This is a genomic window from Pseudonocardia sp. EC080619-01 (genome assembly GCF_001420995.1).
Classification (GTDB): Bacteria; Actinomycetota; Actinomycetes; order Mycobacteriales; family Pseudonocardiaceae; genus Pseudonocardia.
This window is the reverse complement of record NZ_CP012184.1, coordinates 3,548,313-3,605,983: the sequence shown is the minus strand read 5'-3', so window position 1 is coordinate 3,605,983 and position 57,671 is coordinate 3,548,313. Positions and strand designations below refer to the sequence as shown.

Here is a 57,671-nt window from a genome sequence, read left to right as displayed (position 1 = left end):
TGCCGGGACGCTGCCCGGGGTCAGCTCGTTCCAGCTGCACTTCGCGAACTACGACATCCTCACCCCGGGTGACCGCCCGGACGTGCTGGTCGCGATGAACCCGGCGGCGCTGAAGGCGAACATCGGCGACCTGCCGCACGGCGGCGTCGTGATCGTCAACACCGACGAGTTCACCAAGCGGAACCTGACCAAGGTCGGGTACGAGGCGAACCCGCTCGAGGACGACTCCCTGGAGCCCTACGCCGTGCACGGGGTCGCGATGGCGACCCTGACCCGCGGGGCGCTGGAGGAGACCGGGCTGTCGAAGAAGGACGCCGAGCGGGCGAAGAACATGTTTGCGCTCGGGCTCCTGTCCTGGATGTACCACCGGCCGAGCGAGTCGACCGAGCGGTTCCTGCGGGAGAAGTTCGCGAAGAAGCCCGACATCGCCGAGGCGAACGTGCTGGCGTTCCGCGCCGGGCACGCCTATGGCGAGACGACCGAGGCGTTCGCGGTGACCTACGAGGTCGCGCCGGCGAAGCTGGACCCGGGCACCTACCGCCAGATCACCGGCAACGCCGCGCTGGCCTACGGGATCGTCGCCGCCGGGCAGACCACGAGCCTGCCGGTGTTCCTGGGCACCTACCCGATCACCCCGGCCTCGGACGTGCTGCACGAGCTGTCCAAGCACAAGTCGTTCGGGGTCACCACCTTCCAGGCCGAGGACGAGATCTCCGGTGTCGGTGCCGCGCTCGGGGCGAGCTTCGGCGGCGCGCTGGGCGTGACCACCACCTCCGGTCCGGGTGTGGCGCTCAAGGCCGAGACCGTCGGCCTGGCGGTGGCCCTGGAGCTGCCGCTGCTGGTGATCGACGTCCAGCGCGGCGGCCCGTCGACCGGGCTGCCGACCAAGACCGAGCAGGCCGACCTGTTGCAGGCCCTGCACGGCCGCAACGGCGAGGCACCGCTGCCGGTGATCGCGCCCTGCACGCCCGGTGACTGCTTCATCGCCGCGGTGGAGGCCGCCGCGATCGCGGTGAAGTACCGGACGCCGGTGATGCTGCTGTCGGACGGGGCGCTGGCCAACGGCTCCGAGCCGTGGAAGATCCCCGACGTCGAGTCGCTGCCCACGGTCGACCCCGGGTTCGCGACCGAGCCGAACGCCCCGGACGGCTCCGGCGAGTTCTGGCCCTACCTGCGTGACCCGGAGACCCTGGCGCGGCCGTGGGCGATCCCGGGCACCGCGGGGCTGGAGCACCGGGTCGGTGGCCTGGAGAAGGCCGACGGCCGCGGTTCGATCTCCTACGACCCGGACAACCACGACCGCATGGTCCGGCTGCGCCAGGCCAAGATCGACGGCGTCGAGGTGCCCGACCTGGCCGTGGACGACCCCGACGGTGACGCCGACGTGCTCGTCATCGGGTGGGGTTCGACCTACGGCCCGATCAACGCCGCCGCACGGCGGGTGCGCAAGCTCGGCCACTCGGTCGCGACCGCGCACCTGCGCAACCTCAACCCGATGCCGGCCAACCTCGGCGAGGTCCTCGGCGCCTACCGCACGGTGCTGTGCCCGGAGATGAACCTCGGGCAGCTCGCGATGCTGCTGCGCGCCGAGCACCTGGTCGACGTCAAGAGCTACACCAAGGTGGCCGGGCTGCCCTTCGGCGCCGAGGAGCTGCAGGACGTGTTCCTGGACTACCTCACCGGCAAGCACCCGGAGTCGGCCACCGGCCCCGGCACCACAGCGATCACTGGAGCGCAGGCATGAGCGCCACCGACCTGGGTCTGCCCTCGATCGGCGGACTCGACGGCGTCCCCACCACCGACGCCAAGCAGACCGCGAAGGACTACACCTCCGACCAGGAGGTCCGCTGGTGCCCCGGCTGCGGTGACTACGCCGTGCTCGCCGCGGTCCGCCAGTTCCTGCCCACCCTGGGCATCAAGCGCGAGAACACGGTGTTCGTCTCGGGCATCGGCTGCTCGAGCCGCTTCCCGTACTACCTCAACACCTACGGGATGCACTCCATCCACGGCCGCGCCCCGACGATCGCCACCGGTCTGGCCACCACGCGCCCCGACCTGTCGGTCTGGGTCGTCACCGGCGACGGCGACGCGCTGTCGATCGGCGGCAACCACCTGATCCACGCGCTGCGCCGCAACGTCAACATCAAGATCCTGCTGTTCAACAACCGGATCTACGGGCTGACGAAGGGCCAGTACTCCCCGACCTCCGAGGTCGGGAAGGTCACCAAGTCCACGCCGATGGGATCGGTGGACCACCCGTTCAACCCGATCTCGCTGGCACTGGGCGCCGAGGCGTCGTTCGTCGGCCGGGCGCTGGACTCCGACCGCAAGAGCCTGCAGGCCGTGCTCCAGGCCGCCGCCGAGCACCGCGGCTCCGCGCTGGTCGAGATCTTCCAGGACTGCCCGATCTTCAACGACGGCAGCTTCGACGTCCTGCGCAAGGGCCAGAACGAGAACCGTCTCGTCCCCGTCACCCACGGCGAGCCGATCCGGTTCGGCGCCGAGGGCGACGACGGGCTCGGCACCCACGCCGTCGTCCGGTCCGGGTTCGGGCTGAAGGTCGTCGAGGCCGCCACGGTCGACGCCTCGGAGATCGTCGTCCACGACGCGACCGACCACGAGCTCGCGTTCGCCCTGTCCCGCCTGTCGGACCAGGACCTGACCCACACCGTCACCGGCGTGTTCCGCGACGTCGCCCGCACCACCTACGACGACGCCGCCCGCGCCCAGGTCGAGGAAGCCACCGCGGTCCACGAGGGCGGCCAGGCCGGCAGCGCCGACCTGCAGGCCCTGCTCAACGGCCGCGACACCTGGACGATCATCTAGGACAGGTCACGACGACGACGGCCCCGGCGCTCCACGAGTGCCGGGGCCGTCGTCGAGTTGCCGCGGTGGCGGTCAGCGGGATCCGGGTCGCTCGTGCCAGGCGATGAAGCCGGCGGCACGGGCGTCGTCCTCCGCGGTGAAGTACAGGTCGGCGCGGGTGCGCACGTAGTACGGGGACTCCGTCGTGTGGAACCGCCGGGATCCGCTGTGCACCTTGACCCGGTGGGACTCCGGCGGCTCGGCGCCGTCCGTGGGCGCCAGGACCGATCCGGGGAACGGGCCCGGGCGCGATCCCTCGGGAACCGGGTCGGACGCCGCGGCCGGCCCGATGAGCCGGGAGTCCAGGGCGGCGAGCGCCGACCCGCCGGACGACGGCCTCCCCGTCCGGGACGACGCCGTCACGGGCTCCGGCGGGGCCGGCTCCTCGGACAGGTCGAGATCCGGGAGCGGCTGCGGTGCGACGCCGTCGCGCAGGGCGTGGCGGCCGGACGGTTCCGCGTCGTCGGTGGTGCCGTCCTGCTGCCGCGGGATCGAGACGGGGGCGCCCTCGCCGTCGTCCGCGGTGCGGGAGGTGGCGGTTCCGGCCGCCCCGGTCTCCGGGGCCGCGGTGTCCGCATGCGCGGCGTCAGGGGCGGCAGCGTTCGGGTTCGTGACGTCCGAGCCGGTGGCGGTCGGGGCCGCATCGGGACCAACGGCGTCCGGGACGGCGGCACCCTGGGCGGCGTCGTCGGGACCCGCGGCATCCGGGTCCGTGGCGTCCCCGTCCACGGCGATCGGGGCCGCGGTCTCCGGCGTCGCGGTCTCCGGCGTCGCGATCTCCGGCGTCGCGGTCTCCGGCGTCGCGATCTCCGGCGTCGCGATCTCCGGCGTCGCGATCTCCGGCGTCGCGATCTCCGGCGTCGCGATCTCCGGCGTCGCGGCGGAGATCTCCCCCTCGTTCTCCGTCACGGAGGTGGACGGACTCGCGGCTCCGCCCGGTCCTGCCCCGGCGCCGGGACCGTGGTCCACGGACCACTCCCCCGCCGTCGCCGTCACGGTCGCGGGCCCGGCCGACCGGTCCACCGCGGACGGAGACGCGTCGTCCGTGCCGTCCCCCGGAGGCTCGGCGTCCGGCGTCGGCGTGTGCGCGCGGGGGTCCGGCTCCGCACCGCCCGGACCGGCGTCACCGGACGTCTCCGCCGTGACGGCGTCGTCCGGGCCGGCGTTCCGCCCCCGTGCCCGGACCACGACGAGCCCGGCCACCACGAGAACGACGACGACCGCGAGCAGTACCCACATCCAGCCCATGACCGGACCTCCGTCCGCCGGGTGTTCCCCGGCGCTGTTCCTCGGTAGCGCACGTGCCTGGTATCGGTATCACGGATCGTGCGTGCCGGTAAGCCGGTCGCGCGCCCGCGTGCCCGTACCGGATCATGGTGCCCGTGACGGGGCTCGGAACGGTAACGCGATGACGGCACATTCGCCCGAACGAACCACCCCCGAACGGGACGAGCTGGACCCGAAGGGGCTGGCCACCGGCGTCACCGCCTACGTGATCTGGGGGCTGTTCCCGGCGTTCTGGCCGCTGCTCGATCCGGCGGCGCCGGTCGAGGTGCTCGCCCACCGCATCGTCTGGACGGCGGTGCTCATGTCCGTCGTCCTCACCGTCCTGCGCGGCTGGGGCGACCTGCGCCGGCTGGACCTGCGCGGCTGGTGTGCGACGACGGCGGCCGCGGTGTTCATCGCCGTCAACTGGGGCATGTTCATCTGGGGCGTCTCGGTCGGCCGCGTCGTCGAGGCGGCGCTCGGCTACTACATGACGCCGCTGGTGGGGGTACTGCTCGGCGTCGTCGTGCTGCGGGAACGGTTGCGGCCGATGCAGTGGGTGGCGCTCGCCCTGGCGGTCGTCGCCGTCGGGGTGATCGCGTTCGGCAACGGCGAGGTCCCCTGGCTGTCGATGGTCCTGGCGGGCTCGTTCGGGATCTACGGCCTGTTCAAGGCCACGGTGCGGCTGCCCGCCGCCACGAGCCTGACCGCCGAGGGGCTGGTGCTGCTCGTCCCGGCGACGATCTACCTGCTCGTCCTGGAGTCCGCGGGCAGCGGGACGTTCGTGTCCCTCGGCCCGTGGCACCTGCTGCTGATGCTCTCCGCCGGGCCGGCCACGGCGCTGCCGCTGTTCCTGTACGGCGCCGCGGCCCGGCGACTCCCGCTCTCGACACTCGGGGTACTCCTCTACATCAACCCGACACTGCAGTTCCTGTGGGGCGTCCTCGTCGTCGGCGAGGCCATGCCACCGACCCGCTGGGCCGGGTTCGTGCTCGTGTGGCTGGCCCTGGCCGTCTTCACGATCGACCTCGTCCGCCGGGCCCGACGGGCACCCCTCGCGCCTGCGGTCGCCTGAGGGGCCGCTCCGAGCCAGGAGATCCGGTCCGCGGTGGAGCAGGGCGGGGCGGGCAGGGCGGAGCGGGGCGGGGCGGGGCAGGGCAGGGCAGGGCGCAGCCGATCAGACGGCCCTGATGCCCGTGCGGGAACGCCCGGGCGGACACGCCAACGCCAACGCCGTCGCCATGACCATCGCCGTGGCCATCGCCGGGCCATCGCCGGGCCATCGCCATCACCGGGCAGAACCGCACCGCGGCCTGCGCAGGTCGGTCATCCGGGCGCCCGGTAGGTGTGCCCCGTGGGGGTCGTGGTCCGCACCGCGCCGTCGGGGCCGCGGGCGACCCGCCACCCGGCCTGCTCGCGGACGTGGTTGTGGAACTCGCACACACCCCTCCCGTTGTCGAGCTCGGTCGCCCCTCCCTCGGCATCACGGTGGATGTGATCGATATGCCGCACCGGGGCATCGCAGTACGGCTCGGTACACCGGTTCCCCGCCCGCGCCCGCACCAGGCGCGCCAGCAGCCCGGTGAAGGTGCGCTGCCGCGAGTCACCACCGATCACGACACCGTCGGAGGTGACCAGGCGGCGCAGGGTCTTCCGCCCCTCACCCGTGGCGAGGAGTTCGACCGGGACCGGGCCGTGGCCGGGGATCTCCGCCGGCAATGGCGACTCCGGGTCCAGCAGCGCCTCGACCGGCACCACCACCTGGACCTCGACACCCACATCGGTCGCCATCACCTGGCCGGTGACCCGTTCGACGAGGGTGTCGGCCATGACCTGACCGCGGGTCCGGGTCAGGGGTGCCGGGTTCACCGACACCTCGGTGAAGGCCTTGTTCAGGGCGGCGAGGCAGGCCACGCCCTGCTCGACCGGGAGGTAGGCGGTCAGGTAGGTCATCGCGTCCGGTGCCGGGCGCAGGGTCACGCGCCGCTCGGCACGAGCGGACTCGGCGCGGGCGAGGAACTTCTCCGGTGCGACCTCGGCGGCGAAGCGGCGGGCAAGATCACGCAACCGGCCCAGACCGAGCCTGGTCAGATCGTGCGCAGCCAGACGAACATCCACCGCGGCACGTTCAGCACGGTCCAGACCCGAACACGCGGCCACCACCACCGCCACCTTCGCCGAGCTCAACTCACCGGCCCCGAACAGCCCACGCACATGATCGAGACCATCGTGCAGATCCCGGGCCGTACTCACCCGACGCCGCGCCTCGGTCGGCGACACCCGACAGGCCAACCCGACCTGGGCCACCACCCCACGCTGCAACCGATCCGGATCCGTCCGCCCGGCCGCGATGCCGTTCTCCACATGGAGCCGCGCGAACGCCCGCACCCGAGTCGCCTGCAACGCTGCTAGGGAGTGCTGCACCGACTCCAGCTGCTGGATCTGATCGATCAACTCGGCTTCGGAGACCCCGGACAGGTCGTCGTGCGCGGCCTGCTCCACCGCCAGCTGCACCAGCGCCAGGTCGACCTGCGGGAACCCCGGATCCCCGACCGGGAGGCCGGTGCGTGGGGGTTCCTGGACCGCGGTCATGCAGTCGAAGGTACTCGACCATATGTTCGATCCGCTAGTAACCGTTCGCGATAGCAAACCCCTGACCAGCAAGGAGAGTGCTGCCGCCGGCATCCCGCCACCGTCGGGGACGGATAAGGCCCGGAGCCGGAAGCCGGCGACCACCGCGTGTCCGCACGGCGTCCGACACAGATGGTGTCTCAGCGCATCGAGGACACCGAGCAACCCGCCGGGCGGCCGCCGAGGCCGCCGCCGGCCCTGCTTCCGACGAAAGCGCCCGCCACCGGCGGACCGGGCTCAGCCGGTCCGCTCGACGGTGTAGTCGGTCAGGGTCCGCAGGGCGTCGATCGCCGGACAGGCCGGGAGCACCGCGAGCTCGGCCCGTGCCCGGTCGGCGTAACCCGCGACCGTCTCCCGTGCCCGGACCAGCGCGTCGCCCGACCGGAGGAGGTCGAGGGCCTCGGCCACCTCGTCGTCGTCGGTGATGGGGGCCGCCAGCAGCTCCCGCAGCCGCCGCGCCGACGGCGAGTCGTCCCCGTCGCGCAGCGCGTACAGCATCGGCAGGGTGTGCACGCCCTCCCGCAGGTCGGTCCCCGGGGTCTTGCCGGAGTCGTCCGCGGGGCTGGCGATGTCGATGATGTCGTCGGAGATCTGGAACGCCGTCCCGATCACGTCGCCGAACCGGTGCAGCGCCTCGATGTGCTCGGTGGGGGCCCCGGAGAACATCCCGCCGTAGCGGCCGGACGTCGCGATCAGCGACCCGGTCTTCTCCCCGACGACCCGCAGGTAGTGCTCCACCGGGTCGTCCGACGGCTTCGGGCCGCGGGTCTCCCGCATCTGCCCCGTCACCAGCTGGGCGAACGTCTCGGCGATGATGCGGACCGCGTCCGGGCCGAGGTCGGCGACCAGGCGCGACGCGTGCGCGAACAGGAAGTCGCCGGTCAGGATCGCGATCGAGTTGTCCCAGCGGGAGTTGGCCGACTCCGCGCCGCGGCGCATCGCGGCCTCGTCCATGACGTCGTCGTGGTACAGCGTCGCGAGGTGGATCAACTCCACCACCGCGGCCGCCGTGATCACGCCGTCGCGTTCCGGATGCGGCCCCACCTGGGCCGCGAGCAGCGTGAACAGCGGCCGGAACCGCTTCCCGCCCGCCTCGATCAGGTGCAGCGAGGTCTCGGTGACGAACTCGTAGTCGCTGTGCACCTCGCGGTGCAACAGGTCCTCGACCCGCTTCAGCCCGTCCGCCGTGGCCTCCGCCAGGGCCGGATCGGCCATCCGGACCCCGGCCACACTCTGTGTCTCCACCCCCACAGCGTACGAACGTCAGCCCGCGAACGCGCCGCTGGCGGCCCATTCGAGGACGGGTGTGGGAAGAATCCCCAGTACCAGCGTCGCGAGCGTGCCCAACGTGATCGCCACGGTGGTGAACGCACCCGGCACGACGACGGTCGGGCCGTCCTCCGCAGGCTCGCTGAAGTACATGAGCACGACGATCCTCAGGTAGAAGAACGCGGCCACCGCCGACGCGACGAGCGCGATCACGACGAGCGGCACCATCCCGTCCGCCGAGGCGGCCGAGAACACCGCGAACTTGGCGGTGAACCCGCTGGTCAGCGGGATTCCGGCGAGCGCGAGCAGCAGGAACGTCATGATCCCCGCAGCGAGCGGGGACCGCTTCGCGAGCCCGGCCCAGGCCGACAGGTGGCTCGCCTCGCCGTCCGGGCCGCGGACCAGCGACACCACGCCGAACACCGCGACCGTGGTGAAGCCGTAGGCGAGCAGGTAGAAGAGCAGTCCGGCGGTGCCCTGCGGGGTGAGGGCCATCGCTCCGAGCAGGATGAACCCGGCGTGGGCGATCGACGAGTAGGCGATCATCCGCTTCACGTCGGTCTGGGTCAGGCCGAGCACCGCGCCGACGACCATCGACACGATCGCGACCGCCCAGAGCACGCCCCGCCACTCCCAGACGGTGCTGCCGAACCCGACGTAGAGCACGCGGGCGATCGCCCCGAACGCGGCGACCTTGGTGCAGGCCGCCATGAACGCGGTGACCGGTGTCGGGGCGCCCTGGTAGACGTCCGGCGTCCAGGTGTGGAACGGCGCCACCGACCCCTTGAACAGCAGCCCCACCAGGAGCAGGGCGAGCCCGGCGAACAGCAGCGTGTCCGACGCGAGCGTGCCCGCGGTGGCCTGCGAGATCGCGCTCAGCCGCACCGACCCGGCGTAGCCGTAGAGCAGCGCGATCCCGTAGAGGAAGAACGCCGAGCCGAAGGCACCCAGCAGGAAGTACTTGACCGCCGCCTCCTGCGACAGCAGCCGCCGGCGACGGGCCAGGCCACACATCAGGTACAGCGGGAGCGACAGCACCTCGAGCGCGATGAACATCGTCAGCAGGTCGTTGGCCGCGACGAACGCCATCATCCCGCCGAGCGCGAACAGCACGAACGGGAACGGCTCCGTCTGCATCGTCGGCTGCTCGTCCGGCGCGCCGTAGGAGCGGTCCACGTGCTCGGGAGGTGCCCCGCCACCGGTGGCGGGGACGCCGGCGCGGGCCGCGGCCCGCTCGGCCGCGGAGGCCACGAACACCCCGCCGGGTTCGACCGACCGGTCCGCCAGCAGGAGGAGGCTCGGGATCGCCAGCACGATCAGCGTGCCCCACAGGAACAGAGCGGGACTGTCGACGGCCAGTGCCGCGCCGAAGGTGAGCACCGGCCCGGGCGACGACAGCGCGTACCCCGCCAGTGCCACCAGCGCCGCGACCAGGGTGATCCCGGTCCACAGCACCTGCACCGGCCAGCGCTGGTGCCGGGGCAGGAACGCCTCCAGCAGCACCGACACGCAGGCGCCGGCGAACACGATCCACAGCGGCGAGGACGCCGCCCAGTCGATCGGTGGCATCTCGATCTGCGTCACCTGCGCCGGGAGGGCCGTCGGGAGCAGCACGGTCATCGGATCCCTCCAGCGGGCACCGGGTCGGGCAGGCCGAGCTCTGCCATGGTCGCCGTCACCGACGGGTTGATCAGGTCGAGCACCGGCGCCGGGTAGAAGCCCAGCACGACGATCGCGACGATCAGCGGCGCGAGCACGCCGATCTCACGGCCGGTGAGGTCCGGGAAGCCGCTGCCCTTGCGTTGCGCAGCGACCACCGGGTCGATCATCGACCCGGGCCCGCCCGCGCCCCCGCGCTCCAGGGCCGCGATGACGGCGTCGCCGCGGACCGGGCCCTGCATCGTGCGCTGGTAGAACCACAGCACGTAGAGCGCGGCGAAGATGATCCCGACGGTCGCGATGATCGTGAACACCGGGCGGGTCGGGAACGACCCGAGGAGCACCAGGAACTCCGAGACGAACGAGTTCGTGCCCGGCAGCGCCAGCGACGACATCCCGGCCAGCAGCAGGCAGCCCGCCATCACCGGCGCCAGCTTCGCGACACCGCCGTAGTCGGAGATCAGCCGGGACCCGCCGCGGCTGATCAGCACGCCGACCATCACGAACAGCATGCCGGTCGAGAGACCGTGGTTGACCATGTAGAGCGTCGCCCCGGCGAAGGCCTGCGAGGAGAACGCGAACACCCCGAGCGCGATGAACCCGAAGTGCGCGACCGACGTGTAGGCGACGAACCGGCCCATGTCGGTCTGGCCGACCGCGAGCAGCGCCGCGTAGACGATCCCGGCGACCGCCAGCACCAGCACCACCGGCGCCATGATCTGGCTGGCCTGCGGGAACAGCGGCAGCAGGTAGCGGAGGAAGCCGAACGTGCCGACCTTGTCGAGGACGCCGACGAGCAGCACCGCCCCGACGATCGGGGCCTCGGCGCCGGCGTCGGGCAGCCAGGTGTGGAACGGCACCAGCGGCGCCTTGATCGCGAACGCGACGAAGAAGCCGAGGAACAACCACACCTGGGTCGACGGCGGCACGCTCGCCGCCATCGTCTGCAGCTCGGCCCAGGTGAAGGTCCCCTGCCCGAGCTGCTGCTCGCTGACCACGAACAGGCCGATCAGCGAGGCCAGCATGATCAGGCCGCCGAGCAGCGAGTAGAGGAAGAACTTCACCGCCGCGTACTGCCGCCTCGGTCCGCCGAAGCGACCGATCAGGAAGTACATCGGGACCAGCATGGCCTCGAAGAACACGTAGAACAGGAAGACGTCGGTCGCGGCGAAGACGCCGACCAGCGTCGCCTCGGTGGCCAGCAGCAGCGCGAAGTAGCCGGCCGCCGAACGCCCCTCGGGCAGCTTCTCCGCCCAGGCGAACAGCATCAGGCCGGGCACGAGGAACGCGGTGAGCGCGATCATCGCCAGCGCGATGCCGTCGACGCCGAAGGCGATGTGGGTGCCGAAGGCCGGGATCCACGGGAGCGAGAACTCCAGCTGGAAGCGGGTGCCCGCCTGCGCCGAGGGGATCGAGTACATCCCCCAGGCGACGACGACGAGCACGAACTCCAGCAACGCCGTCGCCATCGCGACGGCCTTCGCGGCGGGCACGTTGCGGCGCAACGGGTACATCACCAGCGCGCCGGCCACCGGGACCAGCAGCAGGACCAGCAGGAACGGGTTCCCACCGGACCCGGGGACGATCGGGTCGACCATCTGGGCCTGGGCGATCATGCGAACCTCACCGCCAGCATCGCCGCGACGATGATAACCCCGCCGCCGAGCATCGATAGGGCATAGGACCGGACGAAGCCGGTCTGCATCCGGCGGAGCCTGCCGGAGCCACCGCCGAACGCGGCCGCGGTCCCGTTGACCACGCCGTCGATCCCGCGGTTGTCGAAGAACACCAGCAGCCGGGTGAGCCAGATCCCGGGCCGCTCGATGAAGGCCTCGTTGAAGGCGTTCGCCCCGAGGTCGGCGCGGGCCGCCCGGACGACCGGCGAGACCCGCTGCGGGCGTTCCACCGGCACGGAGGAGCGCCCGACGAACAGGTACGCCAGCAGGACACCGAGCAGCGAGATCCCGACGACCAGCCACGGGATCACCGCGTGCGGCAGCACCCCGCCCTCGGCCTCGACCCGCTCCCCGACCGACGGTGCCAGCCAGGTCGGCAGCACCCCGTAGAGCAGGCCACCGGCGAACACCGAGCCGAACGCCAGCACGATCATCGGGACGGTCATCGTCACCGGGGACTCGTGCGGGTGGTACTCCCGGCCGTCGGTGGATCTCAGGTCCTTCCAGCGGCTCTCACCGAAGAAGGTCATGAGCATCAGCCGGGTCATGTAGAAGCCGGTCAGGCCGGCCGCGAGCGTCGCGAGCCCGCCGAAGGTCCAGCCCTGCCAGCCGTCCTGGGCGAACGCGGCCTCGATGATCGCGTCCTTGGAGAAGTAGCCGGACAGGAACGGGAACCCGATCAGCGCGAGGTAGCCGAGGCCGAAGGTCACGAAGGTGACCGGCATCTTCTTCCACAGCCCGCCGAACCGGCGCATGTCGACGTCGTCGTTCATGGCGTGCATGACCGAGCCGGCCCCGAGGAAGAGCCCCGCCTTGAAGAAGCCGTGCGTGAGCAGGTGCAGGATGCCGAGCGCGTAGCCGACCGGGCCGAGCCCGACGGCCAGGATCATGTAGCCGATCTGGCTGACCGTGGAGTAGGCCAGCACCTTCTTGATGTCGTCGTAGGCGCAGCCGACGATCGCACCGATCATCAGCGTGACCACGCCGATGATCGAGACGACCAGCCGACCGGTCTCCGAGAGGTCGTAGACCGGCGAGGCGCGCGCGATGAGGTAGACACCCGCGGTGACCATCGTCGCCGCGTGGATCAGGGCCGAGACCGGGGTCGGGCCCTCCATCGCGTCCGGGAGCCAGGACTGCAGCGGGAACTGGCCCGACTTGCCGCAGGCGCCGAGCAGGAGCAGGAGGGTGACCGCCAGGACGGTCCCGCCGGGCACCTCGCCGATCCGGGCGAAGACCTCGGTGTACTGCAGCGTCCCGAGCTCCAGCCAGAGCAGGAAGATCGCGATGGCCAGGCCGACGTCGCCGACCCGGTTCATGATGAACGCCTTCTTCGCGGCCGTCGCCGCGGACGCCCGGTCCTGGTAGAAGCCGATCAGCAGGTAGGACGCCAGGCCGACGCCCTCCCAGCCGAGGTACAGCATCACGAAGTTGTTGCCGAGGACCAGCACGAGCATGGCCGCGACGAACAGGTTCAGCTGGGCGAAGAACCGCCGGCGGTTCGGGTCGTCGCTCATGTAGCCCACCGAGTAGAGGTGGATGAGCGCACCGACACCGGTGATGAGCAGGACGAACGTCAGCGACAGCGGGTCGAGCCGGACGCCGAAGTCCACGCTCAGCGCGCCGGACGACATCCACTCGTAGATCGAGAGCTCGCGGGTGCGGGCGTCCGGGTCGAGCCCGAGGGTCTCGACGAAGATCGCGAGGCCGACGGCGAAGGCGGCCACCACGGTCGCGACGCCGAGCCAGTGGCCCCAGGCGTCGGCCCGGCGGCCGGCCAGGAACAGCACCAGTGCGCCCGCGGCGGGGAGCGCGATCAGCAGCCACGCCAGCGACGCGGCGCCGGTGGCGGGTTCGACCGCCTGCGCGAGGGTGAGGGGGAGCTGGGTCACCGTTGTCCGCTCCTAGTACTTCAGCAGGTTCGCGTCGTCCACCGAGGACGACTGCCGGGCGCGGAAGATCGCAGTGATGATCGCGAGGCCGACCACGACCTCACAGGCGGCGACGACCATCACGAACAGCGCCATCACCTGGCCGTCGAGGTTCCCGTTGATCCGCGAGAACGTGACCAGGGACAGGTTGACGGCGTTCAGCATCAGCTCGATGCACATGAACACGACGACGGCGTTGCGGCGGACGAGCACGCCGACGGCACCGATGCTGAACAGCAGGGCCGAGAGCAGCAGGTAGTACTCGGGTGTCATCGGTCCTCCCCGGTCGCACTCGCCTCGCCCGACTCGATCGTGCGGTCGGGGGCGGGACGTCCGGTGAGCGCGTGCGCGTCCGGCGTCGTGGTGTCGGGGACGTCGACCGCGACCGACTCGATGATCTCGGCCATCGAGTCCTGTGCGATCGACCCGTCCGGCAGCAGCGCCGGCACCGCCACCGAGTTCGCGGTCGCGTAGACACCCGGGCCGGGCAGCGGCGAGATCCGGGCGTGCTGCCCGCGCAGCCGTCGCAGCACCGTCTCGCGTTGCGAGAGCTTGGCGTGCTGGGAGCTCTGCGACCCGGTCAGCACCATCCCGCCGAGCGCGGCCACCATCAGCAGCGCCGCCGACAGCTCGAACGCCAGCAGATAGTCGGTGAAGATCAGCCTGCCGAGCCCGGCGACGTTCGCGCTGCCGCCCATCCCGCCCGCCTGCAGGCCGGCCGGGGTGACCTCGGTGAGGCCCCGGGAGATCCCGGCGACCAGCAGCGCGGCGAGCCCGACGCCGAACACCAGCGCCGCGGCCCGCTGACCGCGGAGCACCTCGATCACCGAGTCCTTCGAGTCCTTCCCGACCAGCATCAGGACGAACAGGAACAGCATCATCACCGCGCCGGTGTAGACGATGATCTGCACGAACCCGAGGAACGGCGCCGACTGCACGATGTAGAGCACCGCGATCGAGAACATCGTCAGCACCAGCAGCAGCGCGGCGTGCACCGCGTGCCGGGCGAAGACCAGGCCGAGCGCGCCGGCCAGGGCCACCGGGCCGAGGATCCAGAACGTGATCGCCTCGCCCGTCGTCACCTCCCCGGCGGCCTGGGCCAGCACGGCGTACGGGGTCGTCATCGCACCTGCTCCCCGGTCTGGTCCAGGACGGAGACCTTCGCGAGCGTCGGCCCGGAGACGTAGTAGTCCTGCTCGTCGTCGCCCAGACGCATCGGGTGCGGCGGCTGCTCCATCCCCGGCAGCAGCGGAGCCATCAGCTGCTCCTTGGTGTAGATGAGGTCCTGCCGGTTGTCGTCGGCCAGCTCGTAGAAGTTCGTCATCGTCAGCGAACGGGTCGGGCAGGCCTCGATGCACAGGCCGCAGCCGATGCACCGCAGGTAGTTGATCTGGTAGATCGCGCCGTAGCGCTCACCCGGGGAGTACCGGGCCTCCTCGGTGTTGTCGCCGCCCTCGACGTAGATCGCGTCGGCCGGGCACGCCCAGGCGCACAGCTCGCAGCCGACGCACTTCTCCAGCCCGTCCGGGTGCCGGTTGAGCTGGTGCCGACCGTGGTAGCGGGGCGCGGCCGGGGGGAAGTCCTCGGGGTACTCCTCGGTGACGACCTTCTTGAACATCGTCGAGAAGGTGACGCCGAAACCCTTGAAGAAGTCGAACATCTACTCGCTCTCCCTTCCGGCACCGACGGCCTTGCGACGCCTGGGGGGTGATTCGGGGACCTTCAGGTCCAGTGGCGGCACCGGGTAGTCCGACGCCGGTTCCACCGGTGGTGGCTCGACCTGCCGGTCCGGGAGCAGGAAGGCCACCGCGAGGACGACGGCCAGCGCGAACCCGATCAGCGACAGCAGCAGGACGACGTTGTCGCCACCGGAGCTCTGGAAGGCGCGGATGCCGAAGATCGCGACGGTCCACACCAGCATCACCGGGATGAGGACCTTCCATCCCAGCTTCATGAACTGGTCGTAGCGGAACCGCGGCAGCGTGCCGCGCAGCCAGATGAAGACGAACAGGAACAGCAGGATCTTCGCGATGAAGAGCAGGAACTGCAGCCAGCCGTACTCGTTGAGGAAGCTCAGCGGCCACGGCCACATCCCGCCGCCGAGGAACAGCGTCACCGCCATCGCCGAGACGGTCACCATGTTCACGTACTCGGCGAGGAAGAACAGCGCGAACTTCAGCGACGAGTACTCGGTGTGGAACCCGCCGACGAGCTCGGACTCGGCCTCGGGGAGGTCGAACGGGGCGCGGTTGGTCTCGCCGACCATCGCGATCACGAAGACCACGAAGCTCGGCACCAGCAGGATCGCGTACCAGCCGCTCGACTGCGACGCGACGATGTCGGCGGTGGAACCGGACCCGGCGTAGAGCACCACGCCGACCAGCGACAGACCGAGCGCGATCTCGTAGGAGATCACCTGCGCCGCGGAGCGCAGCGCGCCGAGCAGGGAGTACGGCGAGCCGGAGGCCCACCCGCCGAGCACGATCCCGTAGACACCGATCGACGAGCAGGCCAGCACGACGAGCACGCCGACCGGCACGTCGACCAGCTGCAGCACGGTCTCCTCGCCGAAGATCGTGACCTCGCCGCCGAACGGGATCACCGAGAGGGCCACGAACGCCGGCACCGTCGAGATGATCGGGGCGACGAAGTAGACCTTCTTGTCGGCGAGCGCCGGCATGATGTCTTCCTTGAACGCCAGCTTCAGCCCGTCGGCGAGGCTCTGGAGCCAGCCACCGGGACCGGTCCGGTTCGGCCCCGGACGGTGCTGCATCCGGCCGACGACCTTGCGCTCCCAGTTGATCATGAACAGGGTCAGCACGACGCCGAGCGCGAAGAGCCCGACGACCTTGATCAGGATCAGCCAGATCGGGTCGTCCGCCAGCAGTTGCTGGGTGCGCGTCATCCCCTCGATCGGAGGCGCGGGCACCTGCAGCGGCAGGAGGTTCACGAGTCGCTCCCGTTCGGGCCGGCCGGCGCCACGCCGACGAGGTCACCGTGCCCGGCCCCGAGGGTGGGCCGGACGTGCGAGCCGGGCGAGCAGGTGGGCAGCCACACGACGCCGTCCGGCAGGTCGGTCAGCGAGACCGGGAGGGTGATCGTGCCGCGGTCGGTGCGGACCGCCGCGTCGTCGCCCTCGACGAGGCCGAGGCGCTCGGCGGTGGCCGCGTTGACCTTCACGTAGGGCCGCCGTGCGGTGCCCGCCAGCGCCGGCTCGTCGATCGCGAGCGAGGCGTCGTCGACCAGCTGGCGGGACGTCGCGAGGACGGCCTGGCCGTAGCCGGGACGGCGCGCCTCACCCGGTGCCCGGGACGGTGCGGCGGTGCCCGGACGGTGCGAGCCGAGCCGGTCGAGCTCCCCGGCCGCGGCGGCCGGGGTCTGGGTGAACAGGTCGACGTCCATCTCGACGCCGAGGGTGTCCAGCACCCGGCAGTCCGGCAGGACTCCGGCCGCGTCCAGCGCGACGCCGAACGGGCGGCGGCGGCCCTCCCAGTTCACATAGGTCCCGGAACGCTGGGCGTCCGGCGCGACCGGCAGCACGACGTCGGCCAGCTCCGTCACCGCCGAGGTGTGGATCTCCAGGCTGACCAGGAAACCGACCTCCCGCAGCGCGGTGATCGCGGCCTGCGGGTCCGCCATGTCCTGCGGGTCCACCCCGCCGACGACGAGTGCCGCCAGCGCACCACCCGCGGCGGCCGCCAGGATGGCGTCACCGTCGCGACCGGGCCGCTCCGGCAGCGGCCCGGAGCCCCAGGCCTGCTCCAGCTCGGCGCGGGCCGCGGCGTCGGTCACCGGACGCCCACCGGGCAGCAGGGTCGGCAGCGCACCGGCCTCCAGCGCCCCGCGGTCCCCGGCCCGGCGCGGCAGCCAGCCGATCGCCGCCCCGGTCCGCGCGGCCAGCGCCGAGACCGCCGAGTAGAGGCCGGGCGACTCCGCCGCGCGGTCCCCGACGAGGATCACCGTGCCCGGCTGCTCCAGCGCCGTCACGACGTCGGCACCGGGGTCGGCGACGACCGCGGCCTCGGCGCCCGGCACGGCGTGCAACACCGTGGCCCCGGTCTTCTCCGCGCCGGTCGAGGTGAAGGGTCCGACCTGGAAGTGCCGCAGCCCCTTCTTCCGCCACGCCTTGCGCAGCCGGAGGAAGACGATCCCGGACTCCTCCTCGGGATCGGTCCCGACGGTGAGCACCGCCGGGGCGTTCTCGATCCGCTCGAAGGTCACCGCGTCGTCGGGGGTGCCCCCGGCGACGTGCGCGGCCAGGAACTCCAGCTCCTCGTCGGAGTGCGGCCGGGCCCGGAAGTCGATGTCGTTGGTGCGGGCGACGACGCGGGCGAACTTGGCGTAGGCGTAGGCGTCCTCGACGGTGAGCCGCCCGCCGGGCAGCACGCCGATGCCGGCGCCGTCGCGGGCCGCGAGCAGGCCCTCCGCGGCGACCTGCAGCGCCTCGGTCCAGGAGGCCTCCTCCAGCTCACCGTTCTCCCGGCGCACCATCGGCCGAGTGATCCGCTCCCGGCTGCCGAGGTAGCGGAAGGCGAAGCGGCCCTTGTCGCAGAGCCACTCCTCGTTGACCTCCGGGTCGTTGCCTGCCAGGCGGCGCAGCACCGTCCCGCGCCGGGAGTCGGTCCGCATGTCGCAGCCGGAGCTGCAGTGCTCGCAGGTGCCGGGCGTCGAGCGCAGGTCGAACGGCCGCGACCGGAACCGGTACGCGGCGCTGGTCAGCGCGCCGACCGGGCAGATCTGGATCGTGTTGCCCGAGAAGTACGACTGGAACGGCTGGTCCTCGGCGATCCCCACCTGCTGGTTCGCGCCGCGCTCCAGCAGGTCGATGAACGGGTCGCCGGCGATCTCCTCGGAGAACCGGGTGCAGCGCTGGCACAACACGCAGCGCTCGCGGTCCAGCAGCACCTCGGTGGAGATCGGCAGCGGCTTCGGGAACGTCCGCTTCGTCTCCACGAACCGGGAGTCGGCGCGGCCGTGCGCCATCGCCTGGTTCTGCAGCGGGCACTCGCCGCCCTTGTCGCAGATCGGGCAGTCCAGCGGGTGGTTGATGAGCAGCAGCTCCATCACGCCCTGCTGCGCCTTGTCCGCCCGCTCCGACGTGTGCTGGGTCTTGACGACCATGCCGTCGGCGACGGTCATCGTGCAGCTGGCCTGCGGCTTCGGCATCGGCCGGCCGCCCATCTCGACCTCGACCAGGCACTGCCGGCAGGCGCCGGCCGGGTCGAGCAGCGGGTGGTCGCAGAACCGCGGGATCACGATGCCGAGGCGCTCGCAGGTGCGGATCAGCAGCTCGCCCTTGGGGGCGTCGACGACCTGGCCGTCGATGGTGAGGCGGACGTGGCCCTCGGGGACCGGGGTCTCGGTCTTCTCGTCCGGCGCGATCGTCATGCGGTGGCTCCGGTCAGTTCAGTGCCGTTGGTCCGTTGCGCGAGCTCCACGTCCGTCAGCTGCTCCGGGCGGTCCACATCGGGCTGCTCCGCGATGAGGTCCAGGAACTCCTGGCGGAAGTACGTGATGCCGCTGGTGATGGGGGACGTGGCGCCGTCCCCGAGCGCGCAGAACGAGCGGCCGAGGATGTTGTCGCAGACGTCGAGCATCATGTCGACGTCGGCGCTCGTCCCCTGGCCGTGCACCATGCGCTCCAGCACCTGCACCAGCCAGTACGTGCCCTCGCGGCACGGGGTGCACTTGCCGCAGCTCTCGTGCTTGTAGAACTCGGTCCACTTCATGACCGCCCACGGCACCGAGACGGTCTCGTTGAAGACCTGCACCGCGGTCGTCCCCAGCATGGAACCGGCCTCGGCGGCGCCCTCGAAGTCGAGCGGGACGTCGAGGTGGTCGGCGGTGAGCAGCGGCGTCGACGAGCCGCCCGGCGTCCAGAACTTCAGCGGGACGCCGTCCTTCATGCCGCCGGCCAGCTCCAGCAGCTCGCGCAGCGTGATGCCGAGCGGGGCCTCGTACTGGCCGGGTCGCTCGACGTGCCCGGAGATCGAGTAGATCTTCGGGCCGGGCGACTTCTCCCGGCCCATCGAGCGGAACCAGTCCGAGCCGCCGTTGACGATCGCCGGGACGCTCGCGATGGTCTCGACGTTGTTCACGACGGTCGGGCAGGCGTACAGCCCGGCGGTCGCCGGGAACGGCGGCTTGAGCCGCGGCTGGCCGCGCCGGCCCTCCAGCGAGTCGAGCAGCGCCGTCTCCTCGCCGCAGATGTAGGCGCCGGCACCGGCGTGCACCACGATCTCCAGGTCGAACCCGGAGCCGAGGATGTCGGTGCCGAGGTAGCCGCGCGCCTTCGCCTCACGGACCGCGGCACGGAGCCGGCGGATGCAGTGCAGCGCCTCGCCGCGCACGTAGATCGCGCAGAAGTTCGCGCGGATCGCGTAGCTGGTGACGATGCAGCCCTCGATGAGCGAGTGCGGGTCGGCCATCATCGTCGGGATGTCCTTGCAGGTGCCCGGCTCGCCCTCGTCGGCGTTGATGACCAGGTACTTCGGCTTCGCGCCGGGGCCCTTCCCGCTGCCGTCGTCCTGCGGGATGAAGCCCCACTTCATGCCGGTCGGGAACCCCGCGCCGCCGCGGCCGCGCAGGCCGGAGTCCTTGATCAGCTGGATGAGCTGGTCCGGGTGGGCGGCGAACGCGGTGCGCAGCGACGTGTAGCCGTCGAGCTGCTCGTAGGTGTCGATGGACCACGACCGCGGCGACAGCCACCGCCTCGTCAGGACGGGCGTGACCGGGTCCGGCTTGCGCACAGGCTCTGTGGTGCTCATGCGATCACTTCTTCTCCGGTAGCGCGGGCATCGCGGGCGGGCTGCCGGGCATCGCCGGGGCGGTCCAGCCGTTGTCCTCGGCCAGCCGCGCCCCCCGCACCGACTCGATCGCCGACGACGGCCCCTCGACCCGGGCGGTCTCGTCGACCGGGGCCGCCTCGTCGGTGAAGCCGGCCAGCTCCAGCTCGACGGTGCGGAGGTCGGTCAGCGGGGCACCGCGGGTCGGCTGCGGACGCTCACCGCGGCGCAGCGCGTCGACCAGCTCGACCGCCGACTCGACCGACTGGTTGTCGAAGTACTCGTAGTCGACCTGCAGGACCGGGGCGAGGTCGCACGCCGCCAGGCACTCCGCGTGCTCGAGCGTGAGGGAGCCGGTCGTGCCCGGCTCGCCCACCGTCTCCTCGTGCCCCAGCGGGCGGTCCTCGGAACCCAGGTGGGTCTGCAGCCGGGTGTAGATGTCGTCCCCGCCGAGCGCCGCGCACAGCGTGTTGGTACACACGCTGACCAGGTGCTCGCCGCAGGGACTGCGCTTGTACATCGTGTAGAACGTCGCCACCGCGGACACCTCGGCCGTGGTCAGCTCGAGGGCCTCGGCGCAGTAGCGGATGCCGTCCTGGCTGACGTAGCCCTCGACCGACTGCACCAGGTGCAGCAGCGGGAGCAGCGCCGACCGCGGCTCCGGGTACTGGGCGATGGTCTCCTTCGTCCGCGCGCGGGTGAGCTCGTCGAACGTCGGCGAGACCGGCGACGGCTCCGGCGGTGCGGGGAACTCGCGCTCCGTCGGGGTGACCGGGGCCGGCGAGTTGGACTCCGGGTTGCCTCCGGGGAGGGTCATCGGTCGCAACCTCCCATCACGGGGTCGATCGACGCGACGGCCGCGATGACGTCGGCGACCTGGCCGCCCTCGCTCATCGCGGGCATCGTCTGCAGGTTCACGAAGCTGGGGTCGCGCACGTGGACGCGGACCGGGCGGGTGCCGCCGTCGGAGACCAGGTGGACGCCGAGCTCGCCGCGCGGGGACTCGACCCCGACGTAGGCCTGGCCCGGCGGCACGTGGAAGCCCTCCGTCACCAGCTTGAAGTGGTGGATCAGCGACTCCATCGACTGACCCATGATCTTGCGGACGTGCTCGAGCGTGGTGCCCATGCCGTCGCTGCCGATCGAGAGCTGAGCCGGCCACGCGACCTTCGGGTCGTCGACCATGACCCGGCCGGGGCCGATCTCGTCGAGCTTCGCCAGCGCCTGCCGCATGATCTTCAGCGACTCGTGGATCTCGGCGACGCGCAGCCGGTAGCGGGCGTAGCAGTCGGCCTCGGTCGCCGTCGGGACCTCGAAGTCGTACTCGTCGTAGACCGAGTACGGCATGTGCTTGCGCAGGTCCCAGGCCAGCCCGGCCGACCGCAGGATCGGACCGGACGCACCGAGCGCCAGGCAGCCGTCGACGGGCAGGTAGCCGACACCCTCCAGCCGCTGCTTCCAGATCGGCTGGCCGGTGAGCAGGCGGTCGTAGTCGGGCAGCCGCGAGTCCATGACGTCGAGGAACTCGGTGACCCGCTCCCGGTACCCCTCGGGGAGGTCCTGGGCGAGCCCGCCGGGCCGGATGAACGCGTGGTTCATCCGCAGGCCGGTCAGGAACTCGAGCAGGTGCAGGACCTCCTCGCGCTCGCGGAACCCCGACGTCATGCCGGTCAGCGCGCCCAGCTCCATGCCGCCGGTGGCGAGTGCGACCAGGTGCGAACCGATCCGGTTGAGCTCCATGAGCAGCACCCGGATGTGCTCGGCCCGGTGCGGCACCTCGACGTCGAGCAGCTTCTCGACGGCCATGCAGTACGCGGCCTCGTTGAACAGCGGCGCCAGGTAGTCCGCGCGGGTCACGAACGTGACCCCCTGCGTCCAGGTCCGGTACTCGCAGTTCTTCTCGATGCCGGTGTGCAGGTAGCCGATCACCGCACGGCCCTGGGTGACGGTCTCGCCCTCCAGCTCGAGGACGAGTCGCAGCACGCCGTGCGTCGACGGGTGCTGCGGACCCATGTTGATGACGATGCGGTCGTCGTGGTCCGCATCCATCAGGGTGTCCCAGTCGCCACCGGTGACCGTGTAGACGGTGCCCTCGGTGGTCTCCCGGCCGGGAGCGGCGTAGGGGTCCTGCTGCGGTGTGGTGGGGCGGTCGTCGGTGCTCGTCACGAGTAGGCCCTCCGCTCGTCGGGCGGCGGGATCTCCGCCCCCTTGTACTCCACGGGGATGCCGCCCAGCGGGTAGCTCTTGCGCTGGGGGTGGCCCTCCCAGTCGTCCGGCATGAGGATCCGGGTCAGCGCGGGATGGCCGTCGAAGACGACGCCGAACATGTCCCAGGTCTCGCGCTCGTGCCAGTCCGCGGTGGGGTACACGTCGACGACGCTGTCGACGTGCAGGTTCTCGATGTCCAGCGCGACCTCGAGCCGGATGCGGCGCCGGTAGGTCATGGACAGCAGGTGGTAGGCGACGTGCACCGGCCGGTCGACGGGCGACCCGTCCGGCGCCGAGTAGTCCACACCGGACACCGTCGCGCAGAACTCGAAGCGCAGGCCCGGGTCGTCGCGCAGCGTGCGGGCGACCGCGTTGAGCTTGTCGGGCAGCACGTACAGGGTCATCTCGTCGCGGTCGATCGTGACCTGCTCGATCGCGTCCCGCGGGATGGATCGCTCGTCCATCGCCGCGCCCAGCTCGTCGGCGAACTCGTCGAACCAGCCGCCGAAGGGCCGCTCGGCCGGCGCCGGCGCGTACCCGGGCAGCGTCAGCCCGCCGTAGCCGGAGGTGTCCCCGGTGCCGCGGACGCCGAACATGCCCGAGCGTGCCCGGGTCTCGGTGATGCGGGCGGCGGGCCGGACACCGGCCAGCGCGTCCCCACCACCACCGGCCTGCTGCTGCTCCAGCGCGGCGCCGCTCTCCTGCGACGACGAGTGCTCGCCGCCGGTGGGCTCGGCGTCGTCCTTCGAGGTACCGGTCGGTCCGGTCACTGCTGCTCACCTCCACGCGCGGCGTCGGCCAGCGACGGCAGGTCCGGCCGCTCGGCCGCGACCAGCTCGTTCAGGGCCGGCTTCGGCTGCGCGCCCGGCTCGAGATGGTTCGGCACGTCCGGGGTGGGCGTGCTCTTCAGCGCGTCCAGCTGCTTGTGCTTCGGCGCGAACTTCACCGACGACGGCACCATCGGCGTCCGGTACCCGGACTCGGCCAGCTCGGCGGCCCGCTTCGGGCCCAGCGGCTCGTCCATGATCTTGGCGTGGATCTTCAGGATCGCGTCGATGAGCATCTCCGGCCGCGGCGGGCAGCCCGGCAGGTACATGTCCACCGGCACGACGTGGTCGACGCCCTGGACGATCGCGTAGTTGTTGAACATGCCGCCGGAGCTGGCGCACACGCCCATCGCGAGCACCCAGCGCGGCTCGGGCATCTGGTCGTAGATCTGGCGCAGGACCGGCGCCATCTTGTTGCTCACCCGGCCCGCGACGATCATCAGGTCGGCCTGGCGCGGCGAGGCACGGAAGACCTCCATGCCGAACCGCGCGAGGTCGTAGCGCGGTGCGCCGGTGGTCATCATCTCGATGGCGCAGCAGGCCAGGCCGAACGTGGCGGGCCAGAGCGACGACTTCCGGGTCCAGTTGACCAGCTTCTCGACGTTGGTCAGCAGGACACCGCTGGGCAGGTTCTCCTCGAGTCCCATGACGGCCTCAGTTCCACTCGAGCCCGCCGCGACGCCATTCGTAGGCGTACGCGAAGGCGATCGTGGCGATGTAGAGCGTGATGGCCACGAACCCGAAGACACCGACCGCGTCGGCGACGACGGCGTACGGGTACATGAACACCAGCTCGATGTCGAACAGGATGAACAGCATCGCCGTGAGGTAGTAGGCGACCGGGACGCGACCGCCACCGACGACGGGTTGCGGCGAGGGCTCGATGCCGCACTCGTAGGAGTCCAGCTTCGCCCGGTTGAACCGGCGCGGCCCGATCAGTGGCGCCGCGGCGACCGAGAACACCGCGAACCCCGCCGCCAACGCGAACAGCAGGACGAGCGGGAGATAGGGATCGAGCATCCGTTCACCTTCGTGGTCGCGCCGCCACCGTCGTTGGTGGTGATCGACAAGCCGGTCGGGGGGACCCTATGTCCGCCACCGTGTGACGAAGAACCCAGGCGAGCCTTACCTGAGGGGGGACCTGGATCACGTGTGATCCACATCGTCGCTGGTCGAGGCCCTCCGATCGCCGTGTCGAGCACCACGCTTGTGAAAAACTTCACGAACGTCGCGACGAGTGTAGGACGTGAGCCACGGATCCGCGTCGGCGGATCGGGCGAGGACGACGAACTTCTTGCGGCGCAACGCGACGCGACCGGGCGGTGACAGAGGGTCCGGCACCGCCCGGCCGGTGCGACAGCGCTCGCCCCGTGCGGGAGCGGTCGGTCGGTGCAGGCACGAATCCGTGCAGGACCGGTCGGGCCGTGCAGGACCGGTCGGGCCGTGCAGGACCGGTCGGGCCGTGCAGGACCGGTCGGGCCGTGCAGGACCGGTCGGTCGGGGCCGGAGCGCTCGGGCGATGCAGGAACCGCCGGTCGGGCCGGAGCGCTCGGGATGCAGGAGCCGCCCGGCGCGCGGAGAACGGTGCCCCTCGGCCCGGTGCCGGCGGCCGCCCCGTGCGGTCGGCCGTGGTCCGGCCGCCGGTCCGGCTCTGACGCGCCGGGCACCCACGGATCGCCGCACAGCTTCCCGAGCAGTCGCGCACCCTGCAGGGCAGCCGCACAGCCCGCAGGCCCGCCGCGTACCCCGCAGCGGCGGTACCGCTCCCCCGGCGGCAGCTGTCGCACCCGTAACCGCACAGGCTCTCTTCCAGCCGCACAGTCTGCTGGCTCGCCGCACAACTCCGAGCCTGTGCGGGACGCCGCAAGGGTGTGCGGTTGCGCTGGGGGGTGGGCGGCGAGGGTGGCCCGGCGGGGGCGGGCGCCGGGGGCCGGGGCCCCCGGGGGCGATTCGCCCGGCTGGCGGTGTCGTGCCGCATCGGGCGGCGGCAACGGGGTGGAGCACGACGTGGGAGAGGCCGCGACAGCCGCACGCCCGCGAAGGACCGCACACCCGGCCGACAGCCACACACCCTCGAGGACCCGCACCCGGCCGACAGCCGCACACCTCCGAGGAACCGCACACCCGGCCGAGCGGCCGCACACCCGGCGCCGGGAAGCCGCACAGCCGCACCGCGACCGCACAGGTTCGTTGCCTGCCGCACAGGTCCGGACTTGTGCGGCAGGCGCGGAATCTGTGCGCGGGCAGCACAGAACCTGTGCGGCGGCGCGGCGCGGCGGGGCGCGGCGCGGCGCGGCGGGGGGCGCGGAGGCGGGGCGGGGGCCCGGGGGACGAGGCGCGGCGGCACGGCCCCGGCGGCACGGCGCGGCGGCGGCGCCGGGACGGGGCGTCGGCGCGGAGGCCGGCGTGGGTCAGGCGGGCTTGTACGCCCGGTGCAGCGCCACGGCGCCGACGGTGAGGTTGCGCCAGGCCACCCGCTCCCAGCCCGCGTCGGCGATCTTCTGGGAGAGCGCGGCCTGGTCGGGCCAGTCCCGGATCGACTCGGCGAGGTAGAGGTAGGCATCCGGGTTCGAGGACACCGTGCGGGCCACGGTGGGGATCAGGTGCCCGAGGACGGCGCCCTGGTAGAGCGCGCGGAACGGCGCCCAGGTGGGGGTGGAGAACTCGCAGACCACGAGACGTCCGCCGGGGCGGGTCACCCGGGCCATCTCGCGCAGCCCGGCGACGGTGTCGGCGACGTTGCGCAGGCCGAAGGAGATCGTGACGGCGTCGAACGAGGCGTCGGCGAAGGGCAGGTGCAGGGCGTCGGCGGCGGCCTTCGGCACGTCGCGGTGGGCGCCCGCGCGCAGCATGCCCAGCGAGAAGTCGGCGGCGACGCACCAGGCGCCGTCCTTCGCGAGCTCGACGGTGGACACCGCGGTACCGGCGGCGAGGTCGAGGACCTTCTCGCCGGGCGAGAGGGCCAGTGCGCGCCGGGTCTGCACCCGCCAGTAGCGGTCCTGACCGCCGGACATCGCGGTGTTGGTCAGGTCGTAGCGCCGGGCGACGCCGTCGAACATCCGGGCGACGTCGTGCGGATCCTTGTCGAGCTCGGCGCGGGACACGCCACGAGCGTACGCAGCGGCGGTCACCGCTCGCCGAACTGCTCCCGCAGGACCTCGCGCAGCCCGGACAGGTACTCCGCACGGACCCGGGCCGCGGTCGCCGGCCACTCCCCGGCGGGGGTGTCGACGCGGGTCCCGGGTCCGGTGAAGGCGCCCATCCCGTGCAGGGCGATCCACCGGTGGTCGTAGTCGTGCGGGGCGCCCCGGTCCCAGGCGACGGCCCGCACGGCGGCGCGCCGGACCCGGGCCGGGTCGGCGAAGGCCCACCGGTTCACCGCCTCGCCGAACCGCTCGCGCAGCACCCCGACCGCCGACGCGGCCGTGGGGTCGGTGCAGCGGGTCGCGTCGAACCGGGCGCGGACCTGGGCCGCGTAGAACCAGCGGGCGGCCTCCGCCATGTCGCCCTCGGCGACCAGGTTCTCCGACAGGGCGAACAGCACCGGCGGCAGCACCCGGTGCGGCTCGGCCAGCACCTCGGCCCTGGCGGTCGTACGGACGGCCGGGTTGCGGTCGAGCAGCCGCTGCATCTGCGCGACGGCGGCCGAGGTGTCCACCCCGGCGAGCTCACCCTGCGGTTCGACGACGACGGTCGTGCCCACGTGTGTCATGCCGCCGAGCCTGCGCCGGGCGGGCTCCTCCCGGATCCGCACGACTACGCAGCCGCGACCGAGCGGGGTCAGGCGGCGAGGCGCTCGGGCGCGGCGTGCAGCACCTGGGTGTAGTGCGCGAGCAGCTCGTCCCCGACCGCGGTCCAGGTGCGGCGCAGGACGGACTGGCGGGCGGCGGTGCCGAACGCCCGGTTGCGGCCCGGGTCGCACAGCGCGGTGACGGCGCCGACCAGCTCGCGGTCGGCCTCGTCGGTGGCGGGGTCGCCGGGCTCGCCGCCGTCCGGGCGGGGTGCGACGAGGTACCCGGTGCGGCCGGGCAGGACGAGGTCGCGCGGTCCGCCCGCGTCCGGCGCGACGACCGGGACACCGGAGGCCAGCGCCTCCTGCACGGCCTGGCAGAACGTCTCGGCCTGTCCGGTGTGGACGAAGACGTCGAGGCTGGCGTAGATCCGGGCGAGCTCGTCGCCGCCGCGGTGCCCCAGGAACGCCGCCGACGGCAGCCGCTCCCGCAGCCCGTCAGCGCTCGGCCCGTCCCCGACGACGACCAGCCGTGTCCCGGGCATCGACCCCAGCACCGCGAGCCGGTCGACCTGCTTCTCCGGGGCCAGCCGGCCGACGAACCCGATCAGCCGTTCCCCGTCCGGCGCCAGCTCGGCGCGCAGCGCGTCGTCGCGCCGGGAGGGGGTGAACCGCCGGGTGTCGACGCCGCGCGCCCACTGGTGCACCCGCGGGACGCCGCGCTCGCGCAGCGCGCCGGTCGCCCAGCTGGACGGGGCGAGCGTGCGGTCCGCCATCGAGTGCAGCCGGCAGGTCCAGCGCCAGGCCGCACGGGCGGTGAGACCGAGCCCGTACGACGAGGCGAACCCGGCGACGTCGGTCTGGTAGATCGCGACCGTCGGGATGCCGAGCCGGCGCGCGGCGGCCAGCCCCCGCGCCCCGACGACGAACGGCGCGGCCAGGTGGACGACGTCCGGCCGGAACGCCCGCAGCGCGGTGAGCACCCGGCGGCTCGGGACGCCGACCGGCATCGAGTTGACCACCGGGAGCCCGACGGCGGGGATCCGGACGACCGGGATCCCGTCGTACTCCTGCGGCTCACCGGACCCGGGTGCGATCACGAGGACGTCGTGACCACCGGCCCGCAGGTGCTCGCACACCCGCAGGACGGAGTTGGTGACGCCGTTGACCACCGGCAGGAAGCATTCCGAGACGATTGCGACGCGCACGGTTCGACAGTGCTCGGAGCGGGACGCCGGGCCGGGTCCACGGCGTGATCAACCACCCAACCCTCGGCGAACATCGGGTGGGGCGCCCGCGAGTTGGTGTGCCCGGCACGGTCGCGTCATCTCGCGGTCGCGACCGGGTCACCACCTGCCCGGACACTCGGTGCGCATGACGGCCGTCCCGCAGACCACCCGACCCGTGCGCCCGGTGGACCCGGCGCTGCTCTCCCGCGCCCTGGAGACGGCCGGGCGGCTGGCGAACGACGCCGCCGAGGTGATCACCGCGACGCTCGGCCGCGAGCACGGCGGACCGCCGGAGGCCACCGCCAAGGCGAACCCGTTCGACTGGGTCACCGACACCGACCGGACGCTGGAGCGGCACACCCGCCGCGTCCTGGCGGCCGAGTTCCCCGGCTGCCCGGTCGTCGGCGAGGAGTACGGCGCCGACCGGGGCGCGGCGGAGGCGCCGATGCGGTGGGTGGTGGACCCGGTCGACGGCACCGCGAACTACGTGGCCGGGCTCCCGTGGTGCGCGTACAGCCTGGCCCTGGTCGACGGCGACGGCCCGGCCGTCGGCGTCGTCGCCGATCCGGGCCGCGGGCAGATCTACGCGGCCGCCCGCGGTCGCGGGTTCCGGGCGAACGGCAAGCCGGTCCCCCCGGCCCGGCCGGCCAGGCTGGCCGGCTCACTGGTGTGTGCGGAGGACCCGGACCCGGCCTTCGTCGACCGTGCCCGCGCCGCGCACGCCGGCGTCCGGGTGCTCGGGTCGGCCGCCCTGGCGATCACCCAGGTGGCGCTGGGCAACGCCGTCGCCGCGGTACTCACCCGCTACCACGAGTGGGACGTGGCGGGGGCGCTGTGCCTGGCCGCGGAGTCCGGCGCGATGGTGCTGGGCCGCGACGGGCGGTCCGCCCCGATGCCGGCGGACGGGCTGCTCGTCGTCGCGCCGGAGGTGGCGGCGGAGACGTGCGCGCTCTGGCGCGGTCAGGACCGCTGATCGCGGCGGCGCCGCAGCGTCACCCAGGCCGGGCCGACCACGACCCAGATCGCGGCGAGCGCGCCGGCCGCCGGCAGGATGCCGTCGACCGCGGACCGGCCGGCGACGCGGACCCGGGTGGGCTCCGCGATGTCGTACTCGACGTAGATGTTCTCGCCGGGCGTGAGACCGACCGGGTAGGCGATCCCGGCCCCGGGGGTCTGCAGGCGCCCCTCGGCGTCGACGAACCGGACCACCGAGCGCCAGTAGCCGGAGCCGTCGAGGACGGTGGCCGCCGTGGTGGCGCCGTGCGAGGAGATCCGGATGTCGGTGAGGAACGCCCCACCGAGCGCGATCAGCACCAGCAGCGTCAGGGTGATCCCGACACCCGCGACGATCTCCGGCACCCGGTAGCGCACCCGGGCCATGAAGCGGCCCGCAGCGGCCCGGGTCTCGGTCAGCACGTCGCCGGTCGGACTGGTCACGACACCCGATTCTAGGGAGCCGCCCACCGGGCCACGGCCACCCGGGTGTGTCGGGTGCCTCGCCCCGCCGCCCCGCACCGCCGCGGTCCGTTGCCTACCCTCGGGGTGTGACTGTCGCACCGGCCGGCACCGCGTTGCGGGTCCGCACCCGCCCGCTCCGGCTCGACGGGCCGCTGCTGGACGTGCTGCCCCGAGGTGCGGGCGCGCTGTCCTGGGTGCGTGGCGACGAGGGCATCGTCGGGTGGGGCGAGGCCGCCCGGTTCACCGCGTCCGGTCCCGGGCGGTTCGCCGAGGCCGACCGCTGGTGGCGCTCGGTCGTGGCCGACCTGGAGGTCGACGACGACGTCCGGCTGCCCGGCACCGGCGCCGTCGCCTTCACCTCCTTCACCTTCGATCCGGCCTCCGCCGGGTCGGTGCTGGTGGTGCCGCGGGTCGTCGTCGGCCGCCGCGGGCACCGGGCGTGGGTCACCGAGATCTCCACGGACGACGAGCCGCCCGGCGCGGCGCTGCCCGTCCCCGCGCCGGTCCGGCCCGGCGGGCGGCTGCACTTCGCCGACGGCGACGTCCCGGCCCACCGCTACCGCGGCGCGGTCGGCGAGGCCGTGCGCCGGATGCGGGCGGGTGAACTGGACAAGGTCGTGCTCGCCCACGACCTGCTCGCGCACGCCGACGCGGACCTCGACACGCGCTTCCTCCTGGGCGGGCTCGCCCGACGGTTCCCGACGTGCTGGACGTTCGCCGTCGACGGCCTGGTCGGCGCCACCCCGGAGCTGCTGCTGCGGCTCGACGGGCCGACCGTGGAGTCGCGGGTGCTGGCCGGGACGATGTGGCCCTCCGGCGACGGGACCGATGTGGACAGCGCGCTCGCCGGGTCCGCGAAGGACCGCCGCGAGCACGCCTACGCGGTCGACTCCCTCGCCGCGTCGCTGCGGCCGCTGGTGACCGACCTGCGGGTGCCGGACGGCCCGTCCGTCCTGACCCTGCCCAACGTGTCCCACCTGGCGAGCGACGTCACCGCCCGGCTCGACGCGGCGCGCCCCGCCTCCCTGCTGACGCTGCTCGGTGCGGTGCACCCGACCGCGGCCGTCGGCGGGACCCCGACCCCGGACGCGACCGCGCTGATCACGGAGATCGAGGGGCTCGACCGCGGCCGCTACGCCGGCCCGGTCGGCTACGTCGACGCCGACGGCGGCGGGGAGACCGGCATCGCGCTGCGCTGCGCCGAGCTGCGCGGCCGGACGGCGCGGTTGTTCGCCGGGTGCGGGATCGTCGCCGACTCCGATCCCGACGCGGAGGTGCGCGAGGCCGCCGCCAAGATGCGCGCCGTCCGGGAGGCGCTGGAGGGCTGAGCGCACTCAGCCCAGTGCCGCGCCCACGGCCTCGCGGAGGGCGGCGTGCGCGTCGCGCAGACCGGCCCGCGGCACCCGGACACGGACCAGGCGGCGCCCGGAGCCGGGCCGTGCGGTCAGCTCGGCCGGGTCACCGGACCAGTCGGCCGCGTCCCAGCCCGCGGCGCGGGCCAGCCCGACGAGATCGACCCCGGTCGGGGTGCCGAAGATCCGCTCGAAGGCGTGCGCGTGTTCCGCGCCGCCCTGCTCGAGCAGGTGGAAGATGCCGCCGCCGTCGTCGTCGAGGACGACCGCGGTGAGGTCCGGGCAGGGCTCGTCCGGGCCGATGACCAGGCCCGTCGTGTCGTGCACCAGGGTGAGGTCACCGAGCAGCAGCGCGGTCGGGCCGTCGTGCGCCAGCGCGGCGCCGACGGCGGTCGACACCGTCCCGTCGATCCCCGCGACGCCCCGGTTCGCGCGCACCGTCAGCCCGGACCGGGGGGTGGCGGCGAGCGCGACGTCGCGGACCGGGTTCGACGAGCCGAGGACGAGCTGCCCGCCGTCGCGCTGCGCGGCGACGACCTGACGGGCCAGGCGCAGGCCGGGCGCACCGTCGGCGGTGCCGTCGTCGAGGGCGGTGTCGAGGGCCTTGGCCGCGGCCCGGTCGGCGTCGCCCCACGCCCACGTCCAGTCGTCGGGCGGGGTGAGGGCGGGCAGCGCGCCGACGGCCCGGACCGTGCCGGACACGTCGGTCCAGCCGACGCCGTCCTGACCGGGGTCGGCGTACACCGCGATGCCGGGGTCCGCGAGCACGGCGGACACCGCGCGGTGCAGCGTCGGACGGCCCAGGACGACCACCTGCGTCGGCCGCAGCTCCGGCCGGTCGATCAGCCAGGGGCCGGTGCGCAGGGCGTGCGGCCACCACGGCGACGACGGCTCGGCCACCAGCGGGGCGCCACCGAGCAGGCCGGGATCGGCGGCCGGGCCGCCGGTACCGGCGATCACGAGGGTCCGGGCGGCGGGGTCCAGCGGCAGTGGCGGCGCCGTCCGCACCGGCCGGGTCACCGCGGTCCAGGCCGCTCCGGCGGCGCGGCCGGCGGGGACGCCGGGCCCGAGGAGGTCCTGCGCACCGGGCGTCGCGGCCGGGCCCTCGGGCACCAGCGGCTCGGCGTAGGGCAGGTCCAGGTGCACCGGGCCGGGGGCACCGGCCCCGGTCCCGGTCGCCGCCGCCAGCGCGCGCGCCACCGACGACCGCCAGCGCCGCGCCTCCGTGTCGGTCACCACGTCGGGCACGGCGAGCGAGCCGGACCAGCGCACGGTCGGCCCGAACAGGGCGGACTGCGCGATCGTCTGGCTGGCACCGGTCCCGACGAGCTCGGGCGGCCGGTCCGCGGTGAGCGCGATCAGCGGCACCCCGGCGTGGGCGGCCTCGAGCACGGCGGGATGCAGGTTCGCGACGGCCGTCCCCGAGGTGACGACGACCGGCACCGGACGCCCGGAGGCCAGCGCCAGGCCGAGTGCGAGGAAGCCCGCCGTCCGCTCGTCGATCCGGACGTGCAGCCGGATCAGCCCGAGCGCCTCGGCCCGGGCCAGCGCGAACGCCGGCGGCGCGTTGCGGGAGCCCGGGCAGAGCACAGCGTCGGTGACGCCGGCGCGGATCAGCTCGTCCACGAGGACGCGAGCCTGGGCGGTGGAGCCGTTCACGCAATCAACCCTCGGTAGCCGTGGTGGGGGCCGGGCGGGCGGCGAGACGCACGCTCCGGAGACCCGCCGCCGGTCGTGCGGTCCGGCGCTCGGGAGGCGCGACCGCGACCGGCCGGTATCGACGGTACCCCGTACGGCGGGGCCTCCACCTGTGACGCCCGTCGTCGGCGGCTCAGACCTCCAGGTACTCGAAGGTCGTCGCCGCGCTCGCGCCGGGGAGCCGGGTCGCGACCCCGGCCGCCCACTCCCGCAGGACCCCGCTGCCCGCCATGTCGCCGTCCAGTGCCGCCAGGTACGCCCGGTGCGCCTCCAGCGAGGCGACGGCCGCGTCGAGGTGCCCGGAGATGTCGACCGCGTGCCGCGCGCGGGGCGACGCCGCGACCGCGACCCCGCGCACGCCGTCCCACCGCTCGCCCGCCTCCGGGAACAGCCACCGGTTCGCCGCGTCCCGGACGGCGTCGATGACGGCCCGGCCGACGGCGACGTGATCGGCGTGGTTGGGCGCGGCGCCGTCGGCGTCCCACGACTCCCGGTGGTTCCCGGTGACGACGAGCTGCGGCCGGTGCCTGCGGATCGCCGCGGCGATGTCGCGGCGCAGCGCGACCGAGTACTCGACCAGGCCGTCGGGATGGTCGAGGAACTCGACGACGTCGACGCCGACGGCCGCGCACGCCGCCCGCTGCTCGGCCTCGCGGACGGGGGCGCACGCGTCGGGGGCGAGGGTGTCGATCCCCGCCTCACCGCGGGTGACCAGCAGGTAGGTGACCCGCCTGCCCTGCGACGTCCAGCGGGCGACGGCGCCGGAACCGCCGTACTCCATGTCGTCCGGATGGGCGACGACGACCAGCACGCGGTCGGCGTCCTCGGGCAGCGGCAGGTAGTCGTCGTCGGACATGGGTCCAGTGTGGCGGTGACCGTCGGCCCGGTGTGGCCGCAGCACGTCGGATGCCGGGTCCTGGTGTGGTGGGAACCGGTGTATCCGTCACCCGGACGAACTACGGTGACGCCACCGACAGCCAGTCTCACGATGGGGAGAGACCGTGTCCGACACGCAGTCCGGTGCCACCGCACCGGGAACCGGGACGACGCCGACGGAGCCCGGCCGGCCACGCACGCCGATCGGCCGCGTGGTCGCGGCGAGCATGCTCGGCACGACGGTCGAGTGGTACGACTACTTCCTCTACGGCGTCGCCGCGGCGCTGGTCTTCCCGCAGGTGTTCTTCCCGGACTCCGACGGCGCCACCGGCCTGCTGCTCTCGCTCGGCACGTTCGCCGTCGGGTTCATCGCGCGCCCGCTGGGCGGCCTGGTGTTCGGCCACTACGGCGACAAGATCGGCCGCAAGAAGCTGCTGGTCATCTCGCTGCTCATGATGGGCCTGTCGACGTTCGCGATCGGCCTGCTGCCGGGCTACGCCACGATCGGCATCGCCGCGCCGGCGCTGCTGGTGCTGCTGCGCCTGATCCAGGGCTTCGCACTGGGCGGCGAGTGGGGCGGCGCCGTCCTGATCGTGTCCGAGCACGGGAAGCCCGAGCACCGGGGGTTCTGGGCGAGCTGGCCGCAGGCCGGCGCGCCCGCCGGGCAGCTGCTCGCCAACGGCCTGCTCGCGGTGATGGCGCTGGTGCAGTCCGAGGAGGCCTTCCAGGCCTGGGGCTGGCGGATCCCGTTCCTGCTGTCCGCCGTGCTGGTGCTGATCGGCCTGTACGTCCGGCTCGCCGTCGAGGAGTCCCCGGTGTTCCGGGAGGCGCAGGCGAAGGCAGCCGCGCGGGCCGCGGCCGGCGAGAAGGAGACGATGCCGATCGTCGACGTGTTCCGGCAGTACCCGCGCGAGGTGCTGACCGCGATGGGCGCCCGGTTCGCCGAGAACGTCTCCTACTACATCTTCACGATCGTCATCTCCACCTACGCGACCCGTCAGCTCGACCTGCCGTCGTCGTTCGTGCTGGGGGCGGTGCTGATCGGTGCGGCCGTGCACCTGGTGACCACCCCGATGTGGGGCGCGATCTCCGACCGGGTCGGGCGCAAGCCGGTGTACCTGGTCGGTGCGGTCGGCGTCGGTGTCTGGGCGTTCGCGTTCTTCTACCTCCTCGACACGCGGAACTTCGCGCTCACCGCGATCGCGGTGACGGTCGGCCTGGTGCTGCACGGCGCGATGTACGGACCGCAGGCGGCGTTCCTGTCCGAGCTGTTCGGCACGAAGGTCCGCTACTCGGGGGTGTCCATCGGCTACCAGCTGGCCTCGGTGTTCGCCGGCGGTCTCGCCCCGGTGATCGCGGTCGCACTGCTGACCGCGACCGGCACCGGCTTCTCGATCGCCGTCTACATCGCGGCCAGCTCGGTGGTGACGATCGTCGCCGTGGCGCTCTACTCGGAGACCCGGACCCGCCGCCTCGACGCCGACGATGCGCTGACGGAGCGCTGACGCGGCACTGATCCTCACCGAGCGCGGCGGCTCCGCCGGGCGTAGAACGGGCACCGACCCGACCACCGTCCCCGGAGCCGCCCCGTGCCGCGTACCGACCTGACGATCCCCACCCCCGACGGCGACGCCCGTGCCAGCCTGCACACCCCGGACGGCGACGGCCCCTGGCCCGGGGTCGTGCTCTACGTCGACGCGGGCGGGGTCCGGAAGGCCATGCACGACATGGCCGCCCACCTCGCCGTCCTCGGCTACGCGGTGCTGCTGCCCGACGTCTACCACCGGCACGGCGACTGGGCGCCCTTCGACATGAGCACCGTGTTCACCGACGACGACGAGCGCGCCCGGCTGATGGGGATGGTCTCCTCGCTGGAGCCGCGGATGGTCGCCGTCGACGCGGAGGCCTGGGTGACGGCGCTGCTCGACCGCCCCGAGGTCGCCGGCCCCCGGGTCGGCGTCACCGGGTACTGCATGGGCGGCGTGATGGCGCTGCGGACGGCCGGCACGCAGCCCGAGCGGGTGGCCGCGGCGGCGTCGTTCCACGGCGGGAACCTCGCCACCGACGACCCGGCCAGCGTGCACCGGCTCGCCGACCGGATCCGCGCCACCGTGTACGTCGCGGGCGCCACCGACGACCGCTCGTTCCCCGAGGAGCAGCGGCAGCGGCTGGAGGAGGCCCTGTCCGGCGCCGGTGTCGGCCACACGGTGGAGACCTATCCGGCGGCGCACGGGTTCGCCGTTCCCGACACTCCCGCCCACGACGACGCTGCCGAGCAGCGGCACTGGGAGGCCCTGCACCGCCTGTTCGGCGGCGCACTCTGACGGGAGCGGCCGCGGGGTAACGTTCCGCCCGAGATGAGCGCGACCCTGCACGTGACGGGCCTGGCCGCGGGCCACGGCGATCACCCCCTGTTCTCCGGGCTGGACCTCGTCGTCGCACCGGGCGACGTCGTCGGCCTGGTCGGCGCGAACGGCGCCGGGAAGTCGACCCTGCTGTCGCTGCTCGCCGGGGAACGGGAGCCCGACGCCGGAAAGCTGACGCTCGCCCCGCCGGACGCCACGGTCGGGCACCTGCCACAGGAGCCCGACCGGCGGCCCGGCGAGACGGTGGCCGGCTTCCTCGCCCGGCGCACCGGCGTGGCCGCGGCACAGTCCACGATGGACACCGCGGCCGAGGACCTGGCGTCCGGCGCCCCGGGTGCCGACGACCGGTACGCCGGCGCGCTGGACCGCTGGCTCGCCCTCGGCGGGGCCGACCTCGACGAGCGGGCCGGCGACGCGCTGCGCGAGGTCGGGCTCGGCGTCGGGACCGGCGCGCCGATGACCGGGCTGTCCGGCGGGCAGGCGGCGCGGGCGAACCTCGCCGCGCTGCTGCTGTCCCGCTACGACCTCCTGCTGCTCGACGAGCCCACCAACGATCTGGACCTCGACGGGCTGGACCGACTGGAGCGGTTCGTCACCGGCCTCGCCCGCCAGGGCACCCCGACCGTCCTGGTCAGCCACGACCGCGAGTTCCTGGCCCGCACGGTGAACCGGATCGTCGAGCTCGACCTCGCCCAGCAGCAGGTCCGGATCCACGACGGCGGACACGAGGCCTACCTCGCCGAACGCGAGATCGCGCGCCGGCACGCACGCGAGGACTACGACGAGTACGCCGACAAGCTGGGCGCACTCCGGCAGCGGGCCGTGATGCAACGGAACTGGATGGCCCAGGGCGTCCGGAACGCGCGCCGCAAGACCAAGGACCCGGACAAGAACGTGCGCGCCCTGCGCGCCGAGTCCAGCGAGAAGCAGGCCGCGAAGGCCCGCCAGACCGAGCGGGCGATCGAGCGGCTGGAGGTCGTCGAGGAGCCCCGCAAGGAGTGGGAGCTGCGGATGACGATCGCGGCCGCGCCCCGGTCCGGGACGGTCGTCGCGCGGGCGGACGCGGCCGTCGTGCGCCGCGGGGACTTCGTGCTCGGCCCGGTGACGCTCCAGCTGGAGTGGGCGAACCGGGTCGTCGTCACCGGCGCGAACGGCGCCGGGAAGTCGACGCTCCTCGGGCTGCTGCTCGGCCGGATCGCACCGGACACCGGCGCCGCCGGGCCGGGATCGGGGGTGGTCGTCGGGGAGATCGACCAGGCCCGCGGCGCGTTCCTCGGCGAGCAGACGCTGCTGCGGGCGTTCGGGGAGGAGGTGCCCGACTGGCCCGAGTCCGAGGTGCGGACGCTGCTGGCCAAGTACGCGCTCACCGCCGACCAGGTGCTGCGGACCGCGGCGTCGCTGTCACCGGGTGAGCGGACCCGGGCCGGGCTGGCGCTGCTGCAGGCCCGCGGGGTGAACCTGCTCGTGCTCGACGAGCCGACCAACCACCTCGACCTGCCCGCGATCGAGCAGCTGGAGCAGGCGCTCGACGCGTTCACCGGGACGGTCCTGCTGGTCACGCACGACCGGCGGATGCTGGACACGGTCCGCGCGACCCGTCGCTGGGAGCTGCGGGACGGAGCGGTCACCGAGCTCTGACCCCGCTACGAACCGGGGAGCCCCGGACCGGTGTCGCCGGTCCGGGGCTCCCCGGTTCGAGTGCGGAAGAGGGGTGGGCGGGGGTCAGGCCTGCTCGGGCTCGGCGGCGTCGGACTGCGCGACGATGGCGAAGCGCAGCTCCTCCTCACCGCCCTCCGTCGTCACCGGCTGCACGTCGAGCACCTTGTCGTCCAGCAGCTGGGCCGCGGTGGGCTCCAGGAAGACGGTGATGCCCTCGCCGCGCAGGACGGTGTCCTGGTCGTCGGCCGTCTGCGCCAGCGCGAGCTCCAGGCCCTGCGCGGGGTCCGGCGCGGTGATGCGCAGGCCGCCGTCGTCGGGCAGCTCGGCGTCGGTGCTCAGGGTCTTGATCGCCTCGGCGGCGTTCTCGGTGATCGCCAACATCGACCCCACCGTACGGACGGCGGTGTGCACGTCCACCGGTGTCCCCCCGTCCCGATCACGTTCGGGTGGCGACGGCCCCGTGTCCACCGGGAATGCGCGGGGTGAGCTACGTCACCCACCCCGGCGACCGGCCCCGCGCACGAGAGCGGCCCGGCGTCCACCGTGGGACGCCGGGCCGCCGGTACCGCGAGCGGGTGGCGCGGACTCAGCCGAAGTCGTCGGGGTCCGGGCCGATCCGCTTGCCGGTGTGCAGCTTCTCGATCGACGCGATGTCGTCGTCGGTCAGGGAGAAGTCGAAGATCTCGAAGTTCTCCTTGATCCGGCCCGGGTCGTTCGACTTCGGGAACACGATGTTCCCGAGCTGGATGTGCCAGCGGAGCACGACCTGCGCGGCGGACTTGCCGTACTTCCGGGCGAGCTCGGCGAGCTCCGGGGCGTCGAGCAGGCCCTTGCCCTGGCCGATCGGGCTCCACGCCTCGGTCGCGATGCCGTGCTGCCGGTGGTAGTCGCGCAGCTCGCGCTGGACCAGGTGCGGGTGGAACTCGATCTGGTTGATCGCCGGCACCGTCGAGGTCTCGGCCGCGAGCCGGTCCAGGTGCGGGACCTGGAAGTTGGAGACGCCGATCGACCGGGCCTTGCCCGGCCTTCCTCGCGTCCTCGAAGCCCTGCCAGGTCTCGACGTAGCGGTCCTCCTGCGGCTTCGGCCAGTGGATCAGGTAGAGATCGACGTGGTCGAGGCCGAGCTTGGTGAGGCTGTCGTCGAGGCGCTCGACGGCCGAGCCGCGGCCGTGGCCGTCGTTGTTCAGCTTCGTGGTGATCCAGAGCTCGTCGCGCGGGACGCCCGCGTCGGCGATCCCCTTCCCGACGCCCTCCTCGTTGCCGTACATCTGCGCGGTGTCGATGTGCCGGTAGCCCACGTCCAGGGCCGCCTTGACCTTCTCCGCGGTGTCGCCGGGCTCGATCTGGAAGACGCCGAAGCCGAGCTGCGGGATCTCCCGGCCGTCGTTGAGCGTGATCGTGGGAGTAGCCATGACTCCGGTCTACCCGCGCCTGCGCGCGCACATGCCCCACCGTGGGATGTGCCTCGACGGGGAATAGCTCAGCCCCACACCCGGGCGATCTCTGCTGCGACGCCGGCCGCCTGCGCCCGCCCGGCCCGGGCCGCGGCCGGCCGCCGTGCCGGGTCGAGCACGTTGCGGCCGAACGCGCGCCGGGCGCGGCGGTCCGGCTCGACGCAGGCGACCCGCCCGAGCGCGCCGAGCGCCTCGGCCTGCACCCGCGGGGCGACGGCCGACCCGAGCCCGCCGGTCAGCGGGGCGAGCACGACGACGCGGCCGTACCCGGCGGCGAGGTCGGCGTTGGCCATGGACCGCACCCCGCCGTCGATCCAGCGGGTTCCGGCGGCCGTCACCGGTGGCCAGACGCCGGGGACCGCGCAGCTGGCGGCGACCGCGGTGGCGAGCGGGACGCCGTCGTCGCGGGTGAAGACCCGGAGGTCGCCGGTGTACGCGTCCACCGCGGTGATCCACAGGTCACGGCCGGACGGCCAGCCGGCGTCGCCGAGCCGGGACCCGATCGCGGCGAGTCGCTCGGCCTCCCCGACGGTGTCGGCGGCCAGCGCCATCCGGCCGATCCGGGCGCGGACCCGGCGGGCGTCCCGCGGGCCCGCCAGCGCGGCCACCCCGTACCGGACGGCGAGACGCAGCCCGAGGTTCGCCGCGATCTCGCCCGACGGCGGCGCGAGCTGGGTCTCCAGCAACGCCTGCGGGTCCCGTCCGGCGGCGAGGTTCGCTCCGACCGCCGACCCCGCCGACGTCCCGACGACGAGATCGGCCCCGGTCAGGTCGATCCCGTCCGCCGCCAGACCCGCGACCAGCCCGTACATCCAGGCGATCCCGGTGATCCCGCCACCGCCGAGGACCAGTGCCCGCCGCTCGTCGCCCATCCGCTGTCAGCCCCGCAGCGCCCGGGCGGCGATCTGGGCGAGGTGCACCGGCTCCCGCTCCCCGGCCTGCCGGACCTGGGTACGGCAGGAGTAGCCGTCGGCGAGCAGGTCCACCGCGCCGTCGGCGGCCCGGACCGCGGGGAGCAGCGCACGCTCGGCACAGGCCATCGAGACGTCGTAGTGCCCGTCCTCGAAGCCGAAGTTGCCGGCCAGGCCGCAGCAGCCGGAGTCGAGCACGGTCGCGTCCACCCCGAGCGCCGCCAGCACCGCGCGGTCCGGTTCGCTGCCCAGCTCGGCGTGCTGGTGGCAGTGGATCTGCACCAGCGCCGCGCCGTTGCCCTCCCCCGCGACGGCGGCGAGCTCGTCGGCGTGCCGGTTCAGCAACTCCGCGAACGTCGACACCTGCTGCTCGAGGACCGTGACCCGCGGCTCGTCGGGCAGCAGCTCCGCCGCGTCGGACCGCAGGGCGGCGGTGCACGACGGCTCCAGTCCGACGACCGGGATCCCCGCGTCGAGCGCCGGGCCGATCGCCCGCAGGCTGCGCGCCAGCACCCGGCGGGCGGCGGTGACCTGGCCGGTCGAGGTCCAGGTCAGGCCGCAGCACACGTTCCTGGGCGGCAGCTCGACCCGGTACCCGAGCCCGGTGAGGACGGCGACGGCGTCCGCCGCGATCTCCGGGTCGAAGTGGTCGGTGAAGGTGTCGGTCCACAGCAGCAGCGGGCCGCGGCTTCCCGGGGCGATCCCGAGGTCCGGGACCCGCGACATCGGCAGGCCGCGTGCGGCCTGCGCGGTGTAGGTCTCGCGGGCGATCGGCGGGATGGCCCGGCGGGCGTCGATCCCGCCCGCCTTCTTCGCGACCGTCGCCAGCAGCGGCACCTGCGCGAGCCGGTTCAGCCCGTCGACGGCGGCCGCCGGGAGCGCCCCCACCATCCGCAGCCAGCGCGGCAGCGCGCCCATCGAGTAGTGCGTGCGCGGCCGGAGCCTGCGGTGGTAGCGGTTGGCGAGGAACTCGGTCTTGTACGACGCCATGTCCACACCGACCGGACAGTCGGACTTGCAGCCCTTGCAGGACAGGCAGAGGTCGAGCGACTCGGCGACCTCGTCGGACTGCCAGCCGTCGGTGATGATCTCGCCGTTCGCCATCTCGAACAGCAGCCGCGCGCGTCCGCGGGTGGAGTGCTTCTCCTCCTTGGTGACGTTCCAGCTCGGGCACATCACCCCGGAGCCGGTGTCGATCGCGCACTTGCCGACACCCAGGCAGCGCCGGGTGGCCCGGTGGAACGAGCCGCGGTCGTGCCCGAAGGCCAGCTTCGGCTCGTCGGGCATGGTCGGCATGCCGAGCTGGACGCGCAGGTTCTCGTCCATCGTCGCCGGGCGCACGACGCGGCCGGGGTTCATCCGGTCGTCCGGGTCCCAGACCGCCTTGAACCGCTCGAAGCCGGTGATGATCTGCGGCGGGTACATGCGCGGCAGCAGCTCGGCGCGGGCCTGCCCGTCGCCGTGCTCACCCGAGAGCGACCCACCGTGCGCGACGACGACGTCCGCCGCATCGGTCATGAAAGCCCGGAAGTTCGCGATCCCCGGCTTCGTCAGCAGGTCGAAGTCGATCCGGACGTGCAGGCAGCCGTCGCCGAAGTGGCCGTAGTAGATGCCCGTGCGGCCGTGCCGCTCCAGCACCTTGTCGAACTCGCGCAGGTAGGCACCGAACTTCTCCGGCGGGACGGCGGCGTCCTCCCAGCCCGGCCATGCCTCGCCGCCGTCGGGCGAGCGGGTCACCAGACCGGCACCCTCCTCGCGGACCCGCCACAGCGCGGCCATCTGCTTCGGCTCGGAGACCACGACGGCGCCGGTGGTGTAGGGCTTCATCGCGGACGCGACGGCGTGCGCGGCGGCCTCGGCGGCCGCCCGGTCCTCGCCGCCCGTCTCGACGTAGAGCCAGCCCTTGCCCTCCGGCAGCATCCGCGAGGTCGTCTCGTCGGGGCGCAGCGCACGCAGCGACGCGATCAGGCCGGCGTCCATCCCCTCGATGGTCAGCGGGGAGTGCTCGCGGACGATCATCACGTTGTCGGCGGCGTGGTAGGCGTCGGGGAAGCCCAGCACGGCCAGCGCCCGCGCGGGCGGCGACTCGACCAGGTCCACCGTCGCGGCGAGGATCGTGGCGCAGGTGCCCTCGGTCCCGACCAGTGCCTTCGCCAGGTTCACGTTCCCGGGGACGAGCTGGTCGAGGTTGTAGCCCGACACCCGGCGGGTCAGCTCCGGGACGTGGTTCGCCACGTCGGTCGCCATCTCGGCGCCCAGCGCACGCAGCGCGTCCGGGATCGCGCCGGTCTCGGTGCCGTCCGGGCCGAGGGTGATCCGCTCCCCGCGGTAGGTCAGGACGTCCAGCGAGCGGACGTTGTCGACCGTCTTGCCCCAGGCCACCGAGTGCGAGCCGCAGGCGTTGTTGCCGATCATCCCGCCGATCGAGCAGCGGTTGTGCGTCGACGGGTCCGGCCCGAACGTCAGCCCGTGCGGCTTCCCGGCGTCGCGGACGGCGTCGCACACCGCACCGGGCTGGACCGTCGCGGTCCGCGCGTCCGGGTCGACCGACAGGATCGAGTCCATGTGGGTGCGGAAGTCGAGCGCGACCGCGGTGTTCACCGCCTGACCGGCGATCGAGGTCCGTGATCCGACCGGCATGACGGGCACGTCGTGGGCGCGGCAGACCGCCATCGCCGCCTCGACGTCGGCCGCGTCGCGCGGAGCGATCACGCCGATCGGGACACCCCGGTAGTTCGACGCGTCGGCCGACCACATGGCGCGGCTGCCGGCGTCGAACCGGACCTCACCGCCGACGGCGGCACGCAGCTCGTTCTCCAGGGCGCGGTACGCGGTGGTGGTCGCGGTACTCACAGCACTCCTCTCGGCAGGCCGGGACGCGACGACGCTACCCCGGCCTGCCGGAGGTCACCGGCTCACCAGTTCTCGACCGACTTCGTGAGGATGTCGGCGATGTCGTCCTCGGTGGGGGTGCGCGGGCACGTCGCGAGGAGCCGCTGCTGCTTCATCGTCCCGGGCACCAGGTCCGGCACGTCCGACTCGGTGTACCCGACGCCGCCGATCCCGTTGGGGATGCCGATGTCGCGCATCAGGTCGATCAGCACCGACGGCAGCTGCTCACGCTGGTCGTTCAGCCGGTCCGCGCGCGGGGCCATCAGCTCGGCCGCCTTGAGGTGCCGGTCCGGTGCGGAGTCGAAGGAGAACCGGAACGCCTCCGGCGCGGTCAGCGACACCGACATGCCGTGCGGCACCATCGGCTCGTCCTGCGGGTAGCCGGCCGGCGTGAAGTCCTTGACCATCCCGGCGATCGGGTAGGCGTTGGCGTGCGGGATGTGCACGCCGGAGTTGCCGAACCCCATCCCGGCGAACGTCGCCGCCATCATCATGTTCGAGCGGGCCTCCAGGTCGTCGGCGCCGCGGTGCACGGCGTCCCGGAAGGACTGTGCGAGCAGCGTCATCGACTTCTCGCACCAGAGGTCCGAGACCGGGTTCGAGCCGCAGTAGGTGACCCGCTCCTCGGGCTTCTTCCGGTCGAACGTCGTGTACCAGCGCGCCGTGTAGGACTCCAGCGCGTGGCAGACGATGTCCATCCCGGACGCGGCGGTGACCTCCGGCGGCAGCGACATCGTGACCAGCGGGTCGATCACGGCCAGGGTCGGGCGCAGCCGCCAGTGGCTGATCCCGGTCTTGACCTTCATCGACAGGATGTCCAGCACGCACATCGCGGTGGACTCCGAGCCGGTACCGGCCGTCGTCGGGACGGCGATCAGCGGCTTGAGCGGGCCCTCGGGCACCTTCGCGTTGCCGATCGGCTTGTTGATGAAGTCCATCAGCTCGCCGGGGCCGCTGGTCAGCAGGTTGATCGCCTTGGCGGTGTCGATCGCGGACCCGCCGCCGACGGCGACGAAGCCGTCCCACGGGCCCTGGGCGCGGGCGTACTCGGTGGCCTTGACCATCGAGTCGTCGGTCGGCTCGACGTGGACGCCGTCGAAGATCTCGGAACCGATGCCGTAGCGCTGCAGGGACTCGGCGATGCGCTCGGGGATGCCGAGCAGGCGCACACCGGGGTCGGTCACGATGAGGACCCGGCCCGCCCCGTAGCCGGTCATCTCGAAACCGATCTCGTCGATCGAGCCGGCACCGAACTTCAGGGGCGGCGCGCCCCAGGTGAAGATCGTCTCCTCGGTGAGGTCGACATTCGGGATCGTCATGGACGCGTCCTCCAGGGTCCGACACGGCAACGGGTGGAACTCCGCGGCCGAGTCTGCCCCGTCGATCAGGAGATGCGCATCCCTTCACGGTCGCCGGTCCCCGCCGGGACCGGCCGGGCCCACTCGACGAGCCCGGCGCCCAGCCCGGTCAGCAGCATCGCGACCACGCCGGTCGGCCAGAAGATGTGCGAGGTCTGGAACGGGATCGCCGCACCGATCAGCAGCACCGCCCCCGGCAGGACCGCCCACCCGGCCCGGCGGAACAGCAGCCCCGCCACGCAGACCGTCGCGACCAGGTACGACGCCGTCCCGATGTAGGAGAGCCGGTCGCCGAGCGCGATCAGCTCGATGATCGACTGCTGCCCGCGGCCCTCGGTCTCCAGCACCAGCCCGGCCGCGATCCCGGCCAGGCAGTCGAGCGCGGTGTAGAAGCACCCGAACAGGTACGCCCCGATCTTCCCGATCCAGGCGACCGGCCCGGTCTCCTGGCGCAGCAGCACCCACAGCGCCACGCCGAGCAGCGGGAACACCGGGACCAGCGGGACGTGCGCGGTCCACCACTCGTTCGCCGTCGTCAGGTCGAGCCCGCGCGGGTGGTGGTAGCCGGCGAGCGCGAGCAGCAGGCCGGGGAGGGCGACGAGGACGATCATCAGCGTGCGGCGCACGGCGGAACTCCGTTGCTCGGGATCGGGCGGCCCTCGCAGACTCGCAGCGTGCCCGCCACCCCGCGCGACGAGCGGGCGCCGAGGGCGCGGCCTGCTGGAGCCGGAGCGCGGACTCTAGGCTGCCGATCATGCCCGTCTCCGAGACCTTCGATCCCGACGCCTGGCGGCCGGTGGAGGGGTTCTCCTTCACCGACATCACCTACCACCGTGCGGTGGCCACCGGGGCGGTGCGGATCGCGTTCGACCGGCCCGAGGTCCTCAACGCGTTCCGCCCCGGCACCGTCGACGAGCTGTTCACCGCCCTGGAGCACGCCCGGACCAGCGCCGACGTCGGCGCCGTGCTGCTGACCGGGAACGGGCCCTCCCCCAAGGACGGCAAGCGCGCCTTCTGCTCCGGCGGGGACCAGCGCATCCGCGGCCGCACCGGCTACCAGTACGCCGACGGCGACACCGCCGACACCGTGCAGGCCGGGCGGGCGGGGCGGCTGCACATCCTGGAGTGCCAGCGCCTGATCCGGTTCATGCCCAAGGTCGTCATCGCCGTGGTCAACGGCTGGGCCGCCGGTGGCGGGCACTCGCTGCACGCGGTCGCCGACCTGACCCTGGCCTCGGCCGAGCACGCCCGGTTCAAGCAGACCGACGCCGACGTCGGCTCGTTCGACGGCGGCTACGGCTCGGCGTACCTGGCCAAGCAGGTCGGGCAGAAGTTCGCCCGGGAGATCTTCTTCCTGGGCCGGACCTACTCGGCCGAGCAGATGCACCGGATGGGCGCGGTCAACGAGGTCGTCCCGCACGCCGAGCTGGAGACCACCGCGCTGCAGTGGGCCAGTGAGATCAACGGCAAGTCCCCGACCGCGCAGCGGATGCTGAAGTACGCGTTCAACCTCGCCGACGACGGCCTGGTCGGCCAGCAGCTGTTCGCCGGAGAGGCGACCCGGCTGGCGTACATGACCGACGAGGCGGTCGAGGGCCGGGACTCGTTCCTGCAGAAGCGGGACCCGGACTGGTCACCGTTCCCCTGGCACTACTGATCACTCCGCCGACGGGCGCGGGTGCGGCACCGGTGCCGGCCGCGCGGCCGCCGGGGCGGCGGGCACCGGGCTGAGGAACGCCAGTGCGGCCAGCTCGCCGGCGGCGGCGCGGTGCCCGGTCGCGGCCGGCCTGCGGCAACGCAGGGAACGCGGGCTGCCGGTCGGGGACGAGCCGGCGGGTGCGCTGTGCGACATGGGGAGCTCCTTCGACCTCCGCGGAGCGGGACGTGGTGCCGCCGCTCTCGTCCGGCCTGTCGTGCGGGAGCGGCGGTCCGTTGCAGCTCCCCTACCTCATTCGTCACATCTGATGAAGGCTCCGTTCGGACGCCACCGACGGTCGCGATCGTCACGGTGGCAGGCTGGTCCCCCATGGACGTGCGTGTGGTCGGGGTGGACGGATCGTCCGAGTCGGTGACGCGCCTGGCCGCGGCGCTGCGCTCCGCGCTCGACGGCGCCGGGCCCGCGGTCCTGCCGGTGCGGGCGGCGCCGGGCGGCGAGCCGCCGCTGCCGGAGCCGGTCGCCAGGGCCGTCGCCGCGGAGGCGCTGCCGGACGGGCTCGCCGCCGTCGTCGCCACCTCGGGATCGACCGGGGAACCCAAGCACGTCGCGCTGACCGGTGACGCGCTACGCGCCTCCGCCGCCGCCACCCACGACCGCCTCGGCGGGCCGGGGGCCTGGTTGCTCGCGCTACCTGCCGAGCACGTCGCGGGACTGCAGGTGGTCTCGCGGGCCCTGCTGGCCGGGACGGCGTGCGTGGTGCAGGACGTCCGCGAGGGATTCCGGCCCGCCGGGTTCGCCCGGGCCACCGGCCGGATGCGGCACGGCGACCGCCGCTACACGAGCCTCGTCCCGACCCAGCTGGGCCGCGTCCTCGACCACGGCTCCGCCCCGCTGTACGCGCTCGCCGGCTACGACGCCGTGCTGGTCGGCGGGGCCGCGCTCGATCCCGCCCTGCGGGCCCGGGCCGAGGCGGCCGGGATCCGGGTGGTCGCCACCTACGGGATGAGCGAGACCTGCGGCGGGTCGGTCTACGACGGTGCCGCACTGGAGGGTGTGTCGGTGACGATCGAGCCCGGTTCCGGACGGGTGGTGCTCGGCGGGGCGGTCGTCGCCGCCGGCTACCTCGGCGCGCCGGACGCCACCGCCGCGTCGTTCGGGCCGGAAGGGTTCCGCACCGGCGATCTCGGCGAGCTCGGTCCCGACGGGCGGCTGACCGTGCTCGGCCGGGCGGACGACGTGATCAACACCGGCGGCGAGAAGGTCGCCCCGGCGGCCGTCGAGCGGGCGTTGCTGGCGCTGCCCGGGGTGGGCGGCGCCTGCGTGGTGGGGCTCCCGGACGCGGAGTGGGGCCAGGTCGTGGCCGCGCTGGTGGTGACCACCGACGACGGTGCTCCGCCGGACTCCGCGCTGCAGGACGCCGTGCGTGCGTCGTGCGGCCGGGCCGCGGTCCCGCGGACGATCCGCCGCGCCGCGGCCGTCCCGGAGCGGGGGATCGGGAAGCCCGACCGGGCCGCCGTCGCCAGGCTGTTCGCCCCGGCGAGCTGACCGGGCCGTCGTCCGCCCGGTCCGATCACCCACCGGAATCACCGGTCGCGGAGCGCGACCGAACGCGCCGCGCCGGGTGGAGAGAGAGCCACCCGGTCCAGTGAAACGGACGTACACACCTTGGAGTTGGTTAACGCAGCGTGCGTTGCGCCCCGCCTGTACATCGAGTGTGCTTCAGCCACTGACGACACACGGTCCACAGGGATCACCGGAATCACGGTCGTCACACGAGTCACACGATGCAGCGGGGGTTTGTCGACATGCGCAGGATCACGCGGACCGGGCTGCGGGGTGTCGGTCTGCTCGCCGCCACCGGCGCGCTCTGTGCGGTCGCCGTGGTGCCCGCCGTCGCGGCGGAGCCCGGGGCGAGCTGGCAGCCGGAGCTGTCAGGGGGCAGCGGTCCCGGCGTCGTCGTCGACGACGGCGGCGCCCGGTTCGACCGGGCGACGGCGGTCGGTGCACCGGCCGACGAGAGCAGCGACGCCGAGGCGTCGGCCGACCCGGTCGGCGTCGTGCCGACCGGGCTGCTGACCCTCGAACCGCACACTCTCGACGCCCCCACCCGCGAGGTCGGGTCCACCCTGGTCGCGGACACCCCGCCCGGGTCGTCCGCGACGATGGACGTCCGCGGGCGCAAGCCCGGCGGCGGCTGGACCGAGTGGATCCCGGCCGAGGGCGACCGCGCGGAGCTCCCGGAGACCGTCCGCGAGGTGCAGGGCAGGCTCGTGCTCAGCTCCACCGGGACGGCGTCGCCGTCGGTGCGGGAGGTGACGCTCACGGCCGAGCCCGCCACCGAGTCCGAGGCCGACGCCGAGTCCGGTCCGCAGGCCGAGGCCGCGCCGCGCAGCTACTCGGTGTTCGCGACCCGCGAGGGCCTCGAGGGCGGCACGACGGCCAACGGCCACAAGATCGCGCCGCGGGACCGCTTCGTCGCGCTGCCCTCCCGCCGGGCGCTGTCGGCCAACGGCAAGACCGACTACTCGGTGAAGGTGTGCGCGCCGAACGGCAGGTGCGCCATCGCGCCGGTCTGGGACATCGGGCCGTGGAACACCAAGGACGACTACTGGAACCCCTCGAACGAGCGCCAGATGTGGAAGGACCTGCCGCAGGGCCTCCCGCAGGCCGCCGCCGCCTTCCACGACGGCCACAACGGCGGCAAGGACCAGTTCGACCGCAAGCCCGCCAACCCGGCCGGGATCGACCTCGGCGACGGGATCTTCTGGGACGTCCTCGGGCTGAAGGACAACTCGCAGGTCCAGGTCGACTACCTGTGGACGGGCTCGCAGCGGCTGTCCGCGGTCGAGACCGAGGGCGCGCCGGACGTGCAGATCCTCGCCCGGCCCGAGGCCGGTGCGGAGTCCGTCGGGATCGCCGTCGACGCGACCGAGGTGCCGGTGCAGTGCACCGAGGGCGACTTCGTGCGGATCGGGGACGAGCAGTACCTGCCGTCGTCGGCGTTCGCGCAGCTCCCGGGTGACGTGCCGGGCTGCGCCGCGGCCCCCGCCGGGCCCGGTGCCGTACCCGGCCCCGCGGACGACGACGCCGCGGCGGCCCCGACCACCCCCGGTACCGCTCCGGCCGACGAGCCGGAGACGCCGGGCACCGCCCCGGCCACCCCGTCGAGCCCCTCCTCGGACACCCCGGACCCGGCCACCCCGTCCGGGACCGCGACGGGCGGGACCTCCACCACGCCGGACGCCGGCGGGGAGCCGGGTGACGAACCGGTCGACGGCCCGGACGACGGCTCGGTGCCCGACGGTGACCGCCAGGCCGCCGCGGGGACCGTCCCCGGGTCGGCCCAGCGGGGGCCCTCGGGCGCGCGCTGACCCCGCCGTCGCCGGCCGGTGGCCGGGTTCACCCCGCACCGGCCGCGCTCCGGCGTCGGCCGGAACCGGATCGGGATAGATTCGCCCCGTGGCCACGACGGCAGAGTGGATCGAGGGAGCGCGCCCGCGCACCCTGCCCACCGCGATCTCCCCCGTACTCGTCGGGACCGGTGCCGCGATCGGCGCCGGTGCCGTGGCCCCGGGAGCAGCACTGCTCGCCCTGGTCGTGGCGGTCGCGCTGGTGATCGGGGTCAACTTCGCGAACGACTACTCCGACGGCATCCGCGGCACCGACGACGACCGCGTCGGCCCCCAGCGGCTCGTCGGCTCCCGCGCGGCGGAGCCGGCCACCGTCAAGGCGGCCGCGTTCGCCTGCTTCGGGGTCGCCGCGCTCGCCGGGCTCGCGCTCACCGCGGTGTCCGGCCAGTGGTGGCTGATCGCCGTCGGCGCGCTGTGCATCGTCGGGGCCTGGTTCTACACGGGCGGCACCCGGCCCTACGGCTACGCCGGGCTCGGCGAGATCGCGGTCTTCGTCTTCTTCGGACCGGTCGCGGTGCTGGGGACGGCGTTCACCCAGGCCGGCACGGTCGACGCCGCCACCGTCGGGGCCTCGGCCGGTGCGGGCCTGCTGACCTGCGCGGTGCTCGTCGCGAACAACCTGCGTGACATCCCGGGCGACCGGATCGCGGGCAAGCGGACCCTCGCCGTCCGGCTGGGCGACCGCGGCACGCGGCTGCTCTACGTGCTGACGGCGCTGGTGCCCTTCGTGATCGCGGTCGGGGCGGCGTTCGACCGGCCCGGCCTGGTCGTCGCGCTGCTCGCGCTGCCCGCGGCGGTCCGGCCGGTGCGCACGGTGCTCGGCGGCGCGGACGGGCCGGCGTTGATCCCGGTGCTGCGCGACACCGGCCTGCTGCTGCTGGCCTGGGCGGTCGCCGTCGCGGTGGGCCTGGCGATCGGCTGACCGTCCTCAGGACCGGTCGGCGCGCTCCCCGCCCTGGTCGTCCCGCGCCGGGGGCTCGTCGGCGCCGGCCGGCGCGTCCTGCTCCGGAGCGGGCGGCGGCCCGACGTCACCGCGCAGCTGGGCGCGCAGCGACTCGCGCTCCGCGGAGCGCCGGGCCGTCGCCGTGGCGACCGCCCGGTCCAGCCGGGCGCGCAGCCCGCGGAACAGGACCATCGACAGCGGCAGCGCGACGACCAGCGCCACGAGCAAGGCCACCAGCAGCGGGACCCCGGCGAACCCGAGCAGCAGCGCGATGACCGCGACCAGGCCCAGCCGGGCGAGCGCGTAGAGCGCCACCGTGGCGGCCGGCCCGGGCTCGCCGGCGCGGGCCCGCGCCGCGGCCTGCGGCGGCGGAGTCGGAGACGTCATGGCCACCAGGGTACGGACCGCCGCGCGACCGGCGAGCGGCCACGGACGCCGGTGGCCGGTGGCGTCGCTCAGCAGGTCCCGATCGGGACGGCGTTGCGCACGGCGCCCAGGTCCGGGTTCGCGAAGAGCGGGGTGTCACCGGGCGTCACGCACTTCTCCTCGGTCGCGTAGGTGTACTCGACCCGGATGCGTTCGTTCCCGGGCGAGCAGTTGAGGTAGTTCGCCTTGTTGTTCGTCGTGTCGTTCTCGAGCGTGGAGTACCCGCACTTGGCCGCCTCCGCGGTGCCCGCACCGGCGACGACGGCGGTTCCCGCGCCCGCCACGACCGCGGACCCGACGGCCAGCGCCGCCACGGTCCCCCCGACGATCCCGCGCAGGCGGCGCCGCATCAGCAGCCTCCCTGCGCGGTCGCACCGGTGATGCCCTCCGAGCCGGTGGCGAGGCCCAGCCGGGTGTCCCCCGGGGTCACGCAGACGGTCGGGGCGGCCCCGTTCGCCTGCTGCACGGCGACCTTCTGGTTACCGGGCGAGCAGTTGCCCCAGTGACCGATCTGCCGCTGGCCCCCGCCGATCGGCGCGCTGATCGGGCCCAGCGCGGCGCTGAACCCGGTCGGGGGCACGTCCTCCAGCTGCCGGCTGTACCCGCACGCGACCGCCTCCGCGTCGGGGGCCGGGCCGAGCGCCCCCACGAACGACGTGACCGCCACGGCGGCCACCCCCCAGCACCATCACACGACTCGGTCCACGCACCGTTCTCTCCCTGCCTCGACGTCCGCGGAACCCGCTCCTGCAGCGGGCCCGGCGGGCCGGAGTGTGGTCCGGGGATCCCGGGAGGGCTCCCGAGCGCGCCGGGACCAGGCACCATGGGCGGCGCCACAGGATCGCGTGATGGTGTCCGGAACGGGACACGTTCGCCCGGGCTGTCCGATTGACTCGGATCGTCGCGTTTGCCCTTTAAGAACCCTTTACCTACCGACAACCGTTCGAGTACCTGGGGTCTGTGGTGTCACGATGGCCCGGAACACCGAGCGGTGCCCGGTCGGCGATCTCGCCGGGACGGCACCGCACACGGCACCACGCTGCACTTCCGGGAGGATTCCATGGCAGCTCCGACGCAGGCCCCCGAGCGACTGCTGACCCCGGGCGAGGTGGCCACGCTCTTCCGCGTCGACCCCAAGACCGTGACCCGCTGGGCGTCCGCCGGACGCATCGGCTCGATCCGGACCCCGGGCGGCCACCGCCGGTTCCGCGAGTCCGAGGTCCGCGGTCTCCTGGCCGACCTGACCAGTGAGGCCAGCCCCGGCCTCCGCTGAGTCACACGACCTCCGGGTGAACGCACGACTTCACCCGTACGTCAGGCCACCTTCGCTACGCTGGACAGCGGAGGTGGCCTGATGTTGTTCCTGATCCTTCTGCTCGGTGCGGCCGTCGTCGCTGTTCTGCTCGTGAGGACCCTCCGGTCCGAGCAGGTGGTCTCCGACCGGCTCCCACGACCCGACTTCCCGTGGTCCGCGGGTCAGAAGTCCGAGCGACCACGCACGACCGGTCCCGACGACGACCCCGACTTCCTGCGTCAGCTGGACGAGAAGGTCCGCAACGAGGAGGACCCGCCCGACCGCGCCTGACCCGGGCGCGCGCCCGGACACCTCCCAGGACCCCCGGGTCCACCCCGACCGTTCTCCACGAGGGGCGGTCCGCCGGCTGCGGCGGGCCGCCCTTCCGTGTGTCCGGGCAGTACAGCTAGACCGGGAACCCGTCGGCGACGGCCGCCGCGAGTTCCAGCAGCGCCGTCCGGGTGGGCTCCTCCAGGCTGTCGAGATCGATCTCGGCGCCCTCCTCCAGGTGCGGGTCGAACGGCACCCGCACCACCGCCCGGCACCGCCCGGCGAAGTGCTCCGCGACCCGGTCCAGGTCGACCCCGCCCCCGGCCCGCCGGTAGACCGTGTTGATCACGACGACGGCGTTGCGGACCAGCGGGCCGTAGCCGTGCGCGTCCAGCCAGTCCAGCGTCGCCGAGGCACTGCGGGCGCCGTCGATGGAGCCCGACGACACGATGACCAGCTGGTCGGCCATCCCCAGCACCCCGTACATCGCGGAGTGCATGAGCCCGGTACCGCAGTCGGTCAGCACCAGGTTGTAGAAGTGTTCGAGGAGGTCGACCGCGCGCCGGTAGTCGTCCTCGCTGAACGCCTCCGACACCGCCGGGTCCTGCTCGCTGGCCAGCACCTCGAGCCGGGACACGCCCTGCGAGGTGTAGGCGCGCACGTCGCTGTAGCGGCGCACCTTGTCCGAGTCGCGCAGCAGGTGCCGGACGGTCGCCGTCGTCTCCAGCGGGATCTTCTGGCTGAGCGTGCCGCGGTCCGGGTTCGCGTCGACCGCGACGACCCGGTCACCCCGGTGCGAGGCGAAGGTCGCGCCCAGGGTGGCGGTCACCGTCGTCTTCCCGACGCCGCCCTTCAGGCTCAGCATCGCGATCTTGTGCGAGCTGATCAGGGGGCGGTTCAGCCGGGAGACCAGCTCGCGGCGGTGGATCTCGGCGGGGCTCTCGCCCGGGTTCACGAGCCCGCGGGTCAGCACGTAGACCAGCCGGCGCCAGCCGCTCGCCGGAGCGCGGCGGGCCCCGTGGGCGCCCCGGGACGGGGCCAGGTCCAGGCCGCCGTGCGGCTCGCTGCCGCGACGGTGCTGGGCGGCGCGGGCCTCCACGGCCTCCGGCGGCGTCCAGCGCGGGCGCCGGGGCTCCTCCCGGGAGCCGCGGTCGGTGGCGTCGCGCTCGGCAGCGTCGCGGTCCCAGGACGCGCGCCAGGGTCGCTCCACCGCAGGCCGGGCCACGCTGTCGGAGCGGGCGGGGTCCTCGCCACGGGGCCGCTCCCCGGGACGCGCCGCGGGTCCGTCACCCGCGCGGGACGGACGACGATCCGGTTCCGCCGCGGCTGCCGGTACCTGTTCCGCGGCCGGAGCGGATCCGCGGGCCGGTTCCCGGGACGAGGCGCCGGCCGCCGGGTCGGTGTCCCGGGACGGCGCAGCCTCCTGGCGCGGCGCGGGCGCCTCGTCGGTCGCCGGGTCCGGGGCCCGCGTCCCGGCGGGGGCCTGCCCCGTGACCGGGTCCGCGGCACCGGGCTCGGCGGCCTCGTCGCGGGCGGCCGGTGCGTCCGGGCGACGCCAGATCACCTCGTCGTCCGAGTCGTCGCGGGCGGCGGGCGCGGGCACCGTCCACCACGGTTCCGGATCGCCACCGCCCGTCCGGTAGAGCCCGGTGTCGTCGGGCCCGTGGTCGGTCTCCGACGCCGCGGCCGGGTCGGCGGCGCGGTGCCTGCCGTCGTCGTGCCGGTCCCCACCGGCCGCGTCGTCGCCGGAGCCGTCCGCCTCCCCGGGGCCCGGCGAGGTGCCGGGCGCAGGGTCCTCGGCGGCGTCGGGCGACGCGCGGTGCAGGGCGGACAGGTCCAGGCCGTGCGGCGGGGTGGAGGGGTCGATCTCGTCGACCAGGTCGTCGTCGACGTCGGGCAGTTCGCTGCCCCACGCCGACCCGGACGGCGGCGTCCGGGTGCCCACACCGGCCCGCCCCGGCGCCGGGGCGGACGCGGCCCGCTCGGCCGCCGACGGCGGGCGCTGCTCGGCCGCGCCGGAGGAGCGCGCCGGACCCGCGTCCGGCTGCGCTGCGTCATCGCCGCCCGTGCGGCGACGCCGTCCGAAGGACCGTCCGGCGTTGTCCGCCGCACCCCAGCGCTCCCGCACGTAGCGGCCCACCGACCCGTCGGGCTGCTCGCCGGAACCGTTCTCACTCACGGGTCACGACGTTAGCCCGGTCGAACCCGGGTGGTCGAGACGTCAGAAGCCCGCGTACGAGTGGAGCCCGGAGACCACCATGTTGATGAAGAAGAGATTGAACACGATCGTGGCGAAGCCCAGGACGTTGATCCAGGCCGCCCGGGAGGACCGCCACCCGGACGTGGCCCGCGCGTGCAGGTACGCCGCGTACAGGACCCAGGCCACGAACGCGACGGTCTCCTTCGGGTCCCAGCCCCAGAACCGGTTCCACGCGGCCTCGGCCCACACGGCGCCGGTGATGATCCCGAACGTGTACAGCGGGAACGCCAGCACGGTGACCCGGTAGGCCAGCCGGTCGAGCGCCTCGGCCGACGGCAGCTTGCCCGCCAGCCCCGACGGCTTCCCGCTGCGCTTCATGAGGAACAGCAGGCTCGACACCCCGGGGATGAGCAGCAGTCCGGACGCCAGCGTGATCGTCGTGACGTGGATGATGATCCAGTACGACTGCAGCGCGGGCAGCACGGGCGCCGCCTCGAGGTAGAGCACCGTGCCGGTGACGAACATCAGCAGCACGACCGGCGTGAGCACGAACACACCCGCCGGCCGCAGGGCCGGGTGCCTCCGGAGGAGCACCAGCCACGCGACGACCGCCATGAAGCACAGGGCCGAGGTGAACTCGTACATGTTGCCGAGCGGCCAGCGGTAGGCGGCGAACCCGCGCAGCACGATCGACCCGATGTGGGTGAGCGCCGCCAGGACCATGAGCGAGACGCCGATCCGGCCGTACCGGTCCGACCGGGGACGGCCCGGCGCCGCACCGGCGTCGTCGGGGGCCTCCGCCACCGCGACGGCCGTGTCGCCGTCGCCCGCTCCCCCGACCGTGGCCGGTTCCTTGCTGGTCGCCTTCGCCACCCGGGCGGCGGCGTACTCCAGCGTGGTGAACACCAGTGCGAGCAGGAGCACGACGAGCGTGGCCTGGAACAGGTGGTCGCTCCACTCCGACAACACGGGATCGACGAGCATCTGACCTCAACCGTCCTTCTTCGTCGTCTTCTCGAGCAGTTCCCCCGCGAGCCGGTCGAACTCCTCGCCGTACCCGGCCCGGTCCGTGCGGGCCAGGCCGCCGGTCTCGATCCGGCTACCGCCGTCACGGGGCACGACCCGCACCCAGAACCGGCGGCGCTTGATCGTCAGTGACAGGGTCAGCCCGCCCAGCATCACGATCGCCGACACGAGCACCCAGGACTGCGTCGGGTCGTGGCCGACCAGCAGGTTCACCCAGGGCGTCACCCCGTCGAACCGGACGACCGTCCCGTCGGGCAGCCGTACCGTGTCGCCGATGCCGAGCCGGGCCTGGGCGACCGATCGCAGCTCGCCGTCGTCGATCTTCTGCTGGTCGACGCTGAAGATCGACTGGCCGCGGCCGTCGTCGATGCCCAGGTCGCCGAGCATGACGTCCACGTCCGCCGTCGGCGCCCGCAGGTCCGGGTGCACCGAGGCGAGGTTCCCCTCCTGGTCGACCGCGCCGGTCGGGGCGAACGTGCCGGTCACCGCGAGCTGCGTGGTGCGCCGCACGTCGGGGTCGGTGACACCGGGTCGCTCGAACTTGGTCGCGCCCTCCGACAGCTGGGTGCCGCCCTGGTCCACCGGCCGCCACTGGATGTCGCCGGTGCGGCTCTGGCCGTCCGGCCAGGTGACGGTGAACTCCGGCGCGTACCCGTAGCCGGTCATGTAGACGCGGTCGCCGTCGGTGCGCAGCGGGTGGTTCACGGCGAGCTCGTAGGGGCGCCAGGTCGTGACGCCGTTCTCGAGGTCCTCGCCGGTCTGGTAGCCGATCTGCGACGCGAACGACGACGCCTGGCCGTTGGGGAGCCAGCTCCCGTCGAACCGGTCGACCTTGACGCAGAACTCGTTGAGCTCGGTGCCGTCGATGCGCAGGCCGGCGTTGAACGTGTCGTAGCCGAGGATCGAGCTGTTGCAGAACTCGCTGCCGTCGGCGCGGACGATGACGTCGCCGTCGTAGCCGTAGAGCTTGCCGCCCGCCATGCCGACCAGGATCCCGATCAGGCTGAGGTGGAAGATCAGGTTGCCGGTCTCGCGCAGGTACCCGCGCTCGGCGGAGATCGTCCGGGACCCGTCGTCCTCGACGCGCTCGGTCCGCCGCCAGCCGCGCAGCAGCGTCCGGGCCCGGGTGAGCACCGCGTCCGGGTCCTCGGCGCTGTCGCCCCCGGTGTGGTGCGGCAGCCGGGACAGGTTCCGCGGGGTCCGCACGGGGGGCTGGCGCATGCCGCGCCAGAACTCCAGCGAGCGGGGCAGCACGCAGCCGACCAGGGAGATCATCAGCAGCAGGTAGATGGCCGCGAACCACGGGGTCGCGAACACCTCGAAGCCGCCGACGGCCTCGACGACCGGGGCCACGAGCGGGTTGTCGGCGTAGAAGTCGTCTACCAGCGACGCGTTCAGCGAGCGCTGCGGAAGCAGCGCACCGGGGAGCGCGGCCAGCGCCAGCAGGAACAGCAGCACCAGGGCGGTGCGCATGCTGGTCAGGCCACGCCAGGTGTTGCGCAGGAACGCCCACACCGTGGACAGCGGTCCCGGCCGGTGCGACGGTGGCTCGCCGTCCGGTGACGTCACGGGCGGCTGCGGCGGGGCGGTCGGCGGGGAGCTCATCTAGATGGGCGGGGTGAACCCGGCGATCGAGACCTGCAGGGCGACCAGCCACCGGGCCCAGAGCCCGGAGACCAGCAGGGCACCGACGACGACCAGCAGCGCCCCGCCGGCGACCTGGATCGCCCGGGTGTGCCTGCGCAGCCAGCCCAGCGCACCGACCGCGCGGGTGGCGCCGAGCGCGATCAGCACGAACGGGATGCCCAGCCCCGCGCAGTAGGCGAGGATCAGGACGACGCCGCGCAGCGATCCGCCACCGGTGCCCGCGGCGACGGCGACGACACCGGCCAGCGTCGGGCCGATGCAGGGCACCCAGCCCAGCCCGAACACGGCGCCCAGCAGCGGGGCGCCGGCCAGCCCGGCGCGGGGGGTCCAGTGCGCGCGGTACTCACGCTGGAGGGCGGGGATGAGCCCGGCGAACGCCAGCCCCATCACGATCATCACGACGCCGCCGATCCGCTGGAGCACGGCCTCGTTGTCGATCAGCACGTCGGACAGCCAGACGGCACCGACCATGATCGCGCCGAAGACGACGGTGAACCCGCCGACGAACAGCAGCGCGGCGCCGGCGACCCGCCAGCGGCCGTCGGCGGTGCGTCGCCCGGCGACGACGGTGCCGCCCGGCCCGGTGGCCCCCGGCCCGGCGGACCGGGCGGCGGCGCGCTCGGCGGCCTCGGCCGGCGTCACCGGCGGGGACTGCGCGCCGACGAGCCCGGCCAGGTATGCGAGGTAGCCGGGGACCA

The 57,671-nt window shown here is 73.5% G+C and carries 49 protein-coding genes and 2 pseudogenes (2 of these 51 cut by a window edge); 14 read left to right on the top strand and 37 right to left on the bottom strand.

From position 1 onward, the window contains the following. Both AD017_RS16825 and AD017_RS16820 read left to right on the top strand, forming a co-directional pair. Positions 1-1,744, top strand: the 3' portion of a protein-coding gene (locus AD017_RS16825) for a 2-oxoacid:acceptor oxidoreductase subunit alpha (protein ID WP_010243146.1). The gene continues 191 nt to the left of window position 1, outside the view; 1,744 of the gene's 1,935 nt are visible here — the last part of the coding sequence; its start codon lies beyond the left edge, outside the window; its stop codon occupies positions 1,742-1,744. Beyond that, the gene (locus AD017_RS16820; RefSeq protein ID WP_010243144.1) at positions 1,741-2,826 is read left to right on the top strand and encodes a 2-oxoacid:ferredoxin oxidoreductase subunit beta; all 1,086 of its coding nucleotides are present in this window, start codon (positions 1,741-1,743) and stop codon (positions 2,824-2,826) included. The genes AD017_RS16825 and AD017_RS16820 overlap by 4 nt, the downstream gene beginning before the upstream one ends. A gap of 72 nt (positions 2,827-2,898) precedes the next feature. On the opposite strand, the gene AD017_RS16815 is transcribed toward AD017_RS16820, so the two are convergent. Further along, positions 2,899-4,113: a hypothetical protein gene (locus AD017_RS16815; protein ID WP_060574794.1), complete on the bottom strand. Its 1,215-nt coding sequence runs from the start codon at positions 4,111-4,113 to the stop codon at positions 2,899-2,901. A 160-nt stretch (positions 4,114-4,273) separates the two neighbouring features. Between AD017_RS16815 and rarD the strand changes: the two genes are divergently transcribed. Further along, positions 4,274-5,206 (top strand): EamA family transporter RarD, encoded by a 933-nt coding sequence (gene rarD / locus AD017_RS16810; RefSeq protein ID WP_060574793.1) that lies wholly within the window; start codon positions 4,274-4,276, stop codon positions 5,204-5,206. A gap of 251 nt (positions 5,207-5,457) precedes the next feature. Here rarD and AD017_RS37245 read toward each other — a convergent pair whose 3' ends face one another. From AD017_RS37245 to AD017_RS16715, 19 genes are all read right to left on the bottom strand, one after another. After that, positions 5,458-6,867: an HNH endonuclease signature motif containing protein gene (locus AD017_RS37245; RefSeq protein ID WP_304440539.1), complete on the bottom strand. Its 1,410-nt coding sequence runs from the start codon at positions 6,865-6,867 to the stop codon at positions 5,458-5,460. Between the two features lie 132 nt (positions 6,868-6,999). Then, on the bottom strand, positions 7,000-7,977 hold the full coding sequence (locus AD017_RS16800) for a polyprenyl synthetase family protein (protein WP_050802602.1): 978 nt from the start codon (positions 7,975-7,977) through the stop codon (positions 7,000-7,002). Positions 7,978-8,025: 48 nt separating this feature from the next. Then, positions 8,026-9,651 carry an NADH-quinone oxidoreductase subunit NuoN gene (gene nuoN, locus AD017_RS16795; RefSeq protein WP_010244244.1) on the bottom strand — a complete coding sequence of 542 codons (1,626 nt, stop codon included), beginning with the start codon at positions 9,649-9,651 and terminating at the stop codon, positions 8,026-8,028. Then, positions 9,648-11,306, bottom strand: a complete 1,659-nt coding sequence (locus tag AD017_RS16790) for an NADH-quinone oxidoreductase subunit M (RefSeq protein ID WP_010244247.1) — start codon at positions 11,304-11,306, stop codon at positions 9,648-9,650. Before AD017_RS16790 ends, nuoN begins: the two co-directional genes overlap by 4 nt. Further along, positions 11,303-13,198, bottom strand: coding sequence for an NADH-quinone oxidoreductase subunit L (gene nuoL, locus AD017_RS16785; RefSeq protein WP_369821690.1), 1,896 nt, complete (start codon positions 13,196-13,198; stop codon positions 11,303-11,305). The genes AD017_RS16790 and nuoL overlap by 4 nt, the downstream gene beginning before the upstream one ends. Positions 13,199-13,270: 72 nt before the next feature. Continuing rightward, positions 13,271-13,570: an NADH-quinone oxidoreductase subunit NuoK gene (gene nuoK, locus AD017_RS16780; protein WP_010244252.1), complete on the bottom strand. Its 300-nt coding sequence runs from the start codon at positions 13,568-13,570 to the stop codon at positions 13,271-13,273. Next, entirely contained in the window at positions 13,567-14,421 is an 855-nt protein-coding gene (locus tag AD017_RS16775) for an NADH-quinone oxidoreductase subunit J (protein WP_010244255.1), read from the bottom strand. Before AD017_RS16775 ends, nuoK begins: the two co-directional genes overlap by 4 nt. After that, complete coding sequence (gene nuoI, locus AD017_RS16770; protein ID WP_010244258.1) at positions 14,418-14,957, bottom strand: NADH-quinone oxidoreductase subunit NuoI; 540 nt, start codon at positions 14,955-14,957, stop codon at positions 14,418-14,420. Before nuoI ends, AD017_RS16775 begins: the two co-directional genes overlap by 4 nt. Further along, positions 14,958-16,202, bottom strand: a complete 1,245-nt coding sequence (gene nuoH, locus AD017_RS16765; protein WP_029240154.1) for an NADH-quinone oxidoreductase subunit NuoH — start codon at positions 16,200-16,202, stop codon at positions 14,958-14,960. A gap of 41 nt (positions 16,203-16,243) precedes the next feature. Then, a complete protein-coding gene (locus AD017_RS16760) occupies positions 16,244-18,685 on the bottom strand; it encodes an NADH-quinone oxidoreductase subunit G (protein WP_060574790.1) in 2,442 nt (813 codons plus the stop codon). Beyond that, positions 18,682-20,064, bottom strand: a complete 1,383-nt coding sequence (gene nuoF / locus AD017_RS16755) for an NADH-quinone oxidoreductase subunit NuoF (RefSeq protein WP_033200784.1) — start codon at positions 20,062-20,064, stop codon at positions 18,682-18,684. The genes AD017_RS16760 and nuoF overlap by 4 nt, the downstream gene beginning before the upstream one ends. A 4-nt stretch (positions 20,065-20,068) precedes the next feature. Then, entirely contained in the window at positions 20,069-20,899 is an 831-nt protein-coding gene (locus AD017_RS16750) for an NAD(P)H-dependent oxidoreductase subunit E (protein ID WP_060574789.1), read from the bottom strand. Further along, a complete protein-coding gene (locus tag AD017_RS16745) occupies positions 20,896-22,248 on the bottom strand; it encodes an NADH-quinone oxidoreductase subunit D (RefSeq protein WP_010244273.1) in 1,353 nt (450 codons plus the stop codon). The genes AD017_RS16750 and AD017_RS16745 overlap by 4 nt, the downstream gene beginning before the upstream one ends. Continuing rightward, complete coding sequence (locus AD017_RS16740; RefSeq protein ID WP_010244276.1) at positions 22,245-23,060, bottom strand: NADH-quinone oxidoreductase subunit C; 816 nt, start codon at positions 23,058-23,060, stop codon at positions 22,245-22,247. The genes AD017_RS16745 and AD017_RS16740 overlap by 4 nt, the downstream gene beginning before the upstream one ends. Then, positions 23,057-23,764, bottom strand: a complete 708-nt coding sequence (locus AD017_RS16735; RefSeq protein WP_010244280.1) for an NADH-quinone oxidoreductase subunit B family protein — start codon at positions 23,762-23,764, stop codon at positions 23,057-23,059. The genes AD017_RS16740 and AD017_RS16735 overlap by 4 nt, the downstream gene beginning before the upstream one ends. Positions 23,765-23,771: 7 nt before the next feature. Further along, entirely contained in the window at positions 23,772-24,137 is a 366-nt protein-coding gene (locus AD017_RS16730; RefSeq protein WP_010244283.1) for an NADH-quinone oxidoreductase subunit A, read from the bottom strand. A 1,391-nt stretch (positions 24,138-25,528) separates the two neighbouring features. Beyond that, positions 25,529-26,221 carry a demethylmenaquinone methyltransferase gene (locus tag AD017_RS16725; RefSeq protein ID WP_010224825.1) on the bottom strand — a complete coding sequence of 231 codons (693 nt, stop codon included), beginning with the start codon at positions 26,219-26,221 and terminating at the stop codon, positions 25,529-25,531. A 23-nt stretch (positions 26,222-26,244) separates the two neighbouring features. Continuing rightward, entirely contained in the window at positions 26,245-26,829 is a 585-nt protein-coding gene (locus AD017_RS16720; protein WP_145982520.1) for a hypothetical protein, read from the bottom strand. Between the two features lie 68 nt (positions 26,830-26,897). After that, positions 26,898-28,055, bottom strand: a complete 1,158-nt coding sequence (locus AD017_RS16715; RefSeq protein WP_060574787.1) for a glycosyltransferase family 1 protein — start codon at positions 28,053-28,055, stop codon at positions 26,898-26,900. Between the two features lie 166 nt (positions 28,056-28,221). Between AD017_RS16715 and AD017_RS16710 the strand changes: the two genes are divergently transcribed. Beyond that, positions 28,222-29,049, top strand: coding sequence for an inositol monophosphatase family protein (locus AD017_RS16710; protein WP_010224819.1), 828 nt, complete (start codon positions 28,222-28,224; stop codon positions 29,047-29,049). Here the strand turns inward: AD017_RS16710 and AD017_RS16705 are convergent. Beyond that, complete coding sequence (locus tag AD017_RS16705) at positions 29,037-29,513, bottom strand: DUF3592 domain-containing protein (RefSeq protein ID WP_010224817.1); 477 nt, start codon at positions 29,511-29,513, stop codon at positions 29,037-29,039. The genes AD017_RS16710 and AD017_RS16705 overlap by 13 nt on opposite strands. A 107-nt stretch (positions 29,514-29,620) precedes the next feature. Between AD017_RS16705 and AD017_RS16700 the strand changes: the two genes are divergently transcribed. Continuing rightward, positions 29,621-30,862: an isochorismate synthase MenF gene (locus AD017_RS16700; protein ID WP_060574786.1), complete on the top strand. Its 1,242-nt coding sequence runs from the start codon at positions 29,621-29,623 to the stop codon at positions 30,860-30,862. A gap of 6 nt (positions 30,863-30,868) precedes the next feature. Here the strand turns inward: AD017_RS16700 and menD are convergent, their stop codons facing one another. Both menD and AD017_RS16690 read right to left on the bottom strand, forming a co-directional pair. Further along, a complete protein-coding gene (menD, locus tag AD017_RS16695; protein ID WP_060574785.1) occupies positions 30,869-32,545 on the bottom strand; it encodes a 2-succinyl-5-enolpyruvyl-6-hydroxy-3-cyclohexene-1-carboxylic-acid synthase in 1,677 nt (558 codons plus the stop codon). A gap of 172 nt (positions 32,546-32,717) precedes the next feature. Next, positions 32,718-33,440, bottom strand: coding sequence for a PIG-L deacetylase family protein (locus AD017_RS16690; protein ID WP_010235899.1), 723 nt, complete (start codon positions 33,438-33,440; stop codon positions 32,718-32,720). A 247-nt stretch (positions 33,441-33,687) separates the two neighbouring features. On the opposite strand from AD017_RS16690, the gene AD017_RS16685 reads away from it, so the two are divergent. The 3 genes from AD017_RS16685 (at position 33,688) to AD017_RS16675 (ending at position 37,464) form a co-directional block, all read left to right on the top strand. Then, positions 33,688-34,965, top strand: a complete 1,278-nt coding sequence (locus AD017_RS16685) for an MFS transporter (protein WP_202968981.1) — start codon at positions 33,688-33,690, stop codon at positions 34,963-34,965. Positions 34,966-35,049: 84 nt separating this feature from the next. After that, a complete protein-coding gene (locus tag AD017_RS16680; RefSeq protein WP_060574784.1) occupies positions 35,050-35,784 on the top strand; it encodes a dienelactone hydrolase family protein in 735 nt (244 codons plus the stop codon). Positions 35,785-35,817: 33 nt separating this feature from the next. After that, positions 35,818-37,464, top strand: coding sequence for an ABC-F family ATP-binding cassette domain-containing protein (locus AD017_RS16675; protein ID WP_060574783.1), 1,647 nt, complete (start codon positions 35,818-35,820; stop codon positions 37,462-37,464). 84 nt (positions 37,465-37,548) lie between these two features. Here the strand turns inward: AD017_RS16675 and AD017_RS16670 are convergent, their stop codons facing one another. The 6 genes and pseudogenes from AD017_RS16670 to AD017_RS16645 all read right to left on the bottom strand — a co-directional run bounded on the left by AD017_RS16670 (position 37,549) and on the right by AD017_RS16645 (position 44,726). After that, entirely contained in the window at positions 37,549-37,866 is a 318-nt protein-coding gene (locus AD017_RS16670) for an adhesin (RefSeq protein ID WP_029239766.1), read from the bottom strand. A 205-nt stretch (positions 37,867-38,071) separates the two neighbouring features. Beyond that, a pseudogene (locus AD017_RS16665) lies at positions 38,072-38,897 on the bottom strand (aldo/keto reductase). A gap of 68 nt (positions 38,898-38,965) precedes the next feature. Continuing rightward, positions 38,966-39,811: a patatin-like phospholipase family protein gene (locus AD017_RS16660; RefSeq protein WP_060574782.1), complete on the bottom strand. Its 846-nt coding sequence runs from the start codon at positions 39,809-39,811 to the stop codon at positions 38,966-38,968. 6 nt (positions 39,812-39,817) lie between these two features. Continuing rightward, a complete protein-coding gene (locus AD017_RS16655; protein WP_060574781.1) occupies positions 39,818-42,703 on the bottom strand; it encodes an FAD-binding and (Fe-S)-binding domain-containing protein in 2,886 nt (961 codons plus the stop codon). Between the two features lie 62 nt (positions 42,704-42,765). Continuing rightward, positions 42,766-44,061, bottom strand: coding sequence for a hydroxyacid-oxoacid transhydrogenase (locus AD017_RS16650; RefSeq protein ID WP_010231202.1), 1,296 nt, complete (start codon positions 44,059-44,061; stop codon positions 42,766-42,768). A gap of 65 nt (positions 44,062-44,126) precedes the next feature. Beyond that, entirely contained in the window at positions 44,127-44,726 is a 600-nt protein-coding gene (locus tag AD017_RS16645) for a hypothetical protein (protein ID WP_010231198.1), read from the bottom strand. Between the two features lie 128 nt (positions 44,727-44,854). On the opposite strand from AD017_RS16645, the gene AD017_RS16640 reads away from it, so the two are divergent. After that, complete coding sequence (locus AD017_RS16640) at positions 44,855-45,757, top strand: 1,4-dihydroxy-2-naphthoyl-CoA synthase (protein WP_010231195.1); 903 nt, start codon at positions 44,855-44,857, stop codon at positions 45,755-45,757. On the opposite strand, the gene AD017_RS16635 is transcribed toward AD017_RS16640, so the two are convergent. Further along, entirely contained in the window at positions 45,758-45,952 is a 195-nt protein-coding gene (locus AD017_RS16635; RefSeq protein WP_060574780.1) for a hypothetical protein, read from the bottom strand. 174 nt (positions 45,953-46,126) lie between these two features. Here AD017_RS16635 and menE point away from each other — a divergent pair, with 174 nt between their 5' ends. The 3 genes from menE (at position 46,127) to AD017_RS16620 (ending at position 50,089) form a co-directional block, all read left to right on the top strand. Continuing rightward, the gene (gene menE, locus AD017_RS16630) at positions 46,127-47,302 is read left to right on the top strand and encodes an o-succinylbenzoate--CoA ligase (protein ID WP_349675470.1); all 1,176 of its coding nucleotides are present in this window, start codon (positions 46,127-46,129) and stop codon (positions 47,300-47,302) included. 260 nt (positions 47,303-47,562) lie between these two features. Beyond that, entirely contained in the window at positions 47,563-49,128 is a 1,566-nt protein-coding gene (locus AD017_RS16625) for a hypothetical protein (protein WP_060574779.1), read from the top strand. Between the two features lie 88 nt (positions 49,129-49,216). Beyond that, on the top strand, positions 49,217-50,089 hold the full coding sequence (locus AD017_RS16620) for a 1,4-dihydroxy-2-naphthoate polyprenyltransferase (RefSeq protein WP_060574778.1): 873 nt from the start codon (positions 49,217-49,219) through the stop codon (positions 50,087-50,089). 6 nt (positions 50,090-50,095) lie between these two features. Here the strand turns inward: AD017_RS16620 and AD017_RS16615 are convergent, their stop codons facing one another. The 3 genes from AD017_RS16615 to AD017_RS16605 all read right to left on the bottom strand — a co-directional run bounded on the left by AD017_RS16615 (position 50,096) and on the right by AD017_RS16605 (position 51,203). Beyond that, on the bottom strand, positions 50,096-50,497 hold the full coding sequence (locus AD017_RS16615; RefSeq protein WP_082398768.1) for a DUF4229 domain-containing protein: 402 nt from the start codon (positions 50,495-50,497) through the stop codon (positions 50,096-50,098). Positions 50,498-50,565: 68 nt separating this feature from the next. Then, entirely contained in the window at positions 50,566-50,886 is a 321-nt protein-coding gene (locus AD017_RS16610; RefSeq protein ID WP_010224107.1) for a DUF6355 family natural product biosynthesis protein, read from the bottom strand. Next, complete coding sequence (locus tag AD017_RS16605) at positions 50,886-51,203, bottom strand: hypothetical protein (RefSeq protein WP_145984061.1); 318 nt, start codon at positions 51,201-51,203, stop codon at positions 50,886-50,888. The genes AD017_RS16610 and AD017_RS16605 overlap by 1 nt, the downstream gene beginning before the upstream one ends. Positions 51,204-51,596: 393 nt before the next feature. Here AD017_RS16605 and AD017_RS16600 point away from each other — a divergent pair, with 393 nt between their 5' ends. Continuing rightward, a complete protein-coding gene (locus AD017_RS16600) occupies positions 51,597-51,809 on the top strand; it encodes a BldC family transcriptional regulator (RefSeq protein WP_010224110.1) in 213 nt (70 codons plus the stop codon). A gap of 81 nt (positions 51,810-51,890) precedes the next feature. Then, complete coding sequence (locus tag AD017_RS16595; RefSeq protein ID WP_010224112.1) at positions 51,891-52,121, top strand: hypothetical protein; 231 nt, start codon at positions 51,891-51,893, stop codon at positions 52,119-52,121. Positions 52,122-52,236: 115 nt separating this feature from the next. Here AD017_RS16595 and AD017_RS36375 read toward each other — a convergent pair. From AD017_RS36375 to AD017_RS16575, 4 genes and pseudogenes are all read right to left on the bottom strand, one after another. Further along, positions 52,237-53,315: pseudogene (locus AD017_RS36375) on the bottom strand (MinD/ParA family protein). Positions 53,316-54,321: 1,006 nt separating this feature from the next. Beyond that, positions 54,322-55,284 carry a c-type cytochrome biogenesis protein CcsB gene (gene ccsB / locus AD017_RS16585; protein WP_010225656.1) on the bottom strand — a complete coding sequence of 321 codons (963 nt, stop codon included), beginning with the start codon at positions 55,282-55,284 and terminating at the stop codon, positions 54,322-54,324. A gap of 6 nt (positions 55,285-55,290) precedes the next feature. Beyond that, complete coding sequence (locus AD017_RS16580) at positions 55,291-56,931, bottom strand: cytochrome c biogenesis protein ResB (protein WP_010225654.1); 1,641 nt, start codon at positions 56,929-56,931, stop codon at positions 55,291-55,293. Beyond that, positions 56,932-57,671: the 3' portion of a cytochrome c biogenesis CcdA family protein gene (locus AD017_RS16575; RefSeq protein WP_060574776.1), read on the bottom strand. It continues 106 nt past the right edge of the window; 740 of the gene's 846 nt are visible here — the last part of the coding sequence; its start codon lies beyond the right edge, outside the window; the stop codon is at positions 56,932-56,934.

Coding starts and splice junctions, on each gene's coding strand:
- AD017_RS16820 (WP_010243144.1), top strand. CDS start 1,741: ATGAGCGCCACCGACCTGGGTCTGCCCTCGATCGGCGGACTCGACGGC.
- AD017_RS16815 (WP_060574794.1), bottom strand. CDS start 4,113: ATGGGCTGGATGTGGGTACTGCTCGCGGTCGTCGTCGTTCTCGTGGTG.
- rarD (WP_060574793.1), top strand. CDS start 4,274: ATGACGGCACATTCGCCCGAACGAACCACCCCCGAACGGGACGAGCTG.
- AD017_RS16800 (WP_050802602.1), bottom strand. CDS start 7,977: ATGGCCGATCCGGCCCTGGCGGAGGCCACGGCGGACGGGCTGAAGCGG.
- nuoN (WP_010244244.1), bottom strand. CDS start 9,651: ATGACCGTGCTGCTCCCGACGGCCCTCCCGGCGCAGGTGACGCAGATC.
- AD017_RS16790 (WP_010244247.1), bottom strand. CDS start 11,306: ATGATCGCCCAGGCCCAGATGGTCGACCCGATCGTCCCCGGGTCCGGT.
- nuoK (WP_010244252.1), bottom strand. CDS start 13,570: ATGACACCCGAGTACTACCTGCTGCTCTCGGCCCTGCTGTTCAGCATC.
- AD017_RS16775 (WP_010244255.1), bottom strand. CDS start 14,421: ATGACGACCCCGTACGCCGTGCTGGCCCAGGCCGCCGGGGAGGTGACG.
- nuoI (WP_010244258.1), bottom strand. CDS start 14,957: ATGTTCGACTTCTTCAAGGGTTTCGGCGTCACCTTCTCGACGATGTTC.
- nuoH (WP_029240154.1), bottom strand. CDS start 16,202: ATGACGCGCACCCAGCAACTGCTGGCGGACGACCCGATCTGGCTGATC.
- AD017_RS16760 (WP_060574790.1), bottom strand. CDS start 18,685: ATGACGATCGCGCCGGACGAGAAGACCGAGACCCCGGTCCCCGAGGGC.
- nuoF (WP_033200784.1), bottom strand. CDS start 20,064: ATGAGCACCACAGAGCCTGTGCGCAAGCCGGACCCGGTCACGCCCGTC.
- AD017_RS16750 (WP_060574789.1), bottom strand. CDS start 20,899: ATGACCCTCCCCGGAGGCAACCCGGAGTCCAACTCGCCGGCCCCGGTC.
- AD017_RS16735 (WP_010244280.1), bottom strand. CDS start 23,764: ATGGGACTCGAGGAGAACCTGCCCAGCGGTGTCCTGCTGACCAACGTC.
- AD017_RS16730 (WP_010244283.1), bottom strand. CDS start 24,137: ATGCTCGATCCCTATCTCCCGCTCGTCCTGCTGTTCGCGTTGGCGGCG.
- AD017_RS16720 (WP_145982520.1), bottom strand. CDS start 26,829: ATGACACACGTGGGCACGACCGTCGTCGTCGAACCGCAGGGTGAGCTC.
- AD017_RS16710 (WP_010224819.1), top strand. CDS start 28,222: ATGACGGCCGTCCCGCAGACCACCCGACCCGTGCGCCCGGTGGACCCG.
- AD017_RS16690 (WP_010235899.1), bottom strand. CDS start 33,440: ATGTCCGACGACGACTACCTGCCGCTGCCCGAGGACGCCGACCGCGTG.
- AD017_RS16685 (WP_202968981.1), top strand. CDS start 33,688: ATGCTCGGCACGACGGTCGAGTGGTACGACTACTTCCTCTACGGCGTC.
- AD017_RS16675 (WP_060574783.1), top strand. CDS start 35,818: ATGAGCGCGACCCTGCACGTGACGGGCCTGGCCGCGGGCCACGGCGAT.
- AD017_RS16670 (WP_029239766.1), bottom strand. CDS start 37,866: ATGTTGGCGATCACCGAGAACGCCGCCGAGGCGATCAAGACCCTGAGC.
- AD017_RS16660 (WP_060574782.1), bottom strand. CDS start 39,811: ATGGGCGACGAGCGGCGGGCACTGGTCCTCGGCGGTGGCGGGATCACC.
- AD017_RS16650 (WP_010231202.1), bottom strand. CDS start 44,061: ATGACGATCCCGAATGTCGACCTCACCGAGGAGACGATCTTCACCTGG.
- AD017_RS16640 (WP_010231195.1), top strand. CDS start 44,855: ATGCCCGTCTCCGAGACCTTCGATCCCGACGCCTGGCGGCCGGTGGAG.
- AD017_RS16635 (WP_060574780.1), bottom strand. CDS start 45,952: ATGTCGCACAGCGCACCCGCCGGCTCGTCCCCGACCGGCAGCCCGCGT.
- menE (WP_349675470.1), top strand. CDS start 46,127: ATGGACGTGCGTGTGGTCGGGGTGGACGGATCGTCCGAGTCGGTGACG.
- AD017_RS16625 (WP_060574779.1), top strand. CDS start 47,563: ATGCGCAGGATCACGCGGACCGGGCTGCGGGGTGTCGGTCTGCTCGCC.
- AD017_RS16615 (WP_082398768.1), bottom strand. CDS start 50,497: ATGACGTCTCCGACTCCGCCGCCGCAGGCCGCGGCGCGGGCCCGCGCC.
- AD017_RS16610 (WP_010224107.1), bottom strand. CDS start 50,886: ATGCGGCGCCGCCTGCGCGGGATCGTCGGGGGGACCGTGGCGGCGCTG.
- AD017_RS16600 (WP_010224110.1), top strand. CDS start 51,597: ATGGCAGCTCCGACGCAGGCCCCCGAGCGACTGCTGACCCCGGGCGAG.
- AD017_RS16595 (WP_010224112.1), top strand. CDS start 51,891: ATGTTGTTCCTGATCCTTCTGCTCGGTGCGGCCGTCGTCGCTGTTCTG.
- ccsB (WP_010225656.1), bottom strand. CDS start 55,284: ATGCTCGTCGATCCCGTGTTGTCGGAGTGGAGCGACCACCTGTTCCAG.
- AD017_RS16580 (WP_010225654.1), bottom strand. CDS start 56,931: ATGAGCTCCCCGCCGACCGCCCCGCCGCAGCCGCCCGTGACGTCACCG.